Source organism: Halioglobus maricola (assembly GCF_009388985.1).
Taxonomy (GTDB): domain Bacteria; phylum Pseudomonadota; class Gammaproteobacteria; order Pseudomonadales; family Halieaceae; genus Halioglobus; species Halioglobus maricola.
The window spans coordinates 1111312-1168982 of sequence record NZ_CP036422.1; the positions used below are offsets into that span (position 1 = coordinate 1111312).

The 57671-nt window shown below is 56.9% G+C and carries 58 protein-coding genes (2 of these 58 only partly in view); 47 read left to right on the forward strand and 11 right to left on the reverse strand.

From position 1 onward, the window contains the following. The 4 genes from EY643_RS05025 to EY643_RS05040 all read left to right on the forward strand — a co-directional run. A protein-coding gene (locus EY643_RS05025; RefSeq protein WP_240732825.1) for a sulfurtransferase crosses the window boundary here: on the forward strand, positions 1 to 748 show its 3' portion. 53 nt of this gene lie to the left of the window's left edge; only the last 748 of its 801 coding nucleotides appear in the window; its start codon lies off the left edge, out of view; it ends in the stop codon at positions 746 to 748. Positions 749 to 844: 96 nt separating this feature from the next. After that, a protein-coding gene (prfB, locus tag EY643_RS05030; protein WP_152661164.1) for a peptide chain release factor 2 occupies positions 845 to 1943 on the forward strand; the annotation gives its coding sequence in 2 pieces (ribosomal slippage) (positions 845 to 919 and positions 921 to 1943; 1098 coding nt in all). Between the two features lie 11 nt (positions 1944 to 1954). Next, on the forward strand, positions 1955 to 3448 hold the full coding sequence (lysS, locus tag EY643_RS05035; protein WP_152661165.1) for a lysine--tRNA ligase: 1494 nt from the start codon (positions 1955 to 1957) through the stop codon (positions 3446 to 3448). Positions 3449 to 3529: 81 nt separating this feature from the next. Then, positions 3530 to 4108, forward strand: a complete 579-nt coding sequence (locus tag EY643_RS05040) for a hypothetical protein (RefSeq protein WP_152661166.1) — start codon at positions 3530 to 3532, stop codon at positions 4106 to 4108. On the opposite strand, the gene EY643_RS05045 is transcribed toward EY643_RS05040, so the two are convergent. From EY643_RS05045 to EY643_RS05055, 3 genes are read right to left on the reverse strand one after another with little or no spacing between them, the layout of a single operon-like run. Next, a complete protein-coding gene (locus EY643_RS05045) occupies positions 4059 to 5588 on the reverse strand; it encodes a sensor histidine kinase (RefSeq protein WP_152661167.1) in 1530 nt (509 codons plus the stop codon). The two genes, EY643_RS05040 and EY643_RS05045, sit on opposite strands and share 50 nt — an antisense overlap. A gap of 4 nt (positions 5589 to 5592) precedes the next feature. Then, the gene (locus EY643_RS05050) at positions 5593 to 5973 is read right to left on the reverse strand and encodes a response regulator (protein WP_205743150.1); all 381 of its coding nucleotides are present in this window, start codon (positions 5971 to 5973) and stop codon (positions 5593 to 5595) included. Continuing rightward, the gene (locus EY643_RS05055; protein WP_152661168.1) at positions 5970 to 7415 is read right to left on the reverse strand and encodes an adenylate/guanylate cyclase domain-containing protein; all 1446 of its coding nucleotides are present in this window, start codon (positions 7413 to 7415) and stop codon (positions 5970 to 5972) included. Before EY643_RS05055 ends, EY643_RS05050 begins: the two co-directional genes overlap by 4 nt. Positions 7416 to 7603: 188 nt before the next feature. On the opposite strand from EY643_RS05055, the gene EY643_RS05060 reads away from it, so the two are divergent. Then, positions 7604 to 8251, forward strand: a complete 648-nt coding sequence (locus tag EY643_RS05060) for a Crp/Fnr family transcriptional regulator (protein ID WP_152661169.1) — start codon at positions 7604 to 7606, stop codon at positions 8249 to 8251. Between the two features lie 131 nt (positions 8252 to 8382). Here the strand turns inward: EY643_RS05060 and xseA are convergent, their stop codons facing one another. Next, a complete protein-coding gene (xseA, locus tag EY643_RS05065; protein ID WP_152661170.1) occupies positions 8383 to 9756 on the reverse strand; it encodes an exodeoxyribonuclease VII large subunit in 1374 nt (457 codons plus the stop codon). 81 nt (positions 9757 to 9837) lie between these two features. On the opposite strand from xseA, the gene guaB reads away from it, so the two are divergent. From guaB to tadA, 4 genes are all read left to right on the forward strand, one after another. Further along, positions 9838 to 11307 carry an IMP dehydrogenase gene (gene guaB / locus EY643_RS05070; protein ID WP_152661171.1) on the forward strand — a complete coding sequence of 490 codons (1470 nt, stop codon included), beginning with the start codon at positions 9838 to 9840 and terminating at the stop codon, positions 11305 to 11307. Positions 11308 to 11394: 87 nt separating this feature from the next. Further along, positions 11395 to 12972, forward strand: coding sequence for a glutamine-hydrolyzing GMP synthase (guaA, locus tag EY643_RS05075; RefSeq protein ID WP_152661172.1), 1578 nt, complete (start codon positions 11395 to 11397; stop codon positions 12970 to 12972). A gap of 54 nt (positions 12973 to 13026) precedes the next feature. Continuing rightward, positions 13027 to 13467, forward strand: a complete 441-nt coding sequence (locus tag EY643_RS05080; RefSeq protein WP_152661173.1) for a nitroreductase family deazaflavin-dependent oxidoreductase — start codon at positions 13027 to 13029, stop codon at positions 13465 to 13467. 98 nt (positions 13468 to 13565) lie between these two features. Then, positions 13566 to 14027, forward strand: coding sequence for a tRNA adenosine(34) deaminase TadA (gene tadA / locus EY643_RS05085; protein WP_152661174.1), 462 nt, complete (start codon positions 13566 to 13568; stop codon positions 14025 to 14027). A gap of 1 nt (position 14028) precedes the next feature. Here tadA and EY643_RS05090 read toward each other — a convergent pair whose 3' ends face one another. From EY643_RS05090 to mltF, 3 genes are all read right to left on the reverse strand, one after another. Further along, on the reverse strand, positions 14029 to 15177 hold the full coding sequence (locus EY643_RS05090; RefSeq protein WP_170287284.1) for a cache domain-containing protein: 1149 nt from the start codon (positions 15175 to 15177) through the stop codon (positions 14029 to 14031). Between the two features lie 10 nt (positions 15178 to 15187). Next, positions 15188 to 16492 (reverse strand): TAXI family TRAP transporter solute-binding subunit, encoded by a 1305-nt coding sequence (locus EY643_RS05095; protein WP_170287285.1) that lies wholly within the window; start codon positions 16490 to 16492, stop codon positions 15188 to 15190. Between the two features lie 72 nt (positions 16493 to 16564). Continuing rightward, positions 16565 to 17992 (reverse strand): membrane-bound lytic murein transglycosylase MltF, encoded by a 1428-nt coding sequence (mltF, locus tag EY643_RS05100; protein WP_152661177.1) that lies wholly within the window; start codon positions 17990 to 17992, stop codon positions 16565 to 16567. A gap of 139 nt (positions 17993 to 18131) precedes the next feature. Between mltF and purL the strand changes: the two genes are divergently transcribed. The 3 genes from purL (at position 18132) to secF (ending at position 24957) form a co-directional block, all read left to right on the forward strand. After that, the gene (purL, locus tag EY643_RS05105) at positions 18132 to 22028 is read left to right on the forward strand and encodes a phosphoribosylformylglycinamidine synthase (RefSeq protein WP_152661178.1); all 3897 of its coding nucleotides are present in this window, start codon (positions 18132 to 18134) and stop codon (positions 22026 to 22028) included. Between the two features lie 135 nt (positions 22029 to 22163). After that, positions 22164 to 24041 (forward strand): protein translocase subunit SecD, encoded by a 1878-nt coding sequence (gene secD / locus EY643_RS05110; RefSeq protein WP_152661179.1) that lies wholly within the window; start codon positions 22164 to 22166, stop codon positions 24039 to 24041. A gap of 1 nt (position 24042) precedes the next feature. Continuing rightward, positions 24043 to 24957: a protein translocase subunit SecF gene (gene secF / locus EY643_RS05115; protein ID WP_152661180.1), complete on the forward strand. Its 915-nt coding sequence runs from the start codon at positions 24043 to 24045 to the stop codon at positions 24955 to 24957. A gap of 56 nt (positions 24958 to 25013) precedes the next feature. On the opposite strand, the gene EY643_RS05120 is transcribed toward secF, so the two are convergent. Further along, positions 25014 to 25808 (reverse strand): inositol monophosphatase family protein, encoded by a 795-nt coding sequence (locus tag EY643_RS05120; protein WP_152661181.1) that lies wholly within the window; start codon positions 25806 to 25808, stop codon positions 25014 to 25016. Between the two features lie 94 nt (positions 25809 to 25902). On the opposite strand from EY643_RS05120, the gene EY643_RS05125 reads away from it, so the two are divergent. The 31 genes from EY643_RS05125 (at position 25903) to EY643_RS05275 (ending at position 49717) form a co-directional block, all read left to right on the forward strand. Continuing rightward, entirely contained in the window at positions 25903 to 26640 is a 738-nt protein-coding gene (locus tag EY643_RS05125) for an RNA methyltransferase (RefSeq protein WP_152661182.1), read from the forward strand. Between the two features lie 96 nt (positions 26641 to 26736). Next, positions 26737 to 27210 (forward strand): Fe-S cluster assembly transcriptional regulator IscR, encoded by a 474-nt coding sequence (iscR, locus tag EY643_RS05130; RefSeq protein WP_152661183.1) that lies wholly within the window; start codon positions 26737 to 26739, stop codon positions 27208 to 27210. A gap of 22 nt (positions 27211 to 27232) precedes the next feature. Continuing rightward, positions 27233 to 28447 carry an IscS subfamily cysteine desulfurase gene (locus EY643_RS05135; protein WP_152661184.1) on the forward strand — a complete coding sequence of 405 codons (1215 nt, stop codon included), beginning with the start codon at positions 27233 to 27235 and terminating at the stop codon, positions 28445 to 28447. Between the two features lie 18 nt (positions 28448 to 28465). Next, entirely contained in the window at positions 28466 to 28852 is a 387-nt protein-coding gene (gene iscU, locus EY643_RS05140; protein ID WP_152661185.1) for a Fe-S cluster assembly scaffold IscU, read from the forward strand. After that, entirely contained in the window at positions 28852 to 29175 is a 324-nt protein-coding gene (iscA, locus tag EY643_RS05145; RefSeq protein WP_152661186.1) for an iron-sulfur cluster assembly protein IscA, read from the forward strand. Before iscU ends, iscA begins: the two co-directional genes overlap by 1 nt. A gap of 30 nt (positions 29176 to 29205) precedes the next feature. Further along, entirely contained in the window at positions 29206 to 29745 is a 540-nt protein-coding gene (hscB, locus tag EY643_RS05150) for a Fe-S protein assembly co-chaperone HscB (protein ID WP_152661187.1), read from the forward strand. Beyond that, positions 29746 to 31620 carry a Fe-S protein assembly chaperone HscA gene (gene hscA / locus EY643_RS05155; RefSeq protein ID WP_152661188.1) on the forward strand — a complete coding sequence of 625 codons (1875 nt, stop codon included), beginning with the start codon at positions 29746 to 29748 and terminating at the stop codon, positions 31618 to 31620. Next, positions 31620 to 31958 carry an ISC system 2Fe-2S type ferredoxin gene (fdx, locus tag EY643_RS05160; protein ID WP_152661189.1) on the forward strand — a complete coding sequence of 113 codons (339 nt, stop codon included), beginning with the start codon at positions 31620 to 31622 and terminating at the stop codon, positions 31956 to 31958. Before hscA ends, fdx begins: the two co-directional genes overlap by 1 nt. A gap of 8 nt (positions 31959 to 31966) precedes the next feature. Next, a complete protein-coding gene (gene iscX / locus EY643_RS05165; RefSeq protein ID WP_152661190.1) occupies positions 31967 to 32161 on the forward strand; it encodes a Fe-S cluster assembly protein IscX in 195 nt (64 codons plus the stop codon). Between the two features lie 271 nt (positions 32162 to 32432). Next, a complete protein-coding gene (ndk, locus tag EY643_RS05170) occupies positions 32433 to 32858 on the forward strand; it encodes a nucleoside-diphosphate kinase (protein WP_152661191.1) in 426 nt (141 codons plus the stop codon). A gap of 12 nt (positions 32859 to 32870) precedes the next feature. Next, entirely contained in the window at positions 32871 to 34040 is a 1170-nt protein-coding gene (gene rlmN, locus EY643_RS05175; protein WP_152661192.1) for a dual-specificity RNA methyltransferase RlmN, read from the forward strand. After that, positions 34037 to 34819 carry a type IV pilus biogenesis/stability protein PilW gene (gene pilW, locus EY643_RS05180; RefSeq protein WP_240732826.1) on the forward strand — a complete coding sequence of 261 codons (783 nt, stop codon included), beginning with the start codon at positions 34037 to 34039 and terminating at the stop codon, positions 34817 to 34819. The genes rlmN and pilW overlap by 4 nt, the downstream gene beginning before the upstream one ends. A gap of 2 nt (positions 34820 to 34821) precedes the next feature. Further along, complete coding sequence (locus tag EY643_RS05185; RefSeq protein ID WP_152661193.1) at positions 34822 to 35217, forward strand: helix-turn-helix domain-containing protein; 396 nt, start codon at positions 34822 to 34824, stop codon at positions 35215 to 35217. Next, positions 35217 to 36347 (forward strand): flavodoxin-dependent (E)-4-hydroxy-3-methylbut-2-enyl-diphosphate synthase, encoded by a 1131-nt coding sequence (gene ispG, locus EY643_RS05190; RefSeq protein WP_153240914.1) that lies wholly within the window; start codon positions 35217 to 35219, stop codon positions 36345 to 36347. Before EY643_RS05185 ends, ispG begins: the two co-directional genes overlap by 1 nt. A 25-nt stretch (positions 36348 to 36372) precedes the next feature. After that, entirely contained in the window at positions 36373 to 37659 is a 1287-nt protein-coding gene (gene hisS, locus EY643_RS05195; protein ID WP_152661194.1) for a histidine--tRNA ligase, read from the forward strand. A gap of 23 nt (positions 37660 to 37682) precedes the next feature. Then, positions 37683 to 38426 carry a YfgM family protein gene (locus EY643_RS05200; protein ID WP_152661195.1) on the forward strand — a complete coding sequence of 248 codons (744 nt, stop codon included), beginning with the start codon at positions 37683 to 37685 and terminating at the stop codon, positions 38424 to 38426. A gap of 3 nt (positions 38427 to 38429) precedes the next feature. Continuing rightward, positions 38430 to 39605, forward strand: a complete 1176-nt coding sequence (gene bamB, locus EY643_RS05205) for an outer membrane protein assembly factor BamB (RefSeq protein WP_152661196.1) — start codon at positions 38430 to 38432, stop codon at positions 39603 to 39605. Further along, positions 39605 to 41026 carry a ribosome biogenesis GTPase Der gene (gene der, locus EY643_RS05210; protein WP_152661197.1) on the forward strand — a complete coding sequence of 474 codons (1422 nt, stop codon included), beginning with the start codon at positions 39605 to 39607 and terminating at the stop codon, positions 41024 to 41026. Before bamB ends, der begins: the two co-directional genes overlap by 1 nt. A 24-nt stretch (positions 41027 to 41050) precedes the next feature. Further along, a complete protein-coding gene (locus EY643_RS05215) occupies positions 41051 to 41419 on the forward strand; it encodes a group III truncated hemoglobin (protein WP_152661198.1) in 369 nt (122 codons plus the stop codon). A 124-nt stretch (positions 41420 to 41543) separates the two neighbouring features. Further along, entirely contained in the window at positions 41544 to 41741 is a 198-nt protein-coding gene (locus tag EY643_RS05220; RefSeq protein WP_152661199.1) for a hypothetical protein, read from the forward strand. Between the two features lie 10 nt (positions 41742 to 41751). Further along, complete coding sequence (locus EY643_RS05225; RefSeq protein WP_152661200.1) at positions 41752 to 42033, forward strand: hypothetical protein; 282 nt, start codon at positions 41752 to 41754, stop codon at positions 42031 to 42033. Between the two features lie 15 nt (positions 42034 to 42048). Continuing rightward, entirely contained in the window at positions 42049 to 42858 is an 810-nt protein-coding gene (locus EY643_RS05230; RefSeq protein ID WP_152661201.1) for a GIN domain-containing protein, read from the forward strand. 14 nt (positions 42859 to 42872) lie between these two features. After that, entirely contained in the window at positions 42873 to 43247 is a 375-nt protein-coding gene (locus EY643_RS05235) for a GntR family transcriptional regulator (RefSeq protein WP_152661202.1), read from the forward strand. Further along, entirely contained in the window at positions 43244 to 44098 is an 855-nt protein-coding gene (locus tag EY643_RS05240; protein ID WP_152661203.1) for an ABC transporter ATP-binding protein, read from the forward strand. The genes EY643_RS05235 and EY643_RS05240 overlap by 4 nt, the downstream gene beginning before the upstream one ends. Beyond that, positions 44098 to 45162, forward strand: coding sequence for a hypothetical protein (locus EY643_RS05245; protein WP_152661204.1), 1065 nt, complete (start codon positions 44098 to 44100; stop codon positions 45160 to 45162). Before EY643_RS05240 ends, EY643_RS05245 begins: the two co-directional genes overlap by 1 nt. Next, positions 45152 to 46390, forward strand: a complete 1239-nt coding sequence (locus EY643_RS05250; RefSeq protein WP_205743151.1) for an Nramp family divalent metal transporter — start codon at positions 45152 to 45154, stop codon at positions 46388 to 46390. Before EY643_RS05245 ends, EY643_RS05250 begins: the two co-directional genes overlap by 11 nt. Before the next feature lie 45 nt (positions 46391 to 46435). Then, the gene (locus tag EY643_RS05255) at positions 46436 to 46891 is read left to right on the forward strand and encodes a GNAT family N-acetyltransferase (protein WP_240732827.1); all 456 of its coding nucleotides are present in this window, start codon (positions 46436 to 46438) and stop codon (positions 46889 to 46891) included. Positions 46892 to 46985: 94 nt separating this feature from the next. Then, positions 46986 to 47483 (forward strand): hypothetical protein, encoded by a 498-nt coding sequence (locus EY643_RS05260; protein WP_152661207.1) that lies wholly within the window; start codon positions 46986 to 46988, stop codon positions 47481 to 47483. 67 nt (positions 47484 to 47550) lie between these two features. After that, on the forward strand, positions 47551 to 48744 hold the full coding sequence (locus EY643_RS05265; protein ID WP_205743152.1) for a BamA/TamA family outer membrane protein: 1194 nt from the start codon (positions 47551 to 47553) through the stop codon (positions 48742 to 48744). Between the two features lie 86 nt (positions 48745 to 48830). Beyond that, positions 48831 to 49217, forward strand: coding sequence for a DUF2306 domain-containing protein (locus EY643_RS05270; protein WP_152661208.1), 387 nt, complete (start codon positions 48831 to 48833; stop codon positions 49215 to 49217). A 50-nt stretch (positions 49218 to 49267) separates the two neighbouring features. Continuing rightward, positions 49268 to 49717, forward strand: coding sequence for a DUF3291 domain-containing protein (locus tag EY643_RS05275; RefSeq protein WP_205743153.1), 450 nt, complete (start codon positions 49268 to 49270; stop codon positions 49715 to 49717). 25 nt (positions 49718 to 49742) lie between these two features. On the opposite strand, the gene EY643_RS05280 is transcribed toward EY643_RS05275, so the two are convergent. Together EY643_RS05280 and EY643_RS05285 are read right to left on the reverse strand one after the other, a co-directional pair. Next, complete coding sequence (locus tag EY643_RS05280; protein WP_152661210.1) at positions 49743 to 51728, reverse strand: SDR family oxidoreductase; 1986 nt, start codon at positions 51726 to 51728, stop codon at positions 49743 to 49745. A 119-nt stretch (positions 51729 to 51847) separates the two neighbouring features. Then, on the reverse strand, positions 51848 to 52915 hold the full coding sequence (locus EY643_RS05285; RefSeq protein ID WP_152661211.1) for a helix-turn-helix domain-containing protein: 1068 nt from the start codon (positions 52913 to 52915) through the stop codon (positions 51848 to 51850). Positions 52916 to 53081: 166 nt separating this feature from the next. Between EY643_RS05285 and EY643_RS05290 the strand changes: the two genes are divergently transcribed. Next, positions 53082 to 54761, forward strand: a complete 1680-nt coding sequence (locus EY643_RS05290) for a class I adenylate-forming enzyme family protein (protein WP_170287286.1) — start codon at positions 53082 to 53084, stop codon at positions 54759 to 54761. A gap of 36 nt (positions 54762 to 54797) precedes the next feature. On the opposite strand, the gene EY643_RS05295 is transcribed toward EY643_RS05290, so the two are convergent. Then, positions 54798 to 55661 (reverse strand): mechanosensitive ion channel family protein, encoded by an 864-nt coding sequence (locus tag EY643_RS05295; protein WP_152661213.1) that lies wholly within the window; start codon positions 55659 to 55661, stop codon positions 54798 to 54800. Between the two features lie 187 nt (positions 55662 to 55848). Here EY643_RS05295 and EY643_RS05300 point away from each other — a divergent pair, with 187 nt between their 5' ends. The 3 genes from EY643_RS05300 to EY643_RS05310 form a co-directional block, all read left to right on the forward strand. Then, positions 55849 to 56820, forward strand: coding sequence for a magnesium transporter CorA family protein (locus tag EY643_RS05300; RefSeq protein WP_152661214.1), 972 nt, complete (start codon positions 55849 to 55851; stop codon positions 56818 to 56820). Positions 56821 to 56891: 71 nt separating this feature from the next. Continuing rightward, a complete protein-coding gene (locus tag EY643_RS05305; protein WP_152661215.1) occupies positions 56892 to 57206 on the forward strand; it encodes a hypothetical protein in 315 nt (104 codons plus the stop codon). A gap of 53 nt (positions 57207 to 57259) precedes the next feature. Beyond that, on the forward strand, positions 57260 to 57671 hold the 5' end (the start) of the coding sequence (locus tag EY643_RS05310; RefSeq protein ID WP_152661216.1) for a multicopper oxidase family protein. The gene runs 1577 nt beyond the window's last position; only the first 412 of its 1989 coding nucleotides appear in the window; the start codon lies at positions 57260 to 57262; its stop codon lies beyond the right edge, outside the window.

Below are 57671 nucleotides of genomic sequence, written 5' to 3' on the forward strand. Positions count from 1 at the left end.
TGTGATCGTTGATTGCCGCTTTAACCTCGCAGACAAGGGGGAGGGTGAGCGCTTGTATCTTGAAGGCCATGTAGCAGGTGCTGTCTATCTGGATCTGGAGAGACACCTGTCGGCCCCGGTGGCAGAGCATGGCGGCCGTCATCCCCTGCCTGTCCCGGCGGATTTCATTGCCACCCTGGCCAGCGTCGGTATCGGCCCGGACACGGAGGTAGTGGCCTATGACGCAAATCGCCTGGCGTATGCGACACGGCTGTGGTGGATGATGCGCAGCATTGGGTATCGAGCGCCGCGCCTGCTGGACGGTGGCTATGGCGCCTGGGTGGAGGCGGATGGTGCCATAGAGGCCGGTGCCAGCAGCAGTGAGCCAGCCGTCCCTGGACGGGGTGCGTTCACAGGCGCGTGTGATATCGACGGCCTGCGCGAGGCACAAAGTGACGGCGCAATCCTGGTCGATTCCCGGGAGGAACGACGGTACCAGGGGCTGGAGGAGCCCATTGATCCGGTGGCGGGGCATATTCCCGGCGCGGTTAATCACCCCTGGCAGGGCGTCACCGACGCCAGTGGCCGGGTACGAGATCAGGCTCAACTACGCGCGCATTGGGGCGATACACTGGAAGCGGAAAAGCTCGTGGTGTACTGCGGCTCTGGTGTCACCGCCTGCGTAAACCTGTTTTCCCTGGCCCTGCTGGGTCGGGATGATGCGACACTTTATGCGGGCAGTTGGAGTGACTGGTGCAGCTATCTTTAATGCGTACCTATAAATGTATACACAAACCGGGCTAGGCCCACGGAGCGCCCTGAGGTAAAATGCGCGCCTTTTTTGCGACCAGCCGAGCGACCAGCAATGCTTGAGATAAATCCACTGAATCAGAAACTCAAAGATATCGAGGCGCGTACCGACGTGCTTAGGGGGTATCTTTGACTTCGCTAATCGCAAGGAACGACTGGCAGAGGTAGAGCTTGAGCTGGCTGAACCCGGTGTCTGGGACGATCCAACCCGGGCGCAGGAACTCGGCCGTGAGCAATCGTCTCTCGAGGCCATTGTCCATACGATCGAAAACCTCGACTCTGGCGCAGCTGATTCAGCGGACCTGCTGGAAATGGCAGCGGCTGAAGATGACGAAGACACCGTGGCCGAGGTGGAAGCTGACATCAACGCCATGCTGAGCCAGCTCGAACAGCTGGAATTTCGCCGCATGTTCAGCGGTGAGATGGACGCGAGCAACGCATATCTGGATATTCAGGCTGGCTCCGGCGGCACCGAAGCGCAGGATTGGGCTGAAATGTTGCTGCGCATGTATCTGCGCTGGGCTGACGACAAAGGCTTCAAGGCGGAGCTGGTGGAATGCAGCGCGGGCGATGTGGCGGGGATCAAGAGCGCTACTATCAATATAGAAGGCGAATACGCGTTTGGATGGCTGCGCACCGAGATCGGCGTGCATCGCCTGGTGCGCAAATCGCCGTTCGATTCAGGGAACCGGCGCCACACGTCGTTCACAGCTGTCTTTGCTTCTCCGGAAATCGACGACAATATCGAGATCGAAATCGATCCCTCTGATGTTCGTACCGATACTTATCGCGCATCCGGTGCCGGCGGGCAGCACGTGAACAAGACAGATTCGGCTGTGCGCCTGACTCACGAGCCCAGCGGTATCGTGGTGCAGTGCCAAAGCCAGCGCTCCCAGCACCAGAACCGGGACAAAGCCTGGAAGATGCTGCGCGCCAAGTTGTATGAGCAGGAAGTGATGAAGCGCCAGGAAGCGGCGCAGGCCAGCGAGGACAGCAAGTCCGATATTGGCTGGGGCAGCCAGATTCGCTCCTATGTGCTGGATGATTCGCGGGTCAAGGACCTGCGTACCGGCGTGGAAACCAGTAATACCCAGGCGGTGCTGGATGGCAGCATCGACCAGTTTATTGAGGCCTCGCTAAAGAGCGGGCTATAAAGAGAGAGATCATGAGCGAGCAGAATCAGGCCCCGGAGGCCCAGGACGAAAACAAGCTGATTGCGGAGCGCCGCGCCAAGCTAGACCAGATTCGCGAGCAGGGCATCGCCTTTCCCAACGATTTTCAGCGCACCGGCGAGGCGGGACAACTGCAACAGGAATACGGTGAGTCTTCCAAGGAAGATCTTGAGGCAGCCGACAAGCACTACGCTGTTGCCGGTCGCCTGATCCGCAACCGCGGAGCTTTCTTGCTGATCCAGGACGGCAGCGACCAGATTCAGCTGTATGTGGATCGCAAGGGCCTGGATGAAGATACCCTGGCGGATATCAAATCCTGGGATCTGGGTGACATCGTCGCCGCCAGCGGTCCGATTCACAAATCAGGCAAGGGTGATCTGTATATCAATATGCGGGAGGCGCGCCTCCTGACCAAGGCCCTTCGCCCGCTGCCGGACAAATATCACGGCCTGGCGGATCAGGAGACGCGTTATCGCCAGCGCTACGTAGACCTGATCGTTAACGAGGACTCTCGCAATGTCTTCCGCACCCGCTCGAAGATTATTGCGTTCATTCGCAACTACATGATGGATCGTGGCTTCATGGAAGTTGAGACCCCCATGATGCAGGTGATCCCTGGCGGTGCCACTGCGCGTCCCTTCGTCACCCACCACAACGCGCTGGATCAGGATATGTACCTGCGTATCGCCCCGGAGCTTTATCTCAAGCGCCTGACTGTCGGTGGCTTTGAGAAAGTTTTTGAGATCAATCGCAGTTTCCGCAATGAAGGTCTTTCCACCCGGCACAATCCGGAATTCACCATGCTGGAGTACTACTGGGCCTATGGCGCGTATGAAGATGCCATGGATCTCACCGAGGATATGCTGCGCAAATTGACGCTGGAAGTGCTCGGATCTACCACCGTGGAATATCAGGGCGGCAGCTACGATTTCTCCCAGCCTTTTACCCGTTTGTCGGTGTTCGATTCCATTCTTAAGTACAACCCTGAGATGTCTGCCGAGGCGTTGGCGGATGAGGCTGGCGCTCGCGCTATCGCCAAGGATCTGGGGATCGAGCTCAAGGGTATCTGGGGCCTGGGCAAGGTGCAGATAGAGATTTTCGAAAAGACCGTAGAGCACCTGCTCGACCAGCCCACGTTCATTACCCGCTATCCCACGGAAGTGTCGCCGCTGTCGCGTCGCAACGATGACGATCCTTTTGTCACCGACCGTTTCGAATTTTTTGTCGGCGGGCGCGAACTGGCCAATGGCTTTTCAGAGCTCAATGACCCCGAGGACCAGGCTGAACGCTTCCTGGCTCAGGTGGCAGAGAAGGATGCCGGTGACGACGAGGCCATGCACTACGATGCGGATTACATTCGGGCACTTGAATACGGCCTGCCACCCACCGTTGGAGAGGGCATAGGGATCGATCGCCTGGTCATGTTCCTGACAAACGCGCCCTCTATTCGGGACGTGCTGCTGTTCCCACATATGCGCCCTGAATAGGGAGATTTCTCCACAAATAGTGCTCATGGCCGTTTGAATACGCTACACTCCCCGAAACTTGATGTAAGCGGGGAGTGCAAGTTGGCACCCACATTCCGAGCTCTCACTGCCGCGTTCACTGCGGGGCTTTTACTGCAAGCCTGTGCCCAGGCCCCTGAAGAGCCGCCTGCCTCGCCGCAGATTGATCCGGCTGACATTACCCTTAATCTTCCAGACCAGCAGGCCTGCGATTGCCTTGCTGAAGAGCCCGTGAGCGTGAGCTTTCTCGAGAAAGGTTACATAGAGTTGGCCAATGGCAATCATTCGGAAGCGGTAGAGTATTTCAACCGTTACAACCGCACCGAGACATCCAGGACCGCCGATTGGGAAGCCGAGCTAGCGATCGCTTTTGTCAGGTCACTGGCAACGGGCCCGCTTTTCGACGCCGATGCGGCTCGCAAATCCTACCGCGATCTGCGTACTGAAAACTGGCAGTCGATGGAACTGCATGTGCAAACCCAACTCGCGCGGCAAGCGCTGGAAAACTTCCTTGGAGCTGAGCAGCAGCGTCGTGAACTGCGGGCGCAGAATAAACAACTGCAGGACGATCTCGCCAAGCGCGAGGAAGCGCTCAAGCGGTTGCGAGAGCTAACTCTGGGTCGGACGGGATCAGCACAGTAAAGGTCGAACCTTTCCCGGGAGCGCTCTCGACACTGATATGTCCGCCCATCAATTCACAGAAATCCCTGCAGATTGAAAGCCCCAGGCCGGTGCCGCCAAACTGAGCTGTAGTGGACGAATCCGCTTGTACAAACGCTTCGAAAACGCGACTCTGTTGCGCTTCATCCATCCCTATTCCCGTATCGCGAACCGCGATTTCTACCCAGCCGGGCCGATCTTCAGGTGCCTTCGCGACTACACTGATGAAGCCGTTCTCGGTAAATTTGCAGGCGTTGCCCAGCAAGTTGGTAAATATCTGGCGGAATTTGTTGGCGTCGTTATAGAGCGTAGGCAGGCTGCTGAAATCGGGCTTGTCCAGCTCGTTGCGCTGGCTGCGCAGCTGCGGAGTGATAGCGTCGCAGGCCTGGTCGAGCAATTCACCCGGTTCGAAGGTTTCGCAGTGCAGGGTCATCTTGCCGGTTTCGACCTTGGACAGATCGAGAATATCGTTGATCAGGGTGAGCAGCTGGCGCCCGGAACGAATAATCTTATCCAGGTCCTGTTGGAACTGCTCGCGATTGACTTCAGCCTCGTCAGAGAGCTCGTCATGCAGCATTTCCGAATAGCCGATGATGGCGTTTAACGGTGTGCGCAGTTCATGCGACACATTGGCCAGGAAGATACTTTTGGCGGCGTTGGCCTCGTCGGCGGAATCCCGGGCTTTACTGACATCGTACATCGCATTGCGCAGTTTCTCCGACATGTCATTGAAGGCTTTGGCCAGGTCCCCCAGTTCTCCCGAGTCTGCAATCTCCTCAATGCGATAGGAGAGATCTCCGGATCCGATCCGTTCTGCACCGCGCTTCAGTCGCTTTAGAGACTGGTTGGTGTATCGCACCAGGAAAAAGCCGAGAGTGGCCGTCAGAAAAATCGAAGCGATAAAGCCAATCACGGTGATGCGATCGGTCAGGGCGATGGTGCGGTCGATAATAGCTGCGCGTTGTTCCGCGATAAATTCCTGGCGAGCCTCAAGTTCTTTCAGGCGCTCACTGGCCTCGAGGTACGGGAAGGGGTCATCCACATCGACCTGGAATGCGGTGTCATTGTAGTTGCGATAAAAGGCTCGCCAGTCATTCAGCAGCACTTCGCTGGATTGTTTGAGGCGCTCATAGTTCAGCCGGGTAACATCGAGGCTCAGGCGGCCCAGCTTGTGGACCCGGTCCTCGATTTCATCGACCTGGGCGACGGCTTGCTCGATCTCGGTCTCGTCGAATTGGTCTGATGTGTTTTCGCGAATTGTCGACAGAACCTGAATACGCTGGCGTTGATCGTTGAGCATTTGCTCGATTTCGGTGGACAGGCGGGTAGCAGCCACCGAACTGCGATAGGCGCTCATACTTTCATTTCGCGCGAAAGATCCCCAGAAGTGCGTGCCCACGTTGATCGCGAACAATACCAGGATAGTCACCAGGGAGAGGATTAGGCGTCTGCGCAGGCTCATAGTGTCAGCTGCTGGGCCCGCTCAATTTTTTAATCTTTATCAATAGACCGGGGAAGTCGACCGGTTTAGTGGCGTAGTCGTCGCAGCCTGCTTCGATGGCCAGTTGCCTGTCTGCTTCGCTGGCGTGGGCAGTGAGGGCGATGATCGGGATGTGCTTGATGCTGTCATCCTGACGCGCGGTGCGGCAAGCGGTCCAGCCATCCATAACCGGCAGGTTCATGTCCATGAGTACGACCCGAGGCTGTTTTGAGCGCATCAGATCCAGCGCCTGCTGGCCATCGCCCGCGGGGATGACTTCCAGGCCCGCGCGATTGAGCCTGCGTATCAGCATGTCGCGATTGAGCTCATGGTCTTCCACCAGCAGTATCGGTGCTATCTGGCTCATGGGGCAGCCTCCAGAATGTGGTGCACACGCAGCAGTTCATCAATACCCTTGACCTTGAGCTCCTGACTGTCGCCGATCCGGTAGCCGGGTTTCAGTGATTGTAAGGTGCTTTCGGAAATCAGGATTTCGCCGCCGGCAGTGACATCTTCGATCCGCGAGGTGACATTCATCGGGTGACCGACGAAGCCGTACTTGCTGCGTCGTTCCGAACCGATATTGCCGGCAATGACATCGCCGGTGTTCAGCGCGATGCCAGTGCTGATCTCCGGTAGGCCGTCCTCTCGATTCAGGCGGTTTATCTCTTCCATGGCCGCCTGCATATCCAGTGCGCATTGCACCGCCCGGTCGGCATCGTCGTCGCGGCGTTGAGGTGCACCGAATACGGCGAGAATAGCGTCGCCGATAAATTCATCGATAGTGCCGTTGTAGGCCATGATAATGTCTGTCATGGCCGCGAGGTAACGGTTGATCAGTGTGACGACCTGGGCCGGTTCCAGCTGCTCGCTGAGCGTGGTGAAGCTGCGAATATCAGACATCATGATAGTCACCCGGCGCAGATCGCCGCCCAGTTCCAATCCCTCAGGCCGTTCCAGGATGTCGGTGACAATCTCGTCGGAAAGGTAGCGTCCAAAAGTGGCGCGGATGAACTTCTCATTTCGCTCGAGTTGCTGGCGATACAGTTCTTCACGATCGTGCCAGCGCTTGCGTTCGATCCCTGCCTTGATTCTGGCCTGAAGCAGTACCGGATTGAAGGGCTTGAATAGATAGTCGTCTGCGCCCGCCTCGATACATTCGATAATGCCTTCCATATCCTGGCGGCCGGAAATCACAATGACCGGTGTGGCGCGCCACTCCGGGTGCTCCTTGATCCGGCGAAGCACCTCGCGGCCGTCCATATCAGGCATGACCAGATCGAGCAGGACAACATCGACATCGGCCTGATCCAGGGTTTGCAGTGCTTCTTCCCCGCCGGCAGCCGTGACAACAATGTGCCCAGAGCGTGACAGGTAGCGCGCGACCAGCTCACGATTTTCTTGCAGGTCGTCGACAGCGAGAATGAACCCCGGATCGCTGGCGATGGATCGTTGCTCGGGAATCGGGTTTTGCTCGCCGGGCTCATCGTTGTGGGCAGTGTGCACTGCACTTAACAGGCGGGACAGGGCGGCGTCCAGTTCTGTGTGCTCGGCGCCGAGGTCCTCGCGCAATAGTTCGGCGTAGCCGCGGATCGCTGTCAGTACATTCATCAGGTCGTGACGATTGACCTCGGGGGCAGCGAGTTGGGTGTTCAGGCGATCGGCGCCGTCGAAGAGGTGGGCGAAATCATCCTGAGCTTCGCTGGTGAGGCCGTCCTGTAATCGTTTGTAATGTTCACGCAAGTCCGCCATTGCGCGCAACAGGTGATCACTCCACTGGGTGCTGGTCTGACTCGAGCCGTTGCTCACAGGCGGTCCTTCGGTTGCTGAGTTTTTAGTATAAATTGTGAATGCCATTGAGGAAACGGGATTTTCGCTCGTTACATAAGAGTTGCCGGTGTGTTTTTTCGGCAGTAATGGTGCGCTTTTGCAAAACTTTGGGTTACTATTGTCCGCATAGCTTTAAGGGACAAGCTAAGCAAGGAATTGGGTAAGCAATGTTGCAGCAAGTAGAAATCTTTCAGGGGCTCTCAGTGGAAGAGCTGGAGGCGCTCGCTGCGAGCAGCACCAGCCGGTCCTTCCCCAAGAATACCGTCGTTATTCATGAGAACGATCCGGCCGACTCTCTGTTCGTGATCGAGAGCGGCAAGGTCAAGGTTTACTGCTCCGACAAAAACGGCAAAGAGTTCATCATGAACACCCAGGGTGCCGGCGACTATTTCGGTGAGCTGGCTCTGCTGGATGACTCTACCCGTTCCGCCTCGGTGCGCACTGTCGAAAAATCTTCCTTCTGCATTATCTACAAGGAAGACTTCAATCGCGTTTTGGACGAGCATCCCAATATAGGCCGCCAGCTGGTCAAGAACCTGGCTGCCCGTGTGCGCAAGCTCACCGCTGACGTGAAGAGCCTGGCACTGCAAGACGTCTACGGCCGTGTCGCTAATGTGCTCATGGACCTGTCTGAAGAGCGCGGCGATGGCACGCTGTATATCCCCGAGAAGCTCACTCAACAGGATATAGCAGACCGCGTGGGTGCCTCCCGCGAGATGGTAGCCCGCATTCTCAAGGACCTCACCATCGGTGAGTACATCCGCTTTGAAGGGCGCCACATTATCATCAACACCCGGTTACCTGCTAAGTACTAACTTTTCAGAATTGCTGAAAGCCCCGATCTGGTTCAGGTTGGGGCTTTTTTGTTTCCGGTCTTCTGTAGCCGGTGCCAGAGGCAGGTGAACTTTTTCGCAACCTCCATATGCCCATCGCTGGAAATTGTCGACTAGGAGTCCTCAGGCAGAACTGAGTCGACAGTAACCTCAAGGTGCCCTGACGCAAGTCGCGTCGTAAGCGAGCTACCAGGATTGACAGAGGAAGCGTCAGTGATGACCTTGCCGTCGGGATCGGTCACGATCGCATAGCCGCGCGCCAGGGTGGCAAGCGGGCTGAGAGAGTCGAGCATCTGCGCCAGATGAGCCAGTTGGCTGCGGGCATTGGTGAGCCTGGCCTGCATGGCGCCTTCAAGGCGCTGCTGGTTTGTGGTCAGATCCCTCTGCAACTGCTGGATTCTGGGCAAAGGGGATCGGGCGTGAAGGCGGGACTCCAGAAGGGCAAGCTCGTTTTGTTTGCGAGCCAGCAGGTTCTTCTGGGCCAGGATCAGACGTTGCTCCAGATCGTCCAGGCGCTGGGACTGTTCGCGCAATTGGGCGCCCGGGTGTTTCAAGCGTGCGCGGAGGTTATCCAGGCGGGTCTGGGCATCGGCGAGTTTGCGCCGCATCAGGCGCACCAGGTCCGCTTCGAGCTTTTTCAGGCGCGCGAGTTGTTCGCGTTGGTCCGGGCTCAGCATCTCGGCGGCCGCTGAGGGGGTCGGCGCGCGCTGGTCGGCCGCCATGTCGGCAATCGAGAAATCTACCTCGTGGCCGACGGCACTCACGATGGGCAATGTGCTTGCGGCAATGGCTCGGGCGACGATCTCTTCGTTAAACGCCCAAAGGTCTTCCAGCGAGCCGCCACCGCGGCCCACGATCAGGGCGTCAAGGTGGATTTCGCCGGTTTCATGCAGGCGATTGGCGCGCTCGATCGCAGCAACGATTTCCGGGGCAGCATTCTCGCCCTGCACAGCCACCGGCAGAATACTCACTTCAATGGCGGGACAGCGCCGTTCAAGCACCGTCAGTATGTCGTGAATTGCGGCGCCAGTGGGAGAGGTGATGACACCCAAATGGGAGATGCTCTCTGGCAGGGGCTGCTTGCGATCGGCGTCGAACAGGCCCTCCGCCAGCAATTTAGCCTTCAACTGTTCGAACGCGGCCTGCAATGCACCAGCGCCGGCCGGCTCCATGTGCTCAGCGATGAGCTGAAACTCGCCGCGGCCTTCATAGAGGGACACCCGGCAGCGCAGGCGGATATGGTCCCCATTGCCGGGCCTGAAACGCAGGCGCTGATTCCGGCCCCTGAACATGGCGCAGCGGACCTGGGCGTTGCCATCCTTGAGGGAAAAATACCAGTGGCCGGAGGAGGGGGCCGCGAAATTGCTGATCTCGCCCTCCACCCAGACAAAGTCAAAGTGGCTCTCGAGCAGCGACCGCGCCTGGCGGTTGAGCTGACTGACCGTGAGTGTGACGGGCTGGGGATCGTTGTTAAAGGGGTTCGACAAGTTGAACTTCTATTTACTGCAGTGACGCCAAAGATTTATAATTGCATGTTTACCTTAAACCCGCCAGCCGGAGACTGCCCTATGTTGCGAATCGCCCAGGAAGCCCTCACATTCGACGATGTACTGCTGTTGCCGGGGTATTCGGAAGTGGTTGCTACGGACGTGTCGCTTAAGTCGCGTCTGACCCGTGAGATCGAGCTGAATATACCGCTGGTCTCTGCGGCTATGGATACCGTCACTGAATCCCGCCTCGCCATTGCCATGGCGCAGGAAGGCGGCATCGGCATCATTCACAAGAGCATGAGCATTGCGGAACAGGCAGAGCAGGTGCGCAAGGTGAAGAAGTTTGAGAGCGGCGTGGTCAAAGACCCGATTACCATCCAGCAGTCGGCGACCATGGCTGAATTGATACATCTGACCAACGCCAATGGTATTTCCGGTGTTCCCGTGCTCGATGGTGAAGACCTGGTAGGTATCGTCACCCGTCGTGACCTGCGTTTTGAGTCGGACATGGGCAAGGTCGTCTCGGACATCATGACCCCTCGCGATAAGCTCGTCACAGTGAAAGAGGGTGCTAGCTCCAAAGAAGTCCAGAGCCTGCTGCACCAGCACCGGATCGAGAAGATCCTGGTGGTGAATGACAACTTTGATCTGTGCGGCATGATTACCGTCAAGGATTTCGACAAGGCCGAGAGTTTTCCCGATGCCTGTAAGGATTCCTACGGTCAGCTGCGGGTTGGCGCCTCTGTTGGCACGAGCCCTGACACCGATGATCGGGTAGAGGCCCTGATCGGTGCCGGCGTTGACGTTCTCGTGGTCGATACCGCCCACGGCCATTCGCGCAATGTCATCGAGCGGGTGCGTAAAATAAAGGACGCCTATCCCTCGATTCAGGTCATCGGTGGCAATATCGCTACGGGTGCCGCTGCTATCGCGCTCGCCGATGCGGGTGCAGACGCCGTCAAGGTGGGGATCGGCCCCGGTTCCATCTGCACCACCCGGATTGTCACCGGTATTGGCGTGCCACAGATTTCAGCGATCGCCAATGTGGCGGAAGCCCTGGTAAATCGCGACATTCCTTTGATTGCCGATGGCGGCATTCGCTTCTCCGGCGATATCGCCAAAGCCTATGTGGCCGGTGCCCACTCAGTAATGATGGGCAGCATGTTCGCTGGCACTGAAGAGGCGCCCGGTGAAGTAGAGCTGTATCAGGGCCGGACCTACAAAGCTTACCGCGGTATGGGTTCGCTGGGCGCTATGTCCCAGACCCAGGGCTCCTCTGATCGTTATTTCCAGGATTCCAGTAAAGGCGCCGAGAAGCTTGTGCCTGAGGGCGTTGAAGGCCGGGTTCCCTATAAAGGGCCGGTAGCTGCAATTCTGCACCAGTTGATGGGCGGCGTCCGGGCGGCCATGGGCTATACCGGCAGCAGCACCATGGACATTATGCGTACCCGGCCTGAATTTGCCCGGGTGACTACAGCGGGTATGTCCGAGAGCCATGTCCATGACGTGTCGATTACCAAAGAAGCACCGAACTATCCGGTGCGATAGTCTCTTTTTTCCAAGCAGGGGCCTGCAGGCCCCCGTTTGTTTGCCAGCGGCCGTATCGGGCCGCATTGTCACAAAGCAGGAACAAGCATGAGCGCAGATATTCACGCCCAGAAGATTCTTATTCTCGATTTCGGGTCCCAATATACTCAGTTGATCGCCCGCCGTGTGCGGGAAGTAGGTGTCTACAGCGAGATTCGCGCGTGGGACATGAGCGAGGAAGAAATCCGCGAGTACAATCCGCGCGGCATTATTCTCTCTGGTGGTCCGGAGTCAGTGGCTGCTGATGCATCCCCCCGTGCGCCGCAACTCGTGTTCGAACTCGGCGTGCCGGTGCTCGGTATCTGCTATGGCATGCAAACCATGGCAGAGCAGTTTGGTGGTCAGGTCGCTTGCTCCGATGTGAGTGAGTTCGGCTATGCCCAGATTCGTCAGGTGGGTAATGGCGGCCTGTTACACGATGTTCGTGATCACATCGATGAACAGGGTCGACCACTGCTTGACGTGTGGATGAGCCACGGTGACAAGGTGGTTGAACTGCCCGCAGATTTCGAGCTGATTGCCGAGACAGACAGCTGCCCCATCGCCGGCATGGCGCACAAGGAAAAGCCTTTCTTTGGTATCCAGTTCCACCCGGAGGTAACTCATACTCTGCAGGGCAAGCGCATTTTCGAACACTTTGTGCTTGAGCAGTGCGGCTGTGAAGTCCTGTGGACGCCCGCCAATATCGTAGAAGACGCCATCGCCCGGGTCCGCGAGACAGTGGGCACGGACAAGGTCCTCTTGGGTCTGTCCGGCGGCGTTGATTCCTCTGTCGTTGCCGCGCTGTTGCATAAGGCTATAGGCGATCAACTCACCTGCGTTTTTGTCGACAATGGCTTGTTGCGCCTGCGCGAGGGTGATGCGGTGATGGAAATGTTCGCGAAGAACATGGGCGTGAAAGTGATCCGCGCCGATGCCGAGGAACTGTTCCTGGGGAAACTTGCGGGCGAGGCTGACCCGGAAGCCAAGCGCAAGATTATTGGCAATACCTTTATTGATGTATTCGATACCGAGGCGACCAAGCTCAAAGATGTGAAATGGCTGGCGCAGGGCACTATTTACCCGGATGTAATCGAGTCTGCCGGTTCCAAGACTGGCAAGGCGCACGTGATCAAGTCGCACCACAATGTGGGTGGCTTGCCTGACGACATGAGTTTTGAGCTGGTGGAGCCACTGCGCGAATTGTTCAAGGACGAGGTGCGCCAGATTGGTCTCGAATTGGGCCTGCCCTACGATATGGTTTACCGCCATCCTTTCCCCGGTCCCGGCCTTGGCGTGCGCATCCTTGGCGAGGTGAAGAAAGAATATGCTGACCTGCTGCGCCTGGCGGACGATATTTTCATCAGCGAATTGCACGCCTCGGGCTGGTACGAGAAAACCAGCCAGGCCTTTGCCGTGTTCCTGCCAGTGAAATCGGTTGGCGTGGTCGGAGATGCCCGTCGCTATGAGTATGTGATCGCCCTGCGGGCGGTCGAGACTGTCGATTTCATGACCGCGCGCTGGGCGCATTTGCCCTACGATCTGTTGGAACATGTGTCCAACCGCATTATCAATGAAATATCCGGTGTGTCCCGGGTCACTTACGATGTGAGTTCCAAGCCACCCGCAACCATCGAGTGGGAGTAAGAGCTTGCTAGCGATGGTCTATAGTTGTTCTTTTCCAGTTATACGGAGACCATGATGGCTGATTACATTCCCCCCGCCCTGGATTGGGTGCGCAAACAAGTTGAACTGTATGAGGGCAGCGGTGGCAAAGAAGGCTACTTGCTGGAGGGCACAGACATGCCCTGCATCCTGTTCACCCATGTCGGCGTCAAGACCGGTGCTATACGCAAAACGCCGCTGATGCGGGTGGAAGTCGACGGCAGCTATGTCCTGATTGGATCCATGGGCGGGCAGCCGAAAAATCCCTCTTGGGTAGCGAATATACGCGCCAGGCCTGATATTAGTCTGCGCGACCGCGAAGAGGTGTTCGACATGCGGGTGCGTGAAGTGGATGACCCTGAGGAGCGCTCTAGACTCTGGGCGGCAGCAGTGGAAGCCTACCCAGACTACGACGCGTATCAGGAAAAAACTGAGCGGATCATTCCTGTGTTTCTCGCGGAGCCACGTCCGGCCTGAGATTAGCCTGATCTTACTCAAGAGAATTTTCATAGAGGAAAATTTTCTGGCCTTCCCATCAGGTCTGCCACCGGCAGGCGCGACAGTATAGAGTGGAAATGACTTCAATAGCAGATCACGAGCAGTGGATGCGCCGGGCCTTGGCGTTGGCCGATCGGGCCGAGAATGAGGGCGAGGTGCCCATCGGCGCGGTGGTGGTGAAAGATGGACAGCTACTGGGAGAGGGCTGGAACTCGGTGATCGCCTATCAGGACCCGACTGCGCATGCAGAGATAGTGGCCATGCGCGATGCGGCGAAGCTCACTGGAAATTACCGCCTCGCGGGCGCTACCCTTTATGTGACTCTGGAACCCTGCACCATGTGCGCGGGTGCACTTATCCATGCGCGTATCGAGCAGCTTGTGTTCGCCGCCAGGGAGCCGCGTGCGGGAGTCGTGTGCAGTACTTGCGCGATGCTTGACGAGCCGCGCTATAACCATGCGGTGAAATGGCAGGAGGGTGTTCTCGCTGAGGAAAGTTCGGAACGCCTTAAAGCCTTTTTTAAATCCCGACGCAGCTAGTCTAGCCGGCGCCGCCTGCATCTCCGCCATCGCCCAGCTCGACGCTGGGCAGGTCGTTACTTTCCTGCGGCAATGATCGGCCGCGCCAGTACCAAACACTCCACAGCGACAGACCATAGATGAGCAATAAGGCGCCGCTGAGCGCTGGGCGCTCTCCGGCAGCGAATTCTGCAATTTCGGCCATGTCGAATTCAGCGATCACGGCCCAGCGATGCTTGCCCACATTCACCGGGGCAAAGCCAGACATGACTGGCACGCCGCGATAGTCATCGATGACAAGCTGGCCCTGTTCTCCCGCCAATGCGAGCTCGACAGACTCTGACTCAACCTGTTGGATCAATACAGTGCTCTGCTCGCTGAAGCGAGAGTTGCTCCGCATCAAAAAATCTTCACCGACGACGTAGGTCTCACCACTGTTGCCCATGCCGTCGCTGGAGTTCATGATGCTGAGGATGTGGTCGGTGGGCAATTGCAGCGCTAGCACGCCCAGGAATTCGTCTTCTGCCGACAGTATGGGGGCGGCAATGAAGATAGCGGGAGCGTCGGCACTGGGCCCGTATTTTTCCATGTCGCTGACGGCGATAACCCGGCTGGCAGCGCCATCGCGTGCCTTTCTGAAGACTTGCGCCAGACCGCTCTCTTGCCATGGGCCGTCCAGCAGATTGGTACCAAAATCACTCTCTTTCTCTACTGTGTAGTAGATATCGCCCTTGGGGCCAATCATGAAAAAGTCGTAGTAGCCCCTTCGGGTCACAAACTTTCTCGCGATGGGATGAGTGACGCTGTGCAATTCGCTGTAAGCACTGCCATCGCCGGCATCATCAAGATTGAGCAGAAAATCTGCGGGGTGGGGGTTGGATCCGATATAGAGTTCGCGCAAGCGTTCGTCGAAACCTTGCCCTTCTGCGGCCCAAATTTCATTCAGTCGCTGCTGGCTTTGAACGATACCCTCGTTCCTGCTCCAGAAGCTTAATTCTGCTTGCGCTGTGGTGAAATATTCCTGCAGAGCCCCTCGGCGCAGTTCGGCGAGTAGTTGGACTCGATCGCCTATATAGCCTTGGTAAAAACGCAGATTCCACTGACTATAGCCGAACACGACCACGCCCATCATCAGCGCTAGCCCTGTAGCCCATCCAAGCCAGAACTTCATGCGCGAATCCTCATGTTTCGGCTCTCGGCGTTTGTTCCACCACACCGAATAGCAGCAGGCGATCTCGCACCAGTGCGTCCACGGCCTGCCAGGTAAAGGAGAACTGTTCGAACTCATCAGGGCTCACACGCTCGCGCTCAAGATCGCTCACGACTTGCTCGAGTATGTCCATGAGACGGTTCTTGTGGGCGATCAGTGCTTCAATATCCTTGTCACTGCGCACCGTGCTGGCGAGGGCCATTAACTCTTTGTTGAAATCGTGCATCCGCATCCGGCGGGAGCGAACCCAGTGGGTGCGCAGCGCAAGTAAGGCAGAGCTGAGAATAGCAACAACATAAAGCAGGGCGGACACGAGGCGGGCGTTCTGTTGCATGATGCCGGGCTTTTCTCTGTCATACCAGGATCGGGCGCCGGGATGGGTCGTGATCACACTGCTGGACTCGTCGGCGATAGGCCCGATGAAACCAGCCAACAGGCTATGTTCGAGAATTTCTGAGCGATTCTGAAAAATCGCCCTGGTGACCTGGTAGACCAGATGTTGATCGAGGTCGGACCGTGTCACCAGCAACCTGTTCACCACGGCCGTATCAAGGTGCTCTGTCGGGAGAGGGGGGCTGCCGCGGTAGGAGCCCCGCGGAATAATGCCGGGTGATATCGCTGGCTGCTTGAGGCTTAGCGCTTCCGATTGTCCTATCTCGACCAGCCGCAGGCGTTTCTCCCCGATCAACTCGCGGATACTGTCATTGCCAGGCGCGCGAACTCGGAAAACAGCGTCGACCTGCCCCTGTTCCATGGCGAAGTTTGCCGCTTCCTCTGACATAGGCAGCGCATCGGGGATTTCGCCCGCTATGCCGTAGTGGCGTGCAAGGAAGTGAAAAGAGCTGAACTGGCCGCTGCTGGTGGGGGGAACTGCAATTCTGTGTCCGGCGAGTTCCTGAAACGCGGTGATACCGCTGTCTTCGCTGGCGATCAGGTGATAGGCGTCCTGATAGAGCACCGCGACTGCGGTGACTTCATCGGACACCCTTGCGTCGCCCTGGATTGTGGCGAACGACACTCGGCCTTCACTGAGAAATTTTACGTTCTGAGTGCTGCCGCCGCTCTCGAACACGATCAATCTGAATCCGAGATTTTTCTCGTTGAGTACTTCCGCGATGGCCTGGGTCAGGGCGAGGGTCTCACTGCCGGCAGGGCCGCCAGCAATGGCCAGGCGGTGCTCACGCGATGTCCCCAACCAGATGACCAGGGCGCTGAGGGCGATCAGCCACACGATCACGATCAGGAAGATCCGCAGGCGGGGTGATAGTAGTTGCAAGTCCAGGGTCCGATATTTGCGAGAGGAGAGTATAAGCTGCAATGCCGCGCTATTGGAACAACAGGTGCTGGGTCACAGGGCCTTCAGGCTCACCGCGCTGATCACTTCGGGTACCAGAGGGTCAATATCAGTCGGGGGTAGCGGTTGTTGCGCGGCGATATCCTGCCAGGCAAGGATCCCTTGATAGTGCCGTATGTTCTGCACGTAGGTAGCCGCTTCCTGCCCGCGGGCATAGCCGTAACGAAGCGTCTCGAAGTAGCGGCTTTTCTCAAGCAGCGGTATGTACTGCAGCACGTCTTCCCATAGATGTGGGTCGCCACCCATGCGCTCGGTGAGCACGCGGGCATCGGACAAATGGCCTCGGCCGATATTGTAGGCCGCGAGGGCCATGTAGCTTCGGTCGGGCTCATAGATGTCGTCCGGCAGGCGGCGTTTCAGAGTTTTGTAATAGCGCGCTCCGCCGCGCAGGCTCTGCAGCGGATCGGTACGCTCGGAGACCCCCATCTCGCGCGCGGTGGGCAGGGTTAGCATCATCATCCCGCGCACTCCAGTGGGCGATTCCGCTGTTGGGTCCCAGTGCGACTCCTGGTAGGCGATGGCAGCGAGCAGGGGCCAGTCCATCTGGAATTCCTGGGCGACCTGTTCAATCATATCGCGATATTTGGGCAGGGTGCGCTCCATGCTCAGGGTAAAAGTGTGCGACCCGATCCGGGGGATGATACGGGTGTTGCCGAAGTGTTCCTCACGCAACTGTTGCAGGCTGCCGTCTGCCTGTAGCTGCTCGAGAAAAACGTCGATTTCGGCGAGCAGGCGAGTGTTGTCGGCATCGGGTGGCAGGTACCACACCATGTCCTGCGCCGAGCCCAGATCGAAAGCGACCTTCAGTCGTGGATAAAGCCGCTGCTGCACTTCGAATTCGTTGGAGTCCAGCAGCGCGAGGTCAGCGCGCTGCTCATTGATTTCTTCGAGCAACTCCATTGAGTCTGGTTCGGTCAGCACACGCCATTGCAGGTCCGGGTAGCCGCCATCTCGCAGCGCCTGCAGGGCGCGCTCATGGCTGGACCCTGCGAGCACCACGATGTCCATGTCCAGCATGTTTTTGACTGAGCGCGGGCGGAAAGTACCCGCACGATAAATGACCTGGGGTTGAATCTCGTAGTAAGGCACGCTGTGTGGGTACACGTCCTGGCGCTCGCCGGTCAGCGACAGCCCCGCCGCCGCGAAATGGGCCTCGTTGCGCGCCAGAGTGGTGAAGATGTCCGCCAAAGAAAACGCCGGCTTCAGCTGTATTTCGACCCCGAGGTGGTCTGCAAATCGGCTGGCGAGAGCGTACTCGAAACCGACCGGGCCGCTCTTGTCGATAAACCAGGTGGTCGGGCTGTTGCGGCTGACAACCTGCAACTTTCCTTGTTTTTGAATCTCCTCCAGTGCGTCCGGGCGTGCGCAGCCACATAGCAAAATGGTGAGCAGGAGGAGTGGAATATACAGCGATCGTGACATACGGCCATTCTAGCGTTTCATGCGGGCGGTCCACAGGCACTATTACCGTGGCATGGATAGCTGAAATCAGTTACGGATAGCGGTTACTTGCTGTACAATGCCGCCTCGAAAATCGACCCCCTTCTGGAGCCTATCGAGCATGCTAACCCTGCGTGGTGCACCGGCCCTGTCAGCTTTCCGCCTGGACAAGTTGGCGCAGAAACTTTCAGCAATTCACCCGGATATCAGACTCCTGCATACGGAGTTTGTTCACTTCGCCGATCTGGTGGCGCCAATGCCTGCCGAACGCGAAGCTGTGCTGGCCCGATTGCTTGAATACGGACCCACGATCAGCGAGGAAGGCCATGTTGGTCAGGGGGAGGCCAGCGAACTGCTGTTGGTAACGCCGCGCCCTGGTACGATTTCGCCGTGGTCGAGTAAAGCCACAGATATCGCCCACAATTGCGGCCTCGCAGAGGTCAAACGCGTTGAGCGCGGTCTCGCCTACCAACTGGCGCTGCCGGATGCCATTTCCGCTGCACAGCACCAGGCAGTGATTGATTTGTTGCATGACCGCATGACTGAGAGCGTGTTCTCTCGGCTTGACGATGCCAGTGCCCTGTTCCAGCAGGCGGAGCCTGCGCCAATGACGTCTGTGGATGTGTTGGGCGGCGGCCGTGATGCGCTGGCAGTAGCGGACCAAACTCTGGGCCTGGCGCTGGCAGACGATGAGATCGACTATCTGGTGGAGAGTTTCACCGAGATGGGTCGCAATCCCAATGATGTCGAGCTGATGATGTTTGCCCAGGCGAACTCCGAGCACTGCCGTCACAAGATTTTCAATGCCAGCTGGAGCATTGACGGCGAGGAGCAGGAACACTCCCTGTTCAAGATGATTCGCAATACTAACGAGCAGGGTGGTCAGGGTGTCCTGTCGGCGTATTCCGACAATGCGGCTGTGGTGGCGAGTCACAGGGCGGGGCGTTTCTACCCCGACCCCGAGAGCTGTGAGTACAGCTTCTCAGAGGAAAGTATCCACCTGTTGATGAAAGTGGAAACCCACAATCACCCCACGGCTATCGCACCATTCCCCGGTGCTGGTACGGGCTCGGGCGGGGAGATTCGTGACGAGGGCGCTGTGGGACGCGGTTCCAAGCCCAAGGTGGGCCTGACCGGTTTCTCCGTCTCCAATTTGAATATTCCCGGCTATGAACAGCCCTGGGAAAGCGCATACGGTAAGCCTGGTCGTATTGTCTCTGCATTGGACATTATGCTCGAGGGTCCGATAGGCGGAGCTGCATTTAACAACGAGTATGGCAGGCCAAATCTGTGCGGTTACTTCCGCAGCTTCGAGCAGGAAGCGCCGGGCGTTGATGGCACTGAAGTTCGCGGTTATCACAAGCCCATTATGATCGCCGGCGGTTACGGCAATATTCGTGCTGAGCATGTGGAGAAAGGGGAGTATCGCCCCGGCGCCAAGCTGATTGCGCTGGGCGGCCCGGCCATGCTGATTGGGCTCGGCGGCGGTGCTGCTTCTTCGATGGCTAGCGGTCAGAGTGCCGAGGATCTGGATTTTGCCTCTGTACAGCGGCAAAACCCCGAGATCGAGCGTCGCTGTCAGGAAGTCATTGACCGTTGCTGGCAGTTGGGCGAAGACAACCCTATCGCCTTTATTCATGATGTGGGCGCCGGTGGCCTGTCCAACGCATTCCCGGAACTCGTCAAGGACGGTAACCGCGGTGGCAAGTTCGAATTACGCAACGTACCCAATGACGAGCCAGGTATGTCGCCACTGGAAATCTGGTGTAACGAATCGCAGGAACGCTATGTGATGGCGGTGGAGCCGGAAAATCTCGCCCGCTTCGAGGCTATCTGTGAGCGCGAGCGCTGCCCCTTTGCGGTGGTTGGTGAAGCGACCGAAGAAATGCATCTCACCCTGACCGACGATCAGTTTGGAAATGCACCGGTAGATCTGCCCATGTCAGTGCTGTTTGGCAAGGCGCCAAAGATGCACCGCGAGGTGAGCCGTCAGAACATCGTGCAAACACCACTCGCGCTGACGGTCAGTGTCGACGAAGCGGCTGCTCGGGTGTTGCAGCTTCCCAGTGTCGCGAGCAAGAATTTTCTGATCACTATTGGTGACCGCACCGTGACCGGTATGGTTGCTCGGGACCAGATGGTGGGTCCCTGGCAGGTACCGGTAGCTGACTGTGCCGTTACCACGGTGTCCTACGATTCCTGCGCCGGCGAGGCGATGGCTATCGGTGAGCGCACACCGCTCGCGCTGCTGGATGGCCCTGCTTCCGGACGCATGGCAGTAGCCGAAGCTATCACCAATATCGCAGCGTCCAGTATCGCAGATATTAGCGACATCAAGTTGTCCGCCAATTGGATGTGTGCCGCCGGTTACGGCGCCGAAGATGAGGCACTCTATGACACTGTGCGCGCTGTGGGTATGGAATTTTGCCCCGAGGTGGGACTGACTATACCGGTGGGCAAGGACTCGATGTCGATGCGCACCACCTGGCAGGACGAAGGTGAGGACAAGGCCGTTACCTCGCCCATGTCACTGATTGTTTCAGCATTTACCCCTGTCACAGATGTGCGTCTATCGGTCACCCCCCAGCTGCAACCCGAGGCAGACGCCAGCCTGGTATTGATTGACCTGGGTCGCGGCGCCAACCGTCTCGGTGGCTCTGCCCTGGCCCAGTCCTGTGGTCAGCTCGGCGAAACTGCGCCCGATATTACCGCGACCGATCTGAAGAATTTTTTCACCCTGGTGCAGGAACAGCTGCAGGCAGGCAAAGTGCTGGCCTACCACGATCGCTCCGATGGCGGTCTGCTGACAACCCTGGCCGAGATGGCGTTTGCCGGTCACTGTGGCCTGGCGGTAGATATCGCCGCTATCGCCGGTGACGATCTGGAGCGCCTGTTCAATGAAGAGGCAGGTGCGGTACTCCAGGTGGGTACTGCAGATCTTGCCGCCCTTCAGGCGCGTGCTGTAGAGCTCGGGCTGGGCGATTGTACCCATGTGATTGGTACAGCGGTAGCCGGTGAGAGCCTGGCTATCAATGACGGTGAGCGTGAAGTGATTGCCGCCTTGCGCCCCGAAATCCAGAAGCTCTGGGCCCGCACCAGCTATGAGATCCAGGCCCTGCGTGACAACCCGGACTGTGCCCGCGAGGAATTTGAGCGCATCGGTACTGGCGAACTCGGGCTGTCTGCCCAACTGGCCTTTGATCCATCAGAGGATATCGCGGCGCCAATGATTGCCACGGGGGCCCGCCCGCGTATCGCGGTGCTGCGGGAACAGGGCGTTAATGGTCATGTGGAGATGGCTGCGGCCTTCCACAAGGCGGGTTTCGCCCCCTTCGATGTGCACATGAGCGACATCCTCGGCGGCCGCGTAGGCCTCGCCGACTTTAAAGGACTGGTGGCCTGCGGCGGCTTCTCTTACGGCGACGTGCTGGGAGCGGGCGAGGGCTGGGCCAAGAGCATCCTGTTTAACGAGGCTGTGCGCGAGGAATTCAGCAACTACTTTAATCGCGACGATAGCTTCACCCTTGGGGTGTGTAACGGTTGCCAGATGGTTTCCACCCTCAAGGACCTGATTCCGGGTGCCGACCACTGGCCGCGCTTTGTGCGCAACCGTTCCGAGCAGTTCGAGGCTCGCCTGGCTCTCGTTCAGGTGCAGGAGAACCCGTCCATCCTGCTTAATGGCATGGCGGGTTCGCACCTACCCATCGCCGTTGCGCACGGTGAAGGACGCGCCGAGTTTGCCGACGATGCTGCGCTGTCCACCTGCGAAGGCAGTGGCACGGTGGCCATGCGCTACGTTGAAGGCGACCTGTCAGTGGCAGAACGTTACCCAGCGAATCCCAATGGCTCCCCCAATGGCATCAGCGGCCTGACCTCCAGTGATGGTCGAGCCACGATCATGATGCCGCATCCGGAGCGGGTGTTCCGCACGGTGCAGTACTCCTGGGCGCCCGAAGAGTGGGGCGAGGATGCGGGCTGGTTGCGCTTGTTCCGCAATGCGCGGCACTGGCTGGGGTAATATTCACAGCTGCCGGCCCTTGAAGCAGCGGGCCGGCGCCCCCATCGATTAGCTAACGGCCTTTGTGGCGGACGGCCGAACACCTATATAATGTCGCCTTTTTTCGCCGGGTAACCCGGCACACGAAGTGAATACATGCTGAACAAATATCCCCTGTGGAAATACCTGTTGGTGTTGTCTGTCCTGGTCCTTGGCCTGGTCTATGCGGCACCCAATCTCTATAAACCCGATCCTGCGTTGCAGATTACCGGTGAAAGTAGTGCTCAGCTGATTGATGAAGACATCATGGCTCGTGCGCTCAAGGCACTGGAGGATGAGGGCATTGAGCACTTTGGTGAGGTCATCGATCCCCAGGGTCGCAATGGTCTGGTGCGGTTACGTGACGCGGAGGCGCAGCTGGTAGCCCAGGCCCGTGTTTCTCGCATGCTCGGTGATGGCTTTATTGTGGCTCTGAACCTGGCCCCAACAACACCTAAGTGGCTCAGTGATCTGGGTGCCCAGCCCGTCAAGCTGGGCCTCGACCTGCGCGGTGGTGTCCACTTCAAGCTGGAAGTGGATGTCGACGCTGCCATCGAGCGGCGTATGGAGTACTACCTCAACGCCACCAAGCGGGCCCTGCGCGAAGAGCGTATTCGCGGCTACGTAAACCTGGATAAGCGCGGCCGCCTGGAAACCAAGTTCAAGAGCGAAAGCCTGCGCGAACAGGCTCGCGCCATTGTCGCTGAGAATCATCCTGAACTGGTGCTCGATCGTCAGGACGAGGAGGGCAGTTGGAACCTCTATGCCAATATGACCGAGGCGACTCGCAAGGAAATTGCTGATTACGCTGTGAGCCAGAACCTTACAACCCTGCGCAACCGGGTAAATGAACTCGGTGTGTCCGAACCGCTGGTGCAGCGCCAGGGCCAGAACCGTATCGTAGTTGAGCTCGCGGGCATTCAGGATACCGCGGAAGCCAAGCGTATTCTGGGCAAGGTGGCAAACCTCGAGTTCCGTATGGTGGCCAAGTTGGAAGCGCCGCAGTCCGAGAAGCAACGCTATGAATACCGCAGTGCTGATCGCGCCGGAATGAGCGAGTGGCTCGAACGCTCGGTGATCCTCACCGGTGAACGGGTGAGCAATGCTCAGGCCAGTTTTGACCAGAACGGCCGTCCCAATGTGCAGATCAGCCTCGATAGCGAGGGCGGCACTGCCATGTCTCGCGCCACCCGCAACAATATCAAGCGGCGTATGGGTGTGCTGTTCATCGAGCGCAAGTACCGCACGCGTTACGAGATGCAGGAAGACGGCACTGAAATTGCGATCAAAACCCCTTACGACGAGAAAAAGCTCCTGACGGCACCGGTAATTCAGAGTGCGCTTGGCGCCCAGTTCCAGATCACTGGTCTGGACAGCCCGATGGAAGCTTCTGAACTCGCGCTGATGCTGCGTGCAGGTGCTCTTGCTGCCCCGATTTCCTTTGTTGAAGAACGCACCGTTGGCCCATCACTGGGCGCGGAAAACATTCGCCTTGGCGTCAAATCTGTGCAGATCGGTCTGGCGTTGGTTGTGATCTTCATGGTTCTTTACTATCGAGTGTTCGGCGTCGCAGCCGTACTCGCCCTGTCCGCCAACCTGGTGCTGCTGATTGCCTTTATGTCGATTATCGGCGCTACCCTGACATTGCCAGGCATCGCCGGTATCGTGCTGACGGTAGGTATGGCGGTGGACGCCAACGTGTTGATTTTCTCCCGAATACGGGAGGAGCTCAGAAATGGGCTGTCCCCGCAAATGGCGATTCATGCAGGCTACGAGCGCGCGGTGGCAACGATTCTTGACGCCAATATCACGACCCTGATTGTGGCCGTCATCCTCTACGCCGTGGGCACAGGCCCGGTGAAAGGCTTCGCCGTGACCCTGTCAGTGGGTATCGTCACATCCATGTTCACTGCCATTTTGGGTACTCGCGCCATCACTAACCTGATTTACGGCGGCCGCCGTGTCGAGAAGCTGTCCATCGGGGGAGGCGTTTAATATGAAAGTCATCAATTTCATGGGTCAGCGAAAGCTGGCCATGCTGTTCTCCTTTGTTCTGTTGGCTGTTTCTATCGGCTCTCTCGCCACCAAACAGCTGAACTGGGGATTGGACTTCACTGGCGGCACGCTGGTGGAAGTGCACTATTCAGAAACCGCTGACCTCACGGCGATTCGCAACACCCTGGAAACAGGTGGCTTTGCCGGTGCGGTGGTGGTTAGTTTTGGTACTGACCGCGACGTGTTAATCCGTCTGCCCAAGGGCTACTCGGACAAGCAGGGTGCTGAATTGCTAGGCAAGCTGCAAGACGCTTACCCAGGCTCCGTGGAACTGCGAAGAATTGAATTTGTAGGCCCGCAAGTCGGTGACGAATTGCGCGAGCAGGGCGGCCTGGCCATGTTGTTGGCGCTGGGTCTGGTGATGCTTTATATCGCTTTTCGCTTCCAGTTCAAGTTTGCGGTGGGCGCGGTGGTTGCCCTGATTCACGACGTGGTCGTGGTGCTGGGGTTCTTCTCCCTCATTGGGATGGAATTCGATCTCACGGTATTGGCCGCGCTGCTGGCTGTGATCGGTTACTCGCTCAACGATACCATTGTGGTATCAGACCGAATTCGCGAGAACTTCCGCAAACTGCGCAAAGCGGACCCCGAGGAAATCATCAATATCTCCCTCACGGAGACCCTGGGCCGTACCTTGGTGACGTCATTGACCACCATGCTGGTGCTGCTTGCATTGGCGATCTACGGTGGGGAGATGATTCATGGCTTTGCAATTGCGTTGCTGGTGGGTGTTGCGATTGGTACTTACTCATCCATCTATGTCGCGGCGAATATGCTGCTGACCATGGGCGTGAGCAAGGAAGACCTGATGATTCCGGTCAAGGAAGGCGTTGAGCAAGACGACATGATGCCCTGATTGCTCTTTCTGGCCGGGTGGGTAGATGCCTGCCCGGCCAGGAAGTGGAAGAGATCTTACCCCAGCAGAGGCTTGGTAGCCTGCAGAACGGCCTTGAAGCACTTGGGGTTGCCAGCAACAATATTGCCCGATTCAAGGTAGCCCTCAGAGCCGTTGAAATCGGCAACCAGCCCGCCGGCTTCTTTGACCAGCAGAGCGCCAGCAGCGATATCCCACTTGGCCAGGCCAACTTCCCAGAACGCATCGAAACGACCCGCAGCTACATAGGCCAGATCCAGTGCGGCAGAACCCGCGCGGCGAATGCCTGCAGTCTGTCCGGCCAGAATTTCTACGGATTTGGCGTAGGCCTCCAGCTTGTCGTCGCAGTGACCCTTGAAAGGAATACCCGTACCCAGCAGGGCGCCATCGAGTGAATTGCGCTTGCTTACGCGCAGGCGGTGGCCATTGAGGGCCGCGCCGCGACCGCGGGAGGCGGTGAATTCTTCCCGCAGGATGGGGTTCAGGACGACAGCGTGTTCCAGTTTGCCCCGGTGGATGCAGGCAATGGAAATTGCGAAGTGGGGAATGCCCCGGGCGAAGTTGGTTGTGCCGTCCAGCGGATCGATAATCCAGGTGTATTCGGCATCCGCGTCGCCGTCCAGGCCGCTTTCCTCGCCGAGGATTGCATGGTCCGGATAGGCTTTGCGCAACTGGTAGGCGATTTCCTGTTCGGCGTTGATATCCACTTCGCTGACGAAGTCGTTCATGCCCTTGGCTACCACGTCGATGCGATCCAGATCATCGGAGGCGCGCATGATATTTTCGCCGGCTTTGCGGGCGGCACGCAGCGCTATATTGACCATCGGTTCCATGGTGTTGTCCTGAGCTAGTGAACGGGCGCGCGATTATAGAGCAAGCCGGGCAAAAAATCTGCTAAACTTCGCGCCCCAAAATCAGGGTTGATTCATGAATCTCGACAATATTCGCATCGTACTGGTCAATACCAATACGCCGGGCAATATCGGCGGGGTGGCGCGCGCCATGAAAAACATGGGGCTGAGCCGTCTTTACCTGGTCGAACCGCGGGAATATCCCCATGAAGAGGCCACCTGGCGCGCAGCTTCCGCGGGCGATGTGCTCGACAGTGCTGTGGTTACGGCCACGCTGGAGGAGGCTATCGCCGACTGCCAGTTTGTAGTGGGCACCAGCGCCAGGGGCCGCCGGATTCCCTGGCCGCTGCTGGATCCGCGTAAATGCGCCGAGCGCCTTGATGGGGTGTCTGATGATCAGGAGGTGGCAATTCTGTTCGGCCGGGAAGACCGCGGCTTGAAGAATGAGGAGCTGCAGGCGTGTAATCTGCACCTCAATATTCCCACATCAGAGGACTACAGCTCACTCAATCTGGCCATGGCGGTACAGGTTGTGTGCTACGAGCTGCGTATGTTGCTATCGGCTGACAGTTTGCCCAAGGCCGAGGACGAAGAGTGGGATTCTCCATTTACGACCCGCGAGCAAATGGAACTCTTCTACGAGCATCTGGAGCAAACGCTGATTGATGTGGAGTTCCTGAACCCCACAGCGCCGCGGCAATTGATGGCGCGCCTGCGTCGCCTCTATAGCCGCGTTCGCCTCGATGAGATGGAGCTCAACATCCTGCGCGGCATCCTTACCGAGACCCAAAAACGGATCAAAGGCATTCGCTAGTCCGGATATTGTCCTACTAAACTAGTCGGACTTATACTTGACCAAAAAGGTTGGTTATTGCATACTTCCAGCGATCAATAAAGGACGGGTGAGAGTATGCGTCTGACAACAAAAGGGCGGTATGCAGTGACCGCAATGTTGGACCTTGCGCTGCATGGCAGCCACGGTCCGGTGAGCCTGGCAGACATCTCCGGAAGACAGGATATATCGCTGTCTTATCTGGAACAATTGTTTGCCAAGCTGCGCCGTAACGCGCTGGTCACAAGCGTGCGGGGGCCCGGCGGTGGTTATCGCCTGAGCCGTGGTCGCGATGAAATTTTTGTCGCCGAGATCGTCGATGCGGTTAACGAAACTGTCGATGCCACTGGCTGCGGCGGCAAGGGACACTGCCAGCAGGGAGAGGTCTGCCTGACCCATCACCTGTGGGAGGACCTGAGCCAGCAGATTCATGGTTTTCTGAGCCAGATCAGCCTGGCCCAGCTCATGGAAAAACGTGAAGTGAAATCTATTTCCGCGCGCCAGAATGCGCGGCAAGAGCAGGGCGAGACCCTGACCCTCAGCGAGATCTGAGGCGAGAACGGAGTTTTAGAACATGCAAAAACCGATTTACTTTGATTATCTGGCGACGACACCCTGTGATCCCCGGGTTGTGGAGAAGATGGTCCACTGTCTGTCTGTCGAGGGTAATTTCGGCAACCCGGCGTCCCGCTCCCACATGTATGGCTGGAAGGCCGAGGAAGCGGTAGAAAATGCCCGTCGTCAGGTGGCTGACCTGATCGGCGCGGATCCGCGTGAAATCGTCTGGACGTCTGGTGCGACCGAGTCAGACAACCTGGCCATTAAAGGTGTTGCCCACTTCTACGGTAAGAAGGGCAAGCACATCATCACTTCCAAGATCGAGCACAAAGCTGTGCTGGATACCTGTCGCCAGCTTGAGCGTGAGGGCTTCGAGGTCACTTATCTCGATCCGGATACCCAGGGCCTTATAACGCCTCAGGCTGTCGCTGAAGCACTGCGAGACGACACGGTCCTGGTGAGCATCATGCACGCCAATAACGAGATTGGTACTGTCAATGATATCGCCGGTATCGGCGAAGTAACCCGCAACGCAGGTGTCCTGTTTCACGTGGACGCCGCGCAGGGCGCAGGCAAAATCGCCATTGACCTCAAGGAAATGAAAGTTGACCTGATGTCCATGTCCGGCCACAAAATGTACGGACCCAAGGGCATCGGAGCACTCTATGTTCGCCGCAAGCCACGTGTGCGCCTCGAAGCACAGATGCACGGCGGTGGTCACGAACGCGGTATGCGTTCCGGCACCCTGGCAACCCACCAGATCGTCGGTATGGGCGAAGCTGCCCGTATAGCCACGGAAGAAATGGCTACCGAAGCGGTCAAGGTCAATGCCCTGCGCCAGCGCTTCTGGGATGGGATCAAGGACATTGAGGAAGTTCACGTCAATGGCGATATGGACCAGCGCCTGCCGGGCGCAATCAACGTCAGTATTGCGTTTGTTGAAGGTGAATCCCTGATCATGTCGCTCAAGGACCTGGCAATTTCATCCGGCTCTGCCTGTACCTCGGCAAGTCTGGAGCCTTCTTATGTGCTGCGCGCGCTGGGCTTGAACGACGAACTCGCTCACAGCTCCCTGCGCTTCAGCTTTGGCCGTTTCACTACTGAAGACGACGTGGATGTGGCTATCGAACAATTGCGCGGAGCCGTTGGCAAGCTGCGTGAACTGTCTCCGCTTTGGGATATGTACCAAGACGGCGTAGACCTGAACACAATTGAATGGGCCGCGCACTAGCGGTAGAGGAGAACGATCATGGCTTATAGTGACAAAGTTCTGGACCACTACGAGAACCCCCGCAACGTGGGCAAACTCGACGCTGGGGACGAGAGTGTAGGCACCGGTATGGTAGGTGCACCCGCCTGTGGCGATGTAATGCGACTGCAGATCCGGGTAAATGACGACGGCGTGATTGAAGACGCGAAATTTAAAACTTACGGCTGTGGCAGTGCTATTGCGTCAAGCTCCCTGCTCACAGAGTGGGTCAAGGGCAAGAACCTTGATGAGGCAGAGCAGATCAAGAACACCGAGATCGCCGAAGAACTGGCGCTGCCCCCGGTCAAAATTCACTGCAGCGTATTGGCGGAAGATGCCATTAAGGCCGCGGTTAAGGATCTTCGCGACAAGCGAGGCGAGGGCTGATGGGCGTTTCCATCACAGCCTCTGCTGCCGGACATATCGCTGACCAGCTTCAGGGTCGCGGGCATGGCCTCGGCATACGGCTGGGGGTGACTACCTCCGGCTGTTCCGGCATGGCTTATGTGCTGGAGTTTGTCGATGAGCAGGCTGCGGAAGATGAGGTCTTTGAAAATCATGGGGTCAAGGTATTTATTGATCCCAAGAGCCTGGCCTACCTGGACGGTACCGAGTTGGACTTCGTTCGCGAGGGTCTCAACGAAGGCCTGCAGTTCAAAAACCCCAATGTCTCCGCTGAGTGCGGTTGTGGCGAAAGCTTTACCGTATAATTCCCCTCCCGATTCAGCGGCCGAGGCGGCATGAGCTCTCCAGACTTTACCCAGAACTACTTCCAGCTGTTTGAACTGCCCGTGCAGTTCAGCCTGGATGTCGCCCCCCTGGGCCAGCGTTACCGGCAGTTGCAACAGGAATTGCACCCCGACAGGTTCGCCAGTGCCGGTGAGCACGAGCAGCGAATTGCCGTGCAGTACTCCGCTTTTGTCAATGAGGCCTACAACACCCTCAAGGCGCCGCTATCGCGTGCGCTTTACTTGCTCAAGCTGTCCGGGATGAGTGAGGAAAGTATTGGCCGCCAGCAAGTAGATGGCGGTTTCCTCATGGAGCAAATGGAGCTTCGGGAGAAGCTGGAGACCATGCACGACCTGATCGACCCGGACACTGTGCTGGACCACTTGCTGGAAGAAATCTCCGGCGATATAAAAATGCATCAGGCGGAATTCAAAGCCGCCTATGAACAATCTGATCTCTCCGCCGCCGCAAGCGCTTGCGTAAAAATGCAGTATCTCGAGAAATTGCAGCTCGAGGCGGAGCAGATCGAAGCGGATTTAATGGATAGCTGAATGGCGCTGTTGCAAATAGCTGAACCTGGCCAGTCACCCGTGCCTCATCAGGCGAAACGCGCGGTGGGTATCGACCTGGGCACAACGAATTCCCTGGTGGCAACCGTGCGCGGCGGTCGCGCCGAGGCGCTGCGCGATATCGAGGGGCATGTGATGCTGCCCTCCGTGGTTAATTACACTGGCGCAACGCCGCTTGTCGGTGCTGCGGCCCAGGCGCTTGCCAGCGTGCATCCCGCCGATACCCTGGTTTCCGTAAAGCGCTTCATGGGGCGCGGTCGTGAAGACGCCCTGGCCGACGCCGAGCGCTCACACTACCAGCTTGCGGCGGGCGATGAGGGCATGGTGAGTTTCGAGACCAGTGCCGGTGTGGTCTCTCCGGTGCAGGCCTCTGCAGAGATTCTTACTGCTCTGCGCCAGCGTGCTGAAGAAACGCTGGGCGGAAGCATTGAGGGTGCGGTTATCACAGTGCCTGCCTATTTTGATGAACCCCAGCGCCAGGCAACTAAAGACGCCGCGACCCTTGCCGGCTTGCCGGTGCTACGCCTGTTGAATGAACCCACCGCCGCCGCAGTGGCCTACGGCCTCGATTCTCGCGAAGAGGGCGTTATCGCCGTCTATGACCTGGGTGGCGGCACCTTCGATATCTCTATCCTGAGGCTGCATCGGGGGGTGTTTGAGGTGTTGGCTACCGGCGGCGATACAGCGCTGGGCGGTGATGATTTCGATGCCGCTATCGCCCAGTGGGCCATAACAGAGGCGGGTATCACAGAGATCGAAGCCGGGCAGCATCGCGCCCTGCACAGCCTTGCCCGAGCTGCCAAGGAGCAGCTCTCTGTAGCCGATTCGGTGGTGTTGCCGCTGGGTGATATTGTGCCGGGAGCCTCAAGCCTGACACTCCGCCGCAGTGAGTTTGAAACGCTGATTCAAACCCTTGTGAAGCGCACGCTGCGTGCCTGCCGCCGCTGTCTGCGAGACGCCGATTTGGACGAGGTGGAGAACGTGGTCATGGTGGGCGGTTCCACGCGTGTTCCCATGGTGCGGGAAGCGGTGGGAGAATTTTTCAGTCGCGAGCCCCTGATCGATATAGATCCCGACAAGGTCGTGGCTATCGGCGCTGCCATTCAGGCGGATATCCTCGCGGGTAATCGCCCCGAGGGCGATCTGCTGTTGCTGGATGTGCTGCCGTTGTCGCTGGGTCTGGAGACCATGGGTGGTCTGGTGGAAAAGATCATTCCCCGCAATACCACAATCCCGGTGACCCGAGCCCAGGATTTTACGACCTTCAAGGATGGCCAGACCGCGCTTGCCATACATATTGTGCAGGGCGAGCGTGAGATGGTCGCTGATTCCCGTTCCCTTGCGCGCTTCGAATTGCGAGGCATTCCGCCCATGGTAGCCGGCGCAGCCCGTATTCAGGTGACCTTCCAGGTAGACGCGGACGGCCTGCTCAATGTCTCCGCTCGCGAAGAGACCACCGGTGCCCAGAGCAGCGTCACCGTGAAGCCATCTTTCGGCCTCAGTGATGAGCAGATTACCGGCATGTTGAAAGCGTCGTTCACCAATGCTTCAGAGGACAAAAGTGCCCGTCAGTTGGCGGAGCAGCGGCTGGACGCCCAGCAGCTATTGGATGGGCTAGAGGCGGCTTTGGCTGCCGACGGAACCGAACTATTGGATGAAGCTGAGTGTCAGGCTCTGCACGCTCTGATGCATGAGTTGACAGAGCAGGTGGCGGGTACAGATGTGCCTGGCATACGCAAACTGACTGAAGAGCTCGGCCGGGCAAGCGAGAGTTTTGCTGCCCGCCGGATGGACAAGAGTATCAAGCGTGCTCTGGCTGGTGTCAGCCTTGAGCAGCTCGACGAGGAGGAACAGTAATGACCCGTATCGTGGTCCTGCCCAACGAAAATCTGTGCCCGGAAGGGGCAGTGGTAGAAGCCGAACCCGGTGAGAGTGTTTGTCGTGCATTGCTGCGCAATGATATTCCGTTGGAACATGCCTGCGAGATGTCATGTGCCTGCACCACCTGCCACGTGGTGGTGCGTGAAGGCTATGATTCCATGGAAGAACCCGACGAGCTCGAGGACGACTATCTGGACAAGGCCTGGGGTCTGGAACCCGATTCACGTCTGTCCTGCCAGGCGATCGTCGCCGATGAAGACCTGGTGGTGGAAATACCCAAATATACGATCAATATGGTGTCTGAACGCCACTGAGGTGTCCCGTGCGCTGGACTGATATAACCGACATTGCTATCGAACTCACTGAGGCCCATCCGGACGTAGACCCACTGGCACTGAACTTTGTGGATTTGCGCAACTGGGTGGTCGCACTTCCCGGTTTTGATGACGCTCCGGATCGCTGCGGCGAGAAGATCCTCGAGGCCATTCAGGCAGCCTGGATTGAGGAGATGGACTAGGCATTGTGGGCGCGCTTTCTGTCGCGCCCCAGGCCACATTCCCGGCGGAAATACGCAGTGACTGTTCCGTCCGCAGTGAAAATTCCCCGCTTTTTCTAAGCTATTGTTTTTAAAAGCTTAATTACTTTGCCCTAAAGTCGATTCAGGGTGAAACCCGACCCCGAAACCCGTATAATTGCGCGGTTTTTAACGCACCTGCCTGCAGCGGGGCCCACGAGGCTCTCCGCGAGGTGGGTGTTTATCTTTAAAATACTCATTTGGAGACCTCCCCATGGCAGTAGAACGCACCCTGTCCATCGTTAAGCCCGACGCCGTAGGCAAAAACGTCATCGGTAAAATTTACTCCCGCTTTGAAAGCAACGGCCTGCAGATTGTAGCTGCCAAGATGCTGCGTCTGGACGATGTTGTTGCCGGCGGTTTTTATGCCGAGCACGCTGAGCGCCCGTTCTACAAAGACCTGGTTGCGTTTATGACTTCTGGCCCTGTCTGCGTGCAGGTTCTGGAAGGTGAGAATGCGATCGCCAAGAACCGCGAGTTGATGGGAGCTACTAACCCGCAGGAAGCCGACGAAGGCACTATCCGCGCTGATTTCGCTTCCAGCATCGATGCCAATGCCGTCCACGGTTCTGATTCCCCGGCTTCTGCCGAGCGTGAAATCGCTTACTTCTTCGCCGCCAGCGAGATCTGCGCGCGCTAAGCGGTATTTGATGTGACGTCGGTAATAGCCACTTCAGAAGGGACTGGGCAGCAGGTCGAGAAGACCAATTTGCTGGGCCTGCCCCTGCCTGCGCTGGAGCAATTTTTCCTCGATATTGGGGAAAAGAAGTTCCGCGCGGTGCAGGTAATGAAGTGGATGCATCACCACGGTGTTACCGACTTTGAAGAAATGACGAATCTGGGTAAGGCCCTGCGCGAGAAACTCGCTGGCTGTGCCCAGATCCGTCCCCCCGAAATTGTCAGCCAGCACGACTCCAATGACGGCACGCGTAAGTGGGCTATCAGGGTTGATGGTGGTGGCCTGGTAGAGACCGTGCTGATCCCCGACGGTAACCGGGCAACCCTCTGTGTCTCATCGCAAGTGGGCTGCAGCCTCGATTGCAGTTTCTGCTCTACGGGTAAACAGGGGTTCATGCGCGATTTGAGCGCTGCCGAGATCATCGGCCAGGTATGGTTGGCGATCGATTCCTACGATGCTTTTCAGACAAGTAATAGCCGTGTGGTGACCAATGTTGTGATGATGGGCATGGGTGAACCGCTGCTCAATTTTGACAATGTAGTGGCCTCCATGGACCTGATGATGGAAGACAATGCCTATGGCATCTCCAAGCGCCGGGTCACTCTCAGCACCTCTGGCGTAGTGCCGGCGCTGGACGCCCTTGCCCAGGTGAGTGAGGCGTCGCTGGCGGTATCTCTGCACGCGCCGAATGATGCGCTGCGCAATGAACTGGTTCCCATCAACAAAAAGTACCCGATCAGCGTGCTGCTGGAGAGCGCTCGCAACTACATCGATGCCCAGAGCGACAAAAAGCGCGTGGTCACTATTGAGTACACGCTGATCGCAGGTGTGAATGATCAGCGCGAGCACGCCCACGAGTTGGCGGAACTGCTCAAGGACTTCCCTTGTAAGATCAATCTCATTCCTTTTAACACCTTCGATCAGTCCGATTACCAGCGCCCCAGCGGCAATGCGGTGTCGCGCTTCTGGCAAGTACTGGTGGATGCAGGATATATTGTCACTGTGCGTACCACCCGCGGCGACGATATCGACGCCGCATGCGGCCAATTGGTTGGCCAGGTGGTAGACCGCACCCGCCGCAGCGAGCGCTATCGCCAGGCTGCGGAACAGAATAACGATCAAGCAGCGGGGCAGGCTACGTGACTAAAGGGACTATTAATATTTCAGCGCTCAGGATGATCGCCGTGGCTATGGTTGCCCTGGTTATGAGTGGCTGTATTTCTACCAAAGAGACGGTATTTACCGATAAGGCCGACCCTGAGAAGGCGTTGGAATACCGGGTGGAGCTGGCACGCAAGTACATCGGTGAGGGCAACTGGGACAACGCAAAACGCAATCTGAGCCTGGCCACCGAAATTGACCCCAAGAACGCCGAGGTGCACGAGGCTTTCGCGTTGGTCTACCAGAGTACGGGCGAGTTTGAGCTCGCGGAGCAGAGCTATCAGGAAGCGCTCAGGCTCGACAAGAATTTTTCACGCGCGCGCAATAATTACGCCGCTTATCTCTACTCCCAGGGTCGCTACAAGGACGCCCAGAAAGAGCTGGAGCTTGTTGTGCAAGACACGCTCTACAAGGGCCGCCCGCGCGCATTTGTAAACCTCGGCCTGTGTCGAGTGCAGAACTTTGATCCCCAGGGCGCCGAAGAGGCTTTCCGTCGCGCCCTCACTATGGATCGCACCAACAGTATTGCCCTGCTGGAATTGGCGCAGTTGCGCTACGACGCTGCTGACTATGAAACAGCAGGCCGTTACTACGACACCTACCGTTCGGTGATTCGCCAGCAATCTTCGCGCGGCCTCTGGTTGGGTGTTCGTCTCGCGCGGCAGCAAGGAGACCTGAACGCCGAGGGTAGTTATGCCCTGGCACTGCAGAACCTGTACCCGGATTCGGCCGAATTTGAGGCCTACAAGCGGACCCTGTAAGCGTGACTAGCGACATTTCAGCACAGGCAGAGATATTTATGACTCCGGGCAGCATGCTGCGGTCTGCTCGCCTGAGCCAGGGGCTGGGTGAGCGTGAGGTCGCGGATCGGCTCAACCTGATGCCGGACTATGTCGCGATCCTGGAACGCGATGCCTACCAGGATCTGCGCAGTCCCGCTTTCGCGCGAGGTTATGTGCGCAGCTATGGCCAACTGATGGGCCTGGACGAAGCACGATTACTCAAGGCATTCGATGAGCATTGCCAGGACCTGGGCCAGGAAAAGAAACGTGTTGAAACCAAATCCCTGCAACTCCAGAGCACAGGCTTCGCTGTTGTGGTTGGCCTGGCAACCTTGCTGCTGCTGTTTGCCGGCTTGTGGTTGTGGCGAGGTGAATGATGAAAACTGAATCACCGATCAAGCGACGAGTCTCGCGCAAAATCTGGGTTGGCGATGTGCCGGTAGGCGGCGATGCCCCGATCAGTGTGCAGAGCATGACCAATACCGAGACCTGTGATGTAGCGGCGACCGTAGCCCAGGTGCAGGCGATTGCCGATGCCGGTGCAGATATCGTGCGGGTATCGGTTCCCAGTATGGATGCCGCCGAGGCGTTTCGCGATATCCGCAGTCAGGTGAGCGTGCCACTGGTGGCAGATATTCATTTCGATCACAAAATTGCGCTGAAAGTCGCTGAATACGGCGTGGATTGCCTTCGCATCAACCCGGGCAATATCGGCCGCGACGACAAGGTCAGGGAAGTGATAAGCAGTGCCCGGGATAAAGGCATCCCGATTCGGATCGGCGTCAATGCCGGCTCTCTGGGCAAGGAATTGCAGCGCAAGTACGGCGAGCCTACTGCCGAAGCGCTGGTGGAATCGGCGATGCATCACGTCGACATTCTGGACAAGCATGATTTCCAGGATTTCAAAGTATCTGTGAAGGCCTCGGAAGTCTTTATGGCGGTGGAAGCCTATCGATTGCTGGCCAGGCAAATTGAACAGCCGCTGCATCTGGGAATTACCGAGGCGGGTGGCCTGCGTGGCGGAACCGTCAAATCGGCCGTGGGCCTGGGCATGCTGCTGATGGATGGTATTGGCGATACGATCCGTATTTCCCTTGCCGCCGACCCGGTGGAAGAGGTGAAAGTCGGGTTTGAGATTCTCAAGAGCCTCAAGCTGCGCACCAATGGTATTAATTTTATCGCCTGCCCCAGCTGCTCGCGCCAGAATTTCGATGTGATCGGTACCATGAACGCACTGGAGCAGCGCCTCGAGGATATTCGCACGCCGATGGATGTGGCCGTGATCGGCTGTATCGTCAACGGCCCTGGCGAGGCGCGCGAGGCGGATGTCGGATTGACAGGCGCTTCTCCGAGTAACCTGATTTATGTGGACGGTGAGCCTGACCACAAGATCAATAATGAAGAATTTGTCGATCATCTGGAGAAGGTGATCCGGGACAAGGCAGCACTGCTGGAACAGTCGCGTGCAGAGCAAGAGGAAAAACTGATCCTCAAGAGCTCGGCCTGAACATCGCCCTGAATAAGGAATACGTGTGAGTACGATCAGAGCCGTCCGCGGGATGAATGACATCCTGCCGGATGAGACCCCCTACTGGCAGTACATCGAAACTGTGATCCGGCAGTTGATGTCCGGCTATGGCTATAGCGAGATTCGGATGCCGATCGTGGAGCGGACAGATCTGTTCCGCCGGGGCGTGGGTGAGGTCACTGACATCGTTGAGAAGGAAATGTACACCTTCGAGGATCGCAGTGAAGACAGCCTGACCTTGCGCCCTGAAGGTACCGCAGGCTGCGTGCGTGCGGCGATTCAGCACGGCTTGCTCAATATGGCCCAGCGGCTGTGGTACACAGGCCCGATGTTTCGCTACGAGCGCCCTCAGAAAGGGCGCCAGCGCCAGTTTCACCAGGTAGGTGCCGAGGCATTTGGCATTGCCAGCCCCGATATGGATGCAGAGATGATTCTGCTGACGGCGCGTCTCTGGCGTGACCTGGGTGTGGCCGAGCATGTTGAGCTGCAGCTGAATTCGATCGGCAGTGCTGATGCGCGGCAGGCTTACAAAGATGCACTGGTAGTGTATCTGCGCGAGCGCGCTGAGCAGTTGGATGAAGACAGCCAGCGCCGGCTCGACAGCAATCCACTGCGGATTCTGGATAGTAAGAATCCGGATACCCAGGCGTTGTTGGACGGCGCGCCTGCGCTTGGCGATTTTCTTGACGAGGAGTCGCAGGCAGATTTCGCTCGCCTGTGTGAGCTGCTCGATGCTGCGGGTGTGCCTTACACCGTGAACCAGCGTCTGGTGCGTGGGCTCGATTACTACAACAAGACCGTGTTTGAGTGGGTGACTGACCAGCTTGGAGCCCAGGGCACTGTCTGTGGTGGTGGCCGTTATGATGGCCTTGTTGAGCAACTCGGTGGTAAGGCTGTTCCCGGCGTAGGTTTCGCCATGGGTTTGGAACGGCTGGTGTTATTGCTGGAAGCCTGTGACACTCTGCCGGGCGCCAATGCCCAGGCGGACATATACGTTGTCAGCTTTGGTGATGACGCACAGCGTCAGGCCGTTGCTGCTACCGAGCGCCTGCGCGATAGCGCCAGCGCGCTGAGAATCGTGCAACACACGGGTGGTGGCAGTTTTAAAAGCCAGATGAAAAAGGCCGACAAGTCCGGCGCACGGGTCGCCCTGATCTGGGGTGAGGACGAAGTAGCCGCGGGCACTGTGAGCCTGAAGGCCCTGCGGGCCGAAGACAAAGAGCAAATCACCCAGCAGGCAGTGCCGCTGGACGAACTGGAACAGACCCTGCGCACATTGTTTGCCGGGTGAAATAGGTAGAGGAAGTAACAGAAGTGGATCAGTACCGCACAGAAGAAGAACAGGTTGAAGCGCTGAAAAAGTGGTGGGATGAGAATGGTCGTTCCATCATCGTTTCGGTCATTGTGGCCCTGGGTGTTGGCTTTGGTTGGCAAGGCTGGCAGAAGTACACCGCGGATGAAGCCGCAGCAGCCTCGGAACGTTACCAGGCGCTGCTGCAGGAAATGGCGCAGATCTCGGATGCCGAGGGGCAGCAGACCGCCATCACAATGGCCCGTGAAATCAAGACTGAGCACAGCCGCAGCACGTATGCTGAATTTGCCGGCCTGCATCTGGCGCGCCTGGCGGCAGTGCGGGGAGATATGGCAGAGGCTGAGGCGCAACTGCGCTGGGTGCTTGGCCGCGCTGACAAAGGCAGCGAGGTATACCAGCTTGCCCAGTTGCGCCTGGCACGCGTTCTCGCCTCCAACGGCGACACTGCTCAGGCGAAGTCCATACTTGACGGCACCGATGCAGGCGCCCACGAGGCCTCTTACGCGGTGGCTCGTGGCGATATCGCCATGCTGGAAGGCAACGAGGAAGAAGCGCGCGCTGCCTATACTCAGGCCCTGAGCCTGGCCGCACAGAGTGGGGGCGGCCAAGTGAGTCTCAGTCTGGTGCAGCAGAAACTGCAGAGCCTGAGCCCGGTGATGCCGCGTGATATTGAGGCGGTTGCACCCGTCGCGCCAGTCGCGCAGGACCCCACTGAAACCACGGAAGCTACTGAGGCACAGGAGTAAGCTATGCGAGGCAATAAGCTTTGGATCGCTGCGCTACTGATGTCCGTTGTCCTCAGTGGCTGCAGTACCGTCAAAGGCTGGTTCGAGACTGACGATGACGATCCGCGCGAACCCGCGGAGCTGTTCGACATCGAGCAGTCAGTCAAAATCAAGAAACTCTGGTCGGTGGGTGTCGGCAACGGCCAGGGCAAAGGGCTGTATAAACTCCAGCCCGTCATCGACAGTGGCACCATTTACGCCGCCTCCGCCGACGGTGAGGTCAAGGCTGTTTCATTGTCTAGCGGCAAGCAGCAATGGAAGGCGGATCTTGATACTTCGCTCTCTGGCGGCGTCGGCGTATATGGCGATGCCTTGTTGGTCGGCAGTTCCGATGGCTCTGTACTCAAGCTGAGTGCGAGCAATGGTGAAGTTCTCTGGTCAACGCGCCTGCAGGGCGAGGTTCTGGCGCCGCCCCAGGGTAACGGCAGAGTTGTTGTCGCCCAGACTTACGACGGCAAGTTGCAGGGGCTGGATTTTGCCACTGGCGAGCGTCTCTGGGCCTACGACAGCAACGTACCGGTGCTGACTATTCGCGGCACCAGCACGCCCATTCTCAACAACAATACGGTTTACGCCGGCTTTGCCAGCGGTCGTGTCCTGGCCTTTGATGCCGATACTGGCGCGATCGACTGGGAAGTACGTGTGGCTATTTCCCAGGGTCGTTCCGAGATCGAACGTATCGTCGATGTGGACGGCACCATGGCCTTGATCGGTAGCGAGCTCTACGCGGCCAGTTATCAGGGTCGTGTGGTAGCGATCGATGCTGCTTCCGGGCGCAAGGTCTGGCAGAAAGATGTCTCCTCTTTTGCGGGTGTCTCGCAGGGCTTCGGCAATGTCTATGTCACCGATGACGATGGCACCCTGAGCGCATACCTGCGCAATGGCCAGGGGCTGCGTTGGCAGCAGGATGCACTTTCCTTCCGCGAACTGTCTCGTCCCACGCCGGTCAGCAGTTATGTGGCAGTAACGGATTTTGAAGGGGTGCTGCACCTCGTTTCCCAGGTCGACGGCGAATTCGTCGGTCGCACCAAGTTGGGCGGAGGCGGTGCCCGTGCGGATATGCTGGCAGACGGCAACCGACTATATGTTTACACCAACAAGGGCAAATTGACCGCCCTAGAGGTTCAAGCGAAGAACTGATGATCCCCGTTATCGCCCTCGTGGGGCGCCCCAATGTCGGCAAATCTACCTTGTTCAACCAGCTTACCCGCAGTCGGGATGCGCTGGTGGCCGACTTTCCGGGCCTGACCCGCGATCGCAAGTATGGCGAGGCTCGCCTTGGCGACCAACCCTACGTGGTAATCGATACCGGCGGTATTAGTGGTGATGAAGAGGGAATTGATCATGAGATGGCCGGCCAGTCTCAGGCCGCTATCGAAGAAGCAGACGCTGTTCTTTTCCTGGTGGACGCCAGAGAGGGACTGAACGCGGCAGATGATAGCCTCGCGCGCTACCTGCGTCAGCGAAACAAGCCCTTTCATCTTGTCGTGAACAAGATCGATGGTATTAACGAGGACGTCGCTACCAGCGATTTCTATTCGCTGGGTGTCAGCTCCATGTTCTCAATCGCCGCGAGCCATGGTCGCGGCGTTCGCCAGATGATCGAAGAAGTTCTGGTCGAGTTTCCGCCTGAAGATCCCCGCGAGGAAGACGAGGATTACTACCGCTCAACTCGGGTAGCCGTGGTTGGCCGACCGAATGTCGGCAAATCGACACTGGTGAATCGCCTGCTAGGGGAAGACCGGGTCGTGGTATTTGACCAGCCAGGGACAACCCGCGACAGTATTTATATCGACTACCAGCGCGATGACAAGGATTACACCCTGATTGATACGGCGGGTGTCAGGCGCCGCAAGAACGTTAAGGAAACGGTGGAAAAGTTCTCCATCGTCAAAACGCTCAAGGCTATCGACGATGCTCATGTGGTGATTCTGGTGATGGATGCCCATGAAGGTCTGGTTGAGCAGGATATGCACTTGCTTGGCCACTGTATCGAAAAGGGCAGGGGCCTGGTACTCGCGGTTAACAAGTGGGATGGGGTAGAGCCTGACCAGCGCGATTGGATCAAGTCCGAGTTAAATCGCCGTCTGGTTTTTGCCGAATATGCCGATACCCACTTTATCTCCGCCCTGCACGGCACTGGCGTGGGTCACTTGTACAAGTCGATCAATGCGGCCTTTGAATCGTCCACTCGCAAACTCAGCACTAATGTACTGACGCGTATTCTTGAAGACGCAGTGTTTGACCACAATCCTCCAATGATCAACGGCCGGCGCCCCAAGCTGCGTTACGCTCATGCGGGAGGCCAGAATCCTCCCCTGATCATCATTCATGGCAACCAGACCGGTAAGGTGCCTGCGAGTTACCAGCGCTATCTGGAAAAAATATACCGTCGTGAACTGGAGCTGGTGGGCACCCCGGTACGCATCGAATTTCGCACCTCTGAGAACCCCTACGCTGAGAAGCGTAACAAGCTCACCCAGCGTCAGGTGCAGCGCAAGCGGCGCCTGATGTCACATGTCAAAAAAGCCGAAAAGAAGAAAAAGAAAAAGAAGAAGTAACCTTTTCGGGTGAACGGGCGGACTATGCCGGATCTGGATAGCAGGGAAAATGTAGAACAGTTCGTGGAGCTGTTTTACCAGCAAGTGCTGGCGGACCCTGAACTGGGCCCCATTTTCCTTGATGTCGCCGCTATCGACCTGGATGTGCACTTACCTCATATCAAAGACTATTGGTGCAAGTTGCTGCTGGGAGAGCGTGGTTACCAGCGTCATACTATGAACATTCACCGCCAGCTCCACGGCAAACGCAGCCTGGCGGGCCCTGACTTCGCCCGCTGGCTGGCCCATTTCGAGGCCACGCTGGACACGCATTTTACCGGTCAATACACGGAAAAAGCCCGCCGTATAGCAGGTGCTATAGCAGCTAATATGGAACAAGGGCTCGAATTCTAGCGTTTCTTTTCTTCTTAACTCATTGAATTTATTGCAGTTAGTAATTTTCTGTATAAGTTTTCTTGCGATATACAAAACTAGTGATATAGTTACCTATAACACCAATTCAGTGAGGTAGGGAAAAATGAGCATCAAACCACGGCGACAGGTATTTGCCAGAGGCGATAAGCGCGGCGTTGTGCACGCTGGTCTGCTGATCATCTGCGCCATGCTCAGTATTCTGGGAATGGGCGTTACAGCCTTATGGGCGTTTCTGCCAGCAGCAGTGCTGCTGGAAGTACTGGCAAGGTTCAGTCCTGTGCGCCACGCGCGCCGGATGTAGGAGCAGGACGATGTGGCGTTATCTTTCCGTATTTGTCCTGCTGCTGGCGGCTGTCGTATTCCTTCAGTCACAGGCCGGTCAGGTTGCGCCGGGGCATGTCGCTCTGGTGCAACTGCAGGATTGTCTGGAGCTGAACCTGACCCACCAGATGGCTGGCCAGGGGGAGGGCCTCTCTCTCAGTGGTATAGCTCGCGCTCTGGGTATCGGCATCCTGAGCATTCTATTTTTTGTGCCGGCCGCTTTGCTGGCTGAACTACTCTCTGGTGGCGGTGACGACCGTACCGCTGCCTGATTTCGGAGAACAAGCATGATCAAATATTCAATGATTCCCGCAGCGCTGTTGATAACCTCGATGGCGAGCGCAGACACCATTACCGTTACTGAGCTCATTGCCGACGGCGTGGAGGTGTTGGGCGACGTCGAGGTAGAGATTAGCCAGGGTGATGTCGTCGAGCTGCAAGTCCGTGGCGAACGTGAGGATCTCGAACGTAAGCCGTTCTACCTCGACGGGCGCACACTGATATTGGGCGCTGCCAAGCGTCGCGATAAGCACGACTATGACGATCTTAAATATAAGCTCACCTTGCCGGACCTCGATGAGGTGACGCTGAACGGTAGCGGCGATGTCTATGTGAAGCCCCTGGTCGTTGCCGAAATCGAGTTAAATGTTAATGGTTCGGGCGATATCAAGGCTTTTTCAATCACTGCCGATGATCTCGAGCTGACGGTGGAGGGCTCTGGCGACCTCAAGGTGGCGGAGGTAAAAGCGCCTTCGCTCAGTTTGCTGGTGGCCGGGTCCGGTGATATCGGCCTTGGTGATGTTCAGCTGGATGTTGTCGAGTCGGTCGTCAGCGGTTCGGGTGATATCAAGGTCGGATCTTCTATGGGGAAAGCTTCTACCATAGAGATGAGCATTATCGGCGGCGGTGCTATCAATATGTCACCGGTCGATTTTGATTACGCTGAAATCAATATTGTGGGCTCCGGCGACGCCAGAATTGGTGAAGTGAAAGTAATGGAAGTGAACATTATTGGCAGCGGCGATGTGCACTATAGTGGCGACCCGGAGATCGATAGCAATGTGATCGGCTCTGGCGATCTTAACCGCAGAAACTGATCCGGAGATTTCCCGTGACAGTCGAATGGAATGACAAGCAGCCCATCTACCGCCAGCTCCGCGACCTGGTCGCTGAGCGCATTATGGATGGCAGTTTTCCGGAAGGGGATGCGGTGCCCTCGGTTCGCCAGGTGGCGTCTGACTATCAGATCAATCACCTGACCGTAGGCAAGGCCTATCAGGAACTGGTAGACGCAGGCCTGCTGGAGAAGCGCCGCGGTCTGGGCATGTTTGTAAAGGAAGGTGCCGCCAAGGCGCTTACCAGCAATGAAAAACAACAGTTTATTGACGAGGAGGTGCCCGCGTTTTTGGATCGGGCGCGCGTTCTCGGTCTTGAGTTGCAGGAAGTGGTAGACCTGCTGCTCGCCTCAGGGGGAGAATCACAATGAGTACGATAATCGAGGCCAGGGGGCTGACCCGCCGCTTCGGTGACCTCAGGGCAGTGGACGGCGCAGACTTTAAAGTTGAGTCCGGATCTGTCGTGGGGTTGATTGGGCCTAACGGAGCAGGCAAAACGACTTTATTGCGTTCCTTGTTGGGCCTGTGCAAATACGATGGCGAGTTGGATGTACTCGGCTGTCATCCGCTCCGGGACCGCGCGAAACTGATGGAGCAGGTCTGCTTTATCGCGGACACGGCGGTATTGCCGCGCTGGATGAAGGTCATCCAATTGCTGGACTACGTCTCCGGTATCCATCCGCGTTTTGATCGCAGCCAGGCAGAGGCCTTCCTCAGGGATACCGACGTGGGTCTGAACCGCAGGATTCGCGATCTCTCCAAAGGCATGATGGTGCAACTGCACCTGGCTATGGTGATGGCAATCGACGCGAAGCTGCTGATTCTTGACGAACCAACCTTGGGCCTGGATATCCTGTTTCGCAAGCGCTTCTTCGAGCAGCTGATTTCTGACTACTACGACGGTGAACGCACGATTATTATTTCTACCCACCAGGTGGAAGAGGTGCAGCATATTCTTACGGACGTCAGCTTTATCGACCACGGTAAAATGGTGCTCTCCCGTTCCATGGAGTCCATCGATGAAGACTTCGTGCAACTGGATGCGGTGGGCGAAGATGCTGAGCGCGCTATGGGTATTCCTCACCTGGGGGCTCAGAGCATACTCGGCGGTAAGTCGATTATCTACGAAGACGTTGATCGCGCTTCGCTTGAGCCTCTCGGCAAGCTGCGGACGCCGTCGATTGCAGATCTGTTCGTGGCGATAATGGGGGGAGAAAAGTAATGGCTTCTATTGATTCACAGCGTATTTTTACCCTGGTGCAGCGCGAACTGCAGGAATTTCGCGTTTCAATGATTATCACACCACTAGCGATAGCGGGCGTGCTCTCCGTACTGATGCTGGCCAGTGTTCTGCTCGCTGGCCGAATTACAGCGATGGGTGATGAGGTTTTCAATATATTACTGTCGGCGGATGAAGGCGTCAGCCCTGTGATCACGATCAATCTGGATGATGACGACGATCGTCATTCAGGCCATGTCGACCACGTTGAAATCATGGCCAGCGAAGTCACAGCTGATGACCCCAACAGTGGAGAAGAGTGGAATTTTTCTCGCGAGTGGCGTTTTGAAAGTGGCGCTGAGGACGACCAGGTAGATTGGGATGTTGACGAAGTAGGGAGCCTCAACCCTGCCCTGAATGTTGTGCATGGACTGATGCTGATTGTGCTGATCGTGATTACGGTGAGTTACCTTCTGTGCTGCCTGTATAACGATCGCAAGGACCGGACAATCCTGTTCTGGAAGTCCATGCCAGTGTCTGAGTGGGAAGAGGTGCTTGTACGCATGGGTATGGCCTTACTGCTTGTGCCGGCGATTTACATCGCAGTGTCGCTGCTCCTGCAAATGGTGTTTGTGTTGCTGGCCATGCTGCTCGTGTGGCAAATGGACAAAGATCCTTTCGACGCAGTTCTGGGCAATATTGAGTTTGGCAGTTTGCTTGTGCAGCAGCTGGGCGGCTGGTTACTGACAGCGCTGTGGGTCGCTCCCGTTTATGCCTATTTGATGCTGGCATCTGCCTTTGCCAAGAGGTCACCCTTCCTGACAGCAGTTGCACCGGTCATAGCGCTGATCTTTATCGAAGGCCTGTTGCTGGGTACTGATTACGTCGGCACAGCGGTCAAGAATCACGTGCCTCACTACATCGGCGGTGAAAGTGTCGTGGGGTTTTACTTCCACTCCGGTTTCTGGAACCAGATCAACTACCTCAGCCTGTTTGCGGGGCTGGCGTTCGCGGTCGCCGCTGTTGTAGGATCAGTGTATTTGCGGCGCTATCGATTTGAAATCTGATTTCACGAGTACAGCAAAACCAAGAAGCCCCGGACCGTTTGGCCCGGGGCTTCTTGTTACTGCGGCCTTTATCGGCCCGGGTACGGTCACTACCGCCAGCGTGGCCGGTGCGAGCTTTGGCTACGCTCTTCTCTGGGCGCTGCTGTTCTCCATCATCGCGACTGCTGTGCTCCAGGAGATGTCAGCTCGCCTGGGGCTTGTCACTCGCATGGGCCTCGCGCAGGCACTGCGTGAAACCTTTGCAGGCCACTGGTATGGGACTGCCGCTGTTATTCTCGTTGTCGCCGCTGTTGGCATCGGCAACGCTGCATATGAAGCGGGCAATATCACAGGCGCCGCACTTGGGCTGCAAGGTCTCAGCGGTATAGACGGCTGGGTCTGGTCACTACTGGTGGGTGCTGCTTCAGCTGCACTGCTGTTTAGCGGTCGTTACAAGATGATCGAAGGCGTATTGATCCTGCTCGTGCTGCTGATGAGTACTGTTTTCCTTTTAACGTTCATCATGGTGCGTCCCTCATTGAATGAATTCTTTGGCGGCCTGCTGCGGCCGAGCCTACCAGAGGGCAGCCTGCTCACTGCGATCGCACTGATCGGAACCACCGTGGTCCCCTACAATTTGTTCCTGCACTCCAGTGCCGTGCAGGAAAAGTGGCCCGATTCTGAAGCCCTGGACGATTCCCTGCGCGCTGCGCGGGTGGACACCGGGCTTTCGATTGGCCTCGGTGGCTTGATTACGCTGGCCATACTGACGACAGCGGCGGCGGCGTTTTTCGGCTCGGGTATGGCGATCAGTGCCGCCAACATCGCCGTGCAATTGGAACCTTTGCTCGGCTCCGCTTCGCGCTACTTCTTTGCGCTTGGCCTGTTCGCCGCAGGGCTCAGCAGCGCAGTGGCCGCGCCACTTGCAGCAGCTTACGCGGTGAGCGGGGCCATGGGATGGGACACCAGTCTCGCTTCCTGGAAGTTCCGCAGTATCTGGCTGGCGGTGCTGCTGTGTGGCACCTTCTTCGCTGTGATTGGTACTAAACCCCTTGCAGCTATACTCTTTGCGCAGGCAGCCAATGGCTTTTTGTTGCCGGTGTGTGCGATCTTTCTGTTGTTGATGGTGAATCGCAAGGCCGCTATGGGTGAGTACTGTAATCGCCTGTGGAGTAACTTATTGGGAGCGATAGTTGTTCTGGTTACACTGGGGCTTGGCGGCTTAAAGCTATATCAGGTACTACTATGACGATAAAGATATCGCCGGTCTCCGGGATAACTGGGAAAGCTCATTTTGGTTTTTAGAGAAGCAATAGATAGTGACCTGGCGCTGCTGCGCGAGTTTGAGCAGCGCGTTATTGAGGCTGAAAGACCCTACAACAGTGCCATCAAGAGCGAGCCTACCACGTACTATGACATTGAGAGCTTAATCTCAGATCGCGATTCTCAACTGTTACTCGCCGAAACTGACAATGAAATCGTTGCCACCGGGTATGCTCAAATAAGAAGTTCAAAGGCTTCTCTCAAGCATGCTCAGCACGCTTATCTGGGCTTCATGTACGTCTCACCAAAACATCGCGGTCAGGGTATAAATTCCATGCTGATAGAGCAGCTGATAAGTTGGTGTGAACAGCGGAGTGTGCAGAATTTCTATCTTGATGTTTATGCCCTGAATAGATCGGCCATCAAAGCGTACGAGAAGCTTGGTTTCAGGCCATCGATGGTAGAAATGAGCCTCAGCAGGGAATAATAGGCATCTTGAATTCTATCTGGATGTGTATGAGTGAGCGGTGGCCTCGGGGCCTGGGAAAAATTTTGGCGTTACCAGAGCAGTAGGGCAGGACGTGCTGGAGTTCCTTCAAGCAAGCTTCAAAGTGTATGTTTTCTCCGCGTTTGCCGCTTTCGCGATCGCCGGCAGCGTCGCGCTATATTTATGGTTTGTGGGAAAGAAGCAACAGGCTATTTTTGCAGGGTTGGTGGTATTGATGGTAGGGATAAGTTTTGCCGTTGTCAGGCAGCTTACCATTACTGAGCTTATTCAAGTGGCTGCGCAGCCAGAGACGTTAGTATCGGTAGTGCCCGAATCAGCGGGTAGTGAGCGGGCTATGCTGACTTCTGGTTTGGAAAACATTTTTCAATTCAGAGGGCAGAGCCGTTCGAATCCAACTAATCAAAAGCATGAGTTTGCTATCTGTGACTCAAAGGCAGTTGAGTGTCACACTGTCACCTTCGCTCGAGATTCAGAAGATTCGGATGTCTACTGGGTAAAGTTCTCTCTCAAAAATGGCAATATGTCTCTTGGGTTTTTTAGAGCAACGGCTACTGGGCTTAACTGGGAATGAGAAAATGGTAGCGGCGGTTCGCCAGTACGAAGCTCTCTTCACACGCTACACTTTAATGTTGATGGATATGAAACGTTACCGACTATATTCACTCCCCGGCATTTTGCTGGGGTTTCTCGCAGCTCCAGCTGCAGCAAGCCAGTTTACTGATCCCTTTGACGGCAAATTCGACATGTCTGGCTACCTGTCGGAAAACGCCTTCGGATTTCTACCTGTACCCATCATCATCTCGGAGCCTGCAGTAGATCAGGGGCTTGGCCTGATGGGGATGTTCTTCCACGAGGATGAGGAAGCTGCCGCTGAGCGCAAGAAGATGATGGCGGAGTCGGAAACGCCCACGCGATATCTCTTGCCTCCGAGCGTGTCTGCAGTGGCGGCTGCCTACACAGGCAACGAGTCCTGGATGCTCGGCGGCGGGCATTTTGGCTTTTACCGGGAGGGGCGCATCCGCTACCAGGGCGGCGCTGGCTACGGAGATATCAACCTCGACTATTACAGCATAGGGGATGTGGTGCTGCCTAAGCCCATCTCCCTGAAAACAGAAGCGCTGTTTGTGTCCAACACTCTGAAATTCCGCTTGGGAGAACTGCCTCTGTTTCTTGGTCCTACCCAGACATATATTGAAGCCGAGTTGTCTCCCGGTGGCCTCGCTGATATTTTTCCGCCGAACATACCAGATGATGTTGTCGACGGCTTAACTGATCTGCTGTCCGCCGATGTGACTACCTCCGGTGTTGGTTTCGAGCTGGAATTCGACTTGCGTGACAACATATTTTCCCCAACCAAGGGCTTTGCTTACACGCTGGATTATCTCGCCTACCGCGATAGTATCGGCAGTGATATAGATTATGATCGCTGGGAGTTCGAGGGCCTGAATTACTTCAAGTTCAGTGAGTATTGGCGTGGCGCTGTACGCCTTGGCGGTGAGAGTGTCGACAGTGACGACCCTCTGCCACCTTTTGCGATGCCGGCCCTTGATATGCGCGGTATTCCCGCCGCGCGTTACCAGGCTGAAAATGTCGCTGTGATCGAAGGCGAAGTGACATGGCAATTTACTCCTCGCTGGAGCGCTCTCGCCTTTGCCGGCGCGGGCTGGATTGAAAACGACAGCGACGAGTTGTTCGGCTCGTCCAGCCTGGTCAGTCGCGGGGCGGGTTTCCGATATCAGATTGCACGCCAGTACGGAATGCATGTGGGTATTGACGTCGCGCGTGGCCCGGAAGATACGGTTTGGTATATTCAGGTGGGGTCAGCCTGGTAGCGCGACGTATCAGAACACAGCGGCTCGATGTAGAGTTCACCCTAAGGGATCAGAGAAAACTCGCTTGAGTACAGGTAATCGTCGATATGCACTATGAAAACCTGATGTTTTTCCATCTGGGTACGGTTATACCCTGTTTCTTCATCGGTGCGTTTTTGTTGTTGAGACCAAAAGGCGGGATGGTTCATCGTAGTCTTGGAAAAATCTACATGAGCCTTATGATGATCACTGCAACTACTACCTTGTTCATGGCCAATAAAGTCGGTCCTACTTTCCTGGGTCACTTTGGTTACATCCATCTATTTAGCTTTTTGACTATCTGGTCGGTGCCGACAGCACTCTTCGCCATTAGGCAGGGCAATGTAAAACGACACCAACGGATAATGTGGTCGCTCTATATCGGTGCAATACTAATAGCAGGGGGCTTCACGTTTGTGCCAGGCCGCTACATGTATGGATTGATTTTTGGATAGAGAGCTGAGGTATTCTTGAGCCGTGTTGAAGTACGTAAAGGGCAGAAATCTTGAGTAAATGTCATTTAGCGCAGATCAATATTGCCCACTCACGCGATACTCGCGACAGCGAGACTATGAAGGGGTTCATGGATCGGCTGGATGAAATCAATAGCGTCGCGGATAGATTTCCCGGGTTTGTCTGGAGGCTGCAGACGGAGGAGGGCGATGCTACAGCGATACAGGCATTTGATGATCCACTATTGCTGGTGAATGTGAGCGTTTGGGATGGCCTGGATTCGCTGAAGGCTTTCGTCTACAAATCGCTTCACGTCGAGTTGATTCAGGATAGAGATGCCTGGTTTGAGAAAGTGCGTCAGCCACATCAGGCGTTGTGGTGGGTGCCTGAGGGGCACTTGCCTTCCGTGGAGGAGGGCAGGGAGAAGCTGGAATACCTGCAAGCCAATGGGCCGAGTGAGGTGGCGTTTACCTTTGCCAAATCATTCGGCCCACCGGTTTAGAGGTACCTTGCGCCGTGCTTTCGGTTTAGAAGTGCACACCTTTCATCAGCGCTGCCAGCGCCACTTGCTCGTTCGAGGCTTCAACCTTCTCCGGCTTACTGTCTCCGCGAGCCGCGGCGGAGTCATTGAACATACGGAACACAATGTTCATGATGACTTCAGAAACGCGGGGAGCCAACGCATTCTGAACCTGCAGGAAGATCCCCAGATTGGTAGCAATCCGCTTGGGCTTCTTGACCACTGCTTCCACAACCATATCAGTCGCTTCATCAGGTGTGAGCACGGGCATTGAATCGTAGACGGAGGTTGCCGATATCATTGGCGTGCGTACCAGTGGCATGTTGATGGTGGTGAAGCGGACATTCAGGTCGGAGTATTCAACCGCAGCAGCCTTGGTCCAGGCATCCAATGCGCTCTTCGATGCCACGTAAGCTGAGAAGCGAGGACTGGGCGACAGGGCGGCGATGGACGACATATTGATTACATGGCCGGACTTGCGCTCGGCCATGGAAGGTAGGAGGGCCATCGTCAGGCGTATGGCGCCAAAGTAGTTCACCTGCATGGTGCGCTCGAAGTCGTGGAAGCGGTCGTAGGACAGCTCCAGTGAGCGGCGAATTGAGCGGCCGGCGTTGTTGATCAGGATGTCGACATGGCCATGCGCAGCGAGTACCTCGGCGGCGAGGCGGTCACAATCTTCCAGATTGGAAACGTCTGCCTGGTAAATTGTCGCCAGCCCGCCCAGCTGGGCAATTTCGTCTGCTGTTTCCTGCAGCTTCTCAGCGGTGCGTGCAACCAGCAGCACGTGTGCGCCAGCCTCTGCCAAACGAATGGCCGAGTTTTTTCCGATGCCGGAAGATGCGCCCGTGATCAGTACGATCTTGCCGCCGGCGTTCCCTTCAAGTGAATGATCTACAAACAGATCCGGATCCAGATTGCGTTCCCAGTAGTCCCAGATCACTGGCGCGTAGTCTCGCAATTCCGGGCACTTGATGCCCGTTCCCTTCAGGGCGCGCTCGGTATCCCGGTTGTCGTAGCGTGTCGGGAAGTTGGTGAACATGGTGACGGAATCAGGCAGTCCCATATCTGCCAATACGGTGTTAATGATGCGCTTGATAGGTGGCAGGCTTGCCAGCGTGTCGCGCACGATCCTGGGAATGAAGCCAAACATGCGGGTATCCAGACGCATGTTGAAACGGGGCGTGTGGCCGGCATCGGCAAAGATGTTCAGCATATTGCCCATAGTATGGTGTTCAGGGTCGGTCAGGTGGAAGCAGCGCCCGTCCATATCATCCAGGTGGGCAATGTGATCCATGGCATCTACAACATAGTCCACGGGCACGACATTGAACTTACCGCCTTCAATACCGATTAGCGGGAACCATGGCGGTAAGACGTTGCGGAGTTTCTGCAGGCTCTTGAAGAAATAGTAGGCGCCGTCGATCTTGTCTATTTCACCCGTTTGGGAGTGGCCCACGACCATGGCTGGGCGATAGATACGCCAGGGGATTTTGCATTCGCTGCGTACCAGCCCTTCCGAATCGTGCTTGGTGGCAAAATAAGGGTGTTCCAGTTTTTCCGCTTCTTCAAACATGTCCTCGCGGAAGGTGCCCTCATACATGCCGCCAGCAGCAATTGAGCTGACGTGTTGGAAGCAGCCGCTGTTCAGGGCCTCGGCCAACTGGATCGCGTGGCGTGTACCCTCTATGTTGGTCTTGATCTGGGATTCGGCCGAGGCAGACAGGTCGTAGATCGCCGCAAGGTGGCAGAAGTGCGTGATGCCGCCTTTCAGCTCGGCGATGGTGGCCTCATCCAGGCCTAGCAGCGGCTCGCGCAGGTCGCCTTCTACGGGAATCAGGCGATTGCCGTTTTCGCCGAAGCGCTGCTGGAGTTCCTCGAACTTCTGCCTGGAGCCCGCGCGGGTCAGGACGTAGATGTCGCCTTCGCGCTCAATGAGCTTCTCGATGAAGAACTTGCCAATGAAACCGGTACCGCCAGTAATGAAGTAAGCCATGGGACACGCTCCTGAATATGTGTAAGAGTCAGGTAATTCTAGGCGCTCTGGGAAATCTCACAATTGCGGCTTTTTGCAATCGGTAGGGGCAGGAATTTTCACGCCCCCGGAGGCACTGATCAGCAGTGCTGTGTGCGGTAGTCCTGAGGGGTCAGTCCGGTCCATTTTTTGAAGGCCCGGTGGAAGGTGCTGCTGTCGGAAAAGCCCAGCAGTTCGGCCAGTTCGGCAGTGGTGTACTCACCGCTGGCCAGGAAGTTGATAGCGGCATCGCGTCGACATTGATCCTTTAGTTGCTGAAAGGACGTGCCTTCCTCTTTCAGGCGCCGGTGCAGGGTAGGGGTGGTCATATGGATGCGTTCGGCAACGTCCTGTAGCGTCGGCATAGCGCGCTGGAAATCGCTCCCAATCAGGTGGCGAATACGAATCGCAAGGCTGTGGTCTTCGGGGCTGATTCGAAACAGTTCGGCCGGGTAGGTAGCCAGCATGGTTTCCAGCGACGGCTCTCCCTGGACTATCGGGAAATCGAGATAGCGGCTGTGGAACGCCCAGGCGTCGTGGTGGGTGCCAAATTTCACGGGCTGGCCGAACACCTCGCTGTAGTCCTTGCCATCCTCCGGGGCTTCGCGCATTTCCACTGCGTGCAGATCAATGAAGCTGCCTATGAACCAGCCGCATACCCGGTGCCACATGGCCATGGAGAGGATTCTGCCAGTCATTCCCGGCAGCCAGTGCAGGCTTTCCATGCTGAAGTTCTCGGGGGCGACCAGCGAGCGGTCGGTGGCATCATCGAAAACAAACCGACACCAGACCAGATCACCGTCCTCCTCTATGGCAAAGGTCTCGCCGGTGGATTGCATGCGCCGGAAATAAACGGATGCTCGCTGCAGGGCCTGGCGGAGGTCGCGCGCGTGTAGCATGGCCTGAAACATCATCCGGTAGGCGCTGAACAAGCGCGTATCTTCCGGGTCCATGGCGTTTTCGGGTATGTAGTCCTGTAGTTGGTGCACCAGGTGGATAAACAGGCGGCCGTAGTCTTCCACAGGTATCACCGCCCCAGGTACTGCCTGTGTTTCCAGCAGGGCCAGTGGAAGGTTGGCCGCTGTCAGTTGCGCGCGCAACTGGTCACGGGGCACGGGCGCCAGCCTGAGCAACGACTGGGCATATTTTAGGGGAATGGTGTCCGCCACGGGATGAACTCCTGAACTGAGCCCATTCTACTGTTGTGGGTGGCGTGGGCAAGCGCTCAACTCTGGTGCAAAATCCCGTCTCTGATAATTGCGAATTCTCGCCAATGGCTGAAACCCGGTCGAAGGCTAGACTATGCCTAACTGTAAACCTATCGAGAACACACTGATGTCTGAACTAAAACAGGAATTCGACGCTGCTCTGGCACAGCTCATTGGCCCCGGAGCTCCCTGGGAGATAGCTACAGATGCGCAGGGCCTCAGTTACTATGCCAATGCACCGGTCAATCTGAGAGAGGCTCTCTATGTTGCCCGCGACCATGGTGATCGTGAATTCCTGATCTATGAAGGGGAGCGGCGCACTTTCAACCAATTGCTGGATGAAGCTGATGCGTTGGGCGCGGCGCTACAGGGTGCCGGCGTTGGCAAGGGCGACCGCGTTGCTCTGGCTATGCGGAATTACCCGGAATGGATGTCGGCGTTCATTGCCGTGACCGCCATCGGTGCGGTTGTCGTGCCGATCAATAGCTGGGGGAGCCCTGCCGACGTTCACTTTGCCGTCACAGATGCCGGCGCAAAACTGGCGATTTGCGATCAGCAGCGAGCCGATGCGGCGGGAACCTTGCTGCAAGACGCCGGCGTGCAGGTTTTGATTGCTCGACCAGCCGATGCCAATGATCCCGCTGGACTCCCGAGTTTCGTTGCGGCATATGCGGGTAAACAACCGGCCCATGTGGACATCGACGGCGATGACCTGGCCCTGATAATGTATACCTCTGGTACCAGCGGTAAGCCAAAGGGGGCCGCTTCCACGCACCGAGCCCTGTGCCAGGCGGTGTATAACATTGAATGTTTTGCCATCGCTGCGGCTATGACCAACGGCGATTTGATTACCGCCATGCTGGAGCGCGGGCACGAGCCCACGTCACTGCTGGCGGTACCTCTTTTTCATGTCAGCGGCTGTCACGCTCAGTTCCTGGTTAATCTGCGCGGTGGTCGACGTATCGTGATGATGTACAAGTGGGACGTGGATCGCGCGCTTCAGTATATAGAGCAAGAGCGAGTAACGACCTTGGCCGCCGCGCCTTCCATGGCGCTCGACCTGCTGGAGGCCGAGGGTTTCGATACGACTGATACCAGCAGCCTGTTCTCACTGGGTGTCGGCGGTGCTGCAACTCCGCCGCGCATACGCTCATTGCTGAACGAAAAAATGCCGCAGAATTTCAGTGGAACGGGGTATGGCATGACGGAAACCAATGCGCAGGGCTCCTCACTGACTGGTCGGGCATTTCGCGATAATCCCGGTACCTCAGGCTTTCCCCACCCGGTAATGGAATTCCGTATTCGCGATGAAGCAGGTGCCGACCTGCCTCAGGGTGATGCCGGCGAGATATGGGTACGCGGTGTCACGGTGATCAAGGAATACTGGAACCGCCCGGACGCCAACGCCAGTGATTTTGAAGACGGCTGGATGCGCACCGGGGACATTGGCTACTTCGACGAGGACGGTCTTATTTACCTGGCGGATCGCGCCAAGGACATGATTATCCGCGGGGGTGAGAACATCTACCCTATTGAAATTGAGAACGAGCTGCTCGAGCATCCTGCTGTCAAGGAGGTAGCGGTTGTAGGCTTGCCCCACGAGCGCTGGGGCGAGCGGGTGGTAGCCGTGGCGCATCTGCATCCGAAATCTGCCGCATCAGAGCAGGATTTGATCGATTTTGCCGCGGCGCGACTTGCCGCATTCAAGGCGCCGAGCCAGGTGTTTATCAGTGACCAGCCGCTCCCCCGAAACGCGGCCAACAAATTGCTGAAACGCGAGATCAAGGAAGGCTTGCCGGAGCGCTGAGTGGCCGCCATTTAGAGCGACTTACCTCCGGCCGATCTAGCTAGCCTGGCCCCGGTCCACAATGATTGTCCCGTCCACATGCACATCGCGCTGGGGGTAAGAAATCACTACATTGTTCGCCCTGAACAGGGCGTCTATGCGATAGCGGAGATCGCTTCTGATCAACCGCAAGCCTCTTTCTGCGGTGGCCAGTGCCCACACGTTGAGTTCGAAGATCAAAGAACTGTCGCCAAAGTCATCGAACAGCACTGCATACCCGGGTTCTTTCAAAACGTCGGTATGTTCTTCTGCCGCCTGTTTTAGCAGCTCGGTGACTAAATTAACGTCGGAACCGTACTCCACTCCTACGCGCACCGAAGTGCGCACAAGCTTGTCTATCAGGGTCCAGTTGGTCACCGTGTTTTCTAACAGGTAACTATTGGGTACCAGCAGTCTCACTCCGTCGACGCGTCTTATGCAGGTTGAGCGGGTATTTATAGATTCAACGTTACCGCGGACATCACCTATCTCGAGGAAGTCATCTATACGGATTGGCCGCTCCCACATCAGGATCCAGCCGCTGATGAAATTGTTGATGATGTTCTGGGCACCGAAGCCGACCCCGATCGCTATTGCGCCGGAGACGAACGCAAAAGCAGCGAGCGGAATACCTAGAATGTCCAGTGCGATGGCGCTGAGCACGACGAATCCCAGAATGATGTAGGCCCTTGAGATTACTTGCAGTAGGTCCGCATTTACTTTTTTGCGCCCTAGTTTTTCCCGGATAATTCGACCGCTCCAGACGATGAGGAATGCACCAAGCAATACAAGTGCGGCGACAGATAACAGTTCTCCAATAGTCAGGCCGCTCTCGCCTATGTCGAGGAGTGTGATGTCCATTATTTCTTTCAATTCACTCATCCTTTCTGTTCGAATTTTTCTCGTTGCATGCCTTGGTAAACGCGGGGTTAATCGAGGCAAATGTTCTATCTTATAGAATAGCTAAATATCGGCGTGATTTATCAGAATATCGCTAGGTTTTATCAGTGTCAGGTGTTCTAGTGCCAGTAGCTTATACTTGTTTGATAACCGAACCTGGAGGATAACTATGGATCGCGCGATGCTACTCTCGCAAGCCGGGGAATATGAAACCGGTGGGTTGGAGTTGGTAGAGCAGTGGCGAGATCGCCCTGACTGCTATCTATGGCTCGATCTCGAGAGTGCTCCTTCTGAAGACGTTCGCCAGATATTGAGTTCCATGCAATGTGATGAGCTGGCGATTAACGATAGCTTTCGCGCCCGGCATCCTCCCAAGATAGAGCAGTTCAAAGATAGTACGTTTGTCCTGTTTCGGGGGATTTCCAGCCTCGATGACTCACTCGAACTGGAACCACAGCAGATCGGGCTCTGGATCGGCTCTCGGCACCTCATTACGTATCACCGGGGGACGTCTATCAGCGTATCTCATCACTGGGATATCGAATTGCAGTCAGGGCTGCTGCAACAACCAGGCGTGCTTGCACTCAAGATCATTCACTATGCTTGCGGACGCTATCTGGAGAAGTTGCTGGATTTCGAAGACCAGCTTGCGGATCTTGAAGATGGCTTGCTGTCCGAGCAGTCTGAAGAAGGTATGCGGAAACTGGTGATTTATCGCTCGAGGCTGCGCAGGCTAAAGCGAGTATTCAATTATCACCGAGTGATGGCAGAGCAGATCTATCGAGTGGGCAGCCCTCACCTCGGTGAGGGCGATGAAGGAGAGATTAACCATATTCGGCGCGACCTATACGACCGCTGCGAGAGATTGAGTAGCCTGTGTCAATTGTACTACGAACTATGTGGTGACCTGGTAGAGGGGCACATTTCATTGAGTTCTCACAACCTGAACCGGACCATGAAGATACTGACGATAATTTCCGCATTGTTTGTCCCGCTGACATTTGTGGCAGGTATCTACGGCATGAACTTCGAATATATGCCGGAACTTGGCTGGAAATATGCCTACTTCGTGGTCATCGGCGTGATGGGATTGATCGTGCTGGCCATGTTGGCGGTTTTCAGGCGTTTTCGCTGGTTCTAGGCCATATCTGCCCAATTATTGGCCTGAAGCCTGGCTGGTTTCAGGCTGGCTCCGGTGCTAGGCTTCGCACAATGAACGCAACCCTCGGTAAATTCCTGCTTTGTGCACTGCTTGTTTTGCAGTCCATGGCCTATGCGTCACCGATGGATTGCGCCGATGTAGATGTGGCGCAATTGCCCTGTCACGAGCAGGGGCTTGCGCCAACACCGTCGTCAGTCGATTGCGATCACTGCCAGGATTGTCGAGCGCCTGGTCCTGTTGCCTTGCCGACTGTGTCCCTGCCATTGCAGCATGGGTTTATTGTAAGCGTTACTTCATCGCCGCCGGGTCAGCGGCCCGCCCCCATCGACGATATCTATCATCCCCCCAATTCCCCGAACGCCTGATCTTTCTCGTTAGTGTGTTTTCGCGCGGTGATGTCGCGCTCTGGGAGTTACCAATGAAATATCTGATTCTGGCGCTGGCCCTTGTGGCCGGTGCAGCCAATGCCGCCGTGGTTGAGTACGAGCTCACGATTGGCTACGGCGCCCTCAATAAATCCGGTGAGCCAGTCACCGCCATGTTAGTCAACGACAGCTACCCGGGCCCGGTTTTGCGGTTCAAACAAGACGACACCGCCCGGATACGCGTCACCAATGAGCTTGACGTGGATTCCTCCATCCATTGGCACGGCCTGCTCTTGCCGCCGGCCCAGGACGGCGTGCCCTATATGTCCAGCCTGCCCATCGGCCCCGGCGAGACCTTTGAGTACGAGTTTCCACTTAAACACGCCGGAACCTATTGGTACCACTCGCACACGGACTTGCAGGAGCAGTCCGGCGTGCACGGTGGCATTGTGGTAGAGCCACCCG

Coding starts and splice junctions, on each gene's coding strand:
- lysS (WP_152661165.1), top strand. CDS start 1,955: ATGAGCGAGCAGAATCAGGCCCCGGAGGCCCAGGACGAAAACAAGCTG.
- EY643_RS05045 (WP_152661167.1), bottom strand. CDS start 5,588: ATGAGCCTGCGCAGACGCCTAATCCTCTCCCTGGTGACTATCCTGGTA.
- EY643_RS05050 (WP_205743150.1), bottom strand. CDS start 5,973: ATGAGCCAGATAGCACCGATACTGCTGGTGGAAGACCATGAGCTCAAT.
- EY643_RS05060 (WP_152661169.1), top strand. CDS start 7,604: ATGTTGCAGCAAGTAGAAATCTTTCAGGGGCTCTCAGTGGAAGAGCTG.
- guaB (WP_152661171.1), top strand. CDS start 9,838: ATGTTGCGAATCGCCCAGGAAGCCCTCACATTCGACGATGTACTGCTG.
- guaA (WP_152661172.1), top strand. CDS start 11,395: ATGAGCGCAGATATTCACGCCCAGAAGATTCTTATTCTCGATTTCGGG.
- EY643_RS05080 (WP_152661173.1), top strand. CDS start 13,027: ATGGCTGATTACATTCCCCCCGCCCTGGATTGGGTGCGCAAACAAGTT.
- tadA (WP_152661174.1), top strand. CDS start 13,566: ATGACTTCAATAGCAGATCACGAGCAGTGGATGCGCCGGGCCTTGGCG.
- EY643_RS05090 (WP_170287284.1), bottom strand. CDS start 15,177: ATGAAGTTCTGGCTTGGATGGGCTACAGGGCTAGCGCTGATGATGGGC.
- mltF (WP_152661177.1), bottom strand. CDS start 17,992: ATGTCACGATCGCTGTATATTCCACTCCTCCTGCTCACCATTTTGCTA.
- purL (WP_152661178.1), top strand. CDS start 18,132: ATGCTAACCCTGCGTGGTGCACCGGCCCTGTCAGCTTTCCGCCTGGAC.
- secD (WP_152661179.1), top strand. CDS start 22,164: ATGCTGAACAAATATCCCCTGTGGAAATACCTGTTGGTGTTGTCTGTC.
- secF (WP_152661180.1), top strand. CDS start 24,043: ATGAAAGTCATCAATTTCATGGGTCAGCGAAAGCTGGCCATGCTGTTC.
- EY643_RS05120 (WP_152661181.1), bottom strand. CDS start 25,808: ATGGAACCGATGGTCAATATAGCGCTGCGTGCCGCCCGCAAAGCCGGC.
- EY643_RS05125 (WP_152661182.1), top strand. CDS start 25,903: ATGAATCTCGACAATATTCGCATCGTACTGGTCAATACCAATACGCCG.
- iscR (WP_152661183.1), top strand. CDS start 26,737: ATGCGTCTGACAACAAAAGGGCGGTATGCAGTGACCGCAATGTTGGAC.
- EY643_RS05135 (WP_152661184.1), top strand. CDS start 27,233: ATGCAAAAACCGATTTACTTTGATTATCTGGCGACGACACCCTGTGAT.
- iscU (WP_152661185.1), top strand. CDS start 28,466: ATGGCTTATAGTGACAAAGTTCTGGACCACTACGAGAACCCCCGCAAC.
- iscA (WP_152661186.1), top strand. CDS start 28,852: ATGGGCGTTTCCATCACAGCCTCTGCTGCCGGACATATCGCTGACCAG.
- hscB (WP_152661187.1), top strand. CDS start 29,206: ATGAGCTCTCCAGACTTTACCCAGAACTACTTCCAGCTGTTTGAACTG.
- hscA (WP_152661188.1), top strand. CDS start 29,746: ATGGCGCTGTTGCAAATAGCTGAACCTGGCCAGTCACCCGTGCCTCAT.
- fdx (WP_152661189.1), top strand. CDS start 31,620: ATGACCCGTATCGTGGTCCTGCCCAACGAAAATCTGTGCCCGGAAGGG.
- ndk (WP_152661191.1), top strand. CDS start 32,433: ATGGCAGTAGAACGCACCCTGTCCATCGTTAAGCCCGACGCCGTAGGC.
- ispG (WP_153240914.1), top strand. CDS start 35,217: ATGAAAACTGAATCACCGATCAAGCGACGAGTCTCGCGCAAAATCTGG.
- bamB (WP_152661196.1), top strand. CDS start 38,430: ATGCGAGGCAATAAGCTTTGGATCGCTGCGCTACTGATGTCCGTTGTC.
- der (WP_152661197.1), top strand. CDS start 39,605: ATGATCCCCGTTATCGCCCTCGTGGGGCGCCCCAATGTCGGCAAATCT.
- EY643_RS05215 (WP_152661198.1), top strand. CDS start 41,051: ATGCCGGATCTGGATAGCAGGGAAAATGTAGAACAGTTCGTGGAGCTG.
- EY643_RS05220 (WP_152661199.1), top strand. CDS start 41,544: ATGAGCATCAAACCACGGCGACAGGTATTTGCCAGAGGCGATAAGCGC.
- EY643_RS05225 (WP_152661200.1), top strand. CDS start 41,752: ATGTGGCGTTATCTTTCCGTATTTGTCCTGCTGCTGGCGGCTGTCGTA.
- EY643_RS05230 (WP_152661201.1), top strand. CDS start 42,049: ATGATCAAATATTCAATGATTCCCGCAGCGCTGTTGATAACCTCGATG.
- EY643_RS05240 (WP_152661203.1), top strand. CDS start 43,244: ATGAGTACGATAATCGAGGCCAGGGGGCTGACCCGCCGCTTCGGTGAC.
- EY643_RS05245 (WP_152661204.1), top strand. CDS start 44,098: ATGGCTTCTATTGATTCACAGCGTATTTTTACCCTGGTGCAGCGCGAA.
- EY643_RS05265 (WP_205743152.1), top strand. CDS start 47,551: ATGAAACGTTACCGACTATATTCACTCCCCGGCATTTTGCTGGGGTTT.
- EY643_RS05270 (WP_152661208.1), top strand. CDS start 48,831: ATGCACTATGAAAACCTGATGTTTTTCCATCTGGGTACGGTTATACCC.
- EY643_RS05280 (WP_152661210.1), bottom strand. CDS start 51,728: ATGGCTTACTTCATTACTGGCGGTACCGGTTTCATTGGCAAGTTCTTC.
- EY643_RS05290 (WP_170287286.1), top strand. CDS start 53,082: ATGTCTGAACTAAAACAGGAATTCGACGCTGCTCTGGCACAGCTCATT.
- EY643_RS05295 (WP_152661213.1), bottom strand. CDS start 55,661: ATGAGTGAATTGAAAGAAATAATGGACATCACACTCCTCGACATAGGC.
- EY643_RS05300 (WP_152661214.1), top strand. CDS start 55,849: ATGGATCGCGCGATGCTACTCTCGCAAGCCGGGGAATATGAAACCGGT.
- EY643_RS05305 (WP_152661215.1), top strand. CDS start 56,892: ATGAACGCAACCCTCGGTAAATTCCTGCTTTGTGCACTGCTTGTTTTG.